Genomic DNA, 55,822 nt, shown 5'->3' on the forward strand with positions numbered 1-55,822 from the left:
CCGGGCCCGTGCGCTCGGGCGCCGGCTTCCACGTGCTCAAGGTGCTGACCAAGGCGCAGGTGGGCTCGTCGGATGCGTCCATCACCCAGACCCAGGTGCGCCACATCCTGCTGCTGAACGACCCCAAGCGCACGACCGCGCAGGCGGTGGCCCAGCTGCAGGAATTCAAGCGCCGCGTGCAGGCCGGCACCGCCGACTTCGCCGGCCTGGCGCGCGACAACTCGCAGGACGCGAGCGCCAAGGAAGGCGGCGACCTCGGCTGGTCGCGCCCCGGCCAGTTCGTGCCCGAGTTCGAGGAAGCCATGGACCGGCTCACGCCGGGCCAGATCAGCGACCCCGTGGTGTCGCGCTTCGGCGTCCACCTGATCCAGGTGGTCGGCCGCCGCGAAGCCAAGCTGAGCCAGTCGGAGCAGCGCGAAGCCGCGCGTGCCGCGCTGCGCGAACAGCGCGTCGAAGAAGCCTTCACCACCTGGGTGCAGGAAGTGCGCGCGCGCGCTTACGTCGAATACCGCGAGACGCCGCAGTCCTGATGGCCGCGGCAGCGTCTTAGGTCGCGATGGCACAGCACATTGCAAGAAAGCGGTTCGGACAGCACTTCCTGTCCGACGGCGGGATCATCGACGGGATCGTGCAGGCGATCGCGCCGCAGCCCGGCGATGCGATGGTCGAGATCGGGCCGGGGCTGGCGGCGCTCACGCAGCCGCTGGTCGAGCGGCTCGGCCGCCTGACGGTCATCGAGCTCGACCGCGACCTGGCCAAGCGGCTGCGCGAGCATCCGCAGCTGGACGTCATCGAGTCGGATGTGCTCAAGGTCGACTTCGCCGAACTCGCCGCCAAGGCCGAACCGAAACCGCTGCGCGTGGTGGGCAACCTGCCTTACAACATCTCGACGCCGATCCTGTTCCACCTGCTGGGCTATGCCCACCTGATCGCCGACCAGCACTTCATGCTGCAAAAGGAAGTGATCGACCGCATGGTGGCCCGGCCCGCCACGTCGGACTACAGCCGCCTGAGCGTGATGCTGCAGTGGCGCTACGACATGGAGAACGTGCTGTTCGTGCCGCCCGAGAGCTTCGACCCGCCCCCGCGTGTCGACAGCGCCGTGGTGCGCATGGTGCCGCTCGCGCAGCCGCCGGCGGTCGATGCGGCGCGGCTCGGCGAGATCGTGCAGGTGGCCTTCAGCCAGCGCCGCAAGATCCTGCGGCACACGCTGGGCAAGTGGCTGGGGGAGCACGGCTTCACCGGCGAGTTCGACATCCAGCGCCGGGCCGAGGAGGTGCCGGTGGCCGAATACGTTGCACTGGCCCAGGCCGTTCCCCCATGAAAAAAGCCCGTCGATGACGGGCTTTTTTTTGTGGCGGCGAGCGGTTGCAGTTACGCAGCTGCCAGCCAGTACCCCGCGTTGAAGGGGCTGCTCATGCGCAGCGCCAGGGGCGACACGTCGACGAGCTTGTCGGTCGGCATTTTCTCGCCGGCCGGCTCGGTGCTGGCGGCGGGCGTGGCCGCGGCGGCTGCCGTGGCGGTGGTGTTGACTTCGATGCCATCGAGGGTTTCAGCGGTGGGCTGAGCCTCGTTCGCCCGTTCTGCTTGGCTGGTGGATGCAGAACGGGCTACAGAAAAGAATAGAAGCAGCGGAACGGGACCTTGCGATCGCCCCAGTAGTCCGAAGCGTCGCGGAAGATGTCGAGCAGTTGCTCACGCGCTTCCTTGTCGAACTTGGCGTTGGCCGGGATTTGTTCGAGCACGATGACGAAACCAGGCTGCGGGCCCGATTTATGCAACGGGTCGGTCATGCAGTCGTACAGCGCGTCGAAGTTCTTGCCGAAGTGCGCCGGGAAGGTGAACTGCTGGGCAATCAGGTCGAGCACGTCCTGCTTGGTCTGGGCGTTGCCCAGGTTGGCGTACAGGAAGTGCTGGCCGGCCGCGTTGGCGGCATCCTGCAGGTCGTTCACGCGGAACGCGCGGATCGATTGCACGATGTTCGGGCGTACGGCTCGAAGGGATAAGGTCATATCCGCTGGTCTTTCCATAGTCATCATCATCTCGTCGGGGCGCTTCGGGGCGCCGCTCAGGTCGTTGTCATCGCTCATGGCGCAATCCGTCTGAAACTCGCATAGTGGTCCGCCGTGTACCAGCAGGCTTCGGGCGCCGTGCGCTGCTCGCCACCGCAAACGATCCGCCGGGCACCGCGGTTGCGCGCGCCGGGCGTTGGCACCGTGTACTCGCGGTAATGCCCGCGGCGTGCCGCTGGCAGGATGCGTTCGCGATTGCCGAATACCGTGCCGTCTTTGTCGTACCGGAAGGGGCCACCGTCAAGGATGGCCTGGTAGGTTCGCTGGCCCTGGACCGGCAGATCGGTCAGGGCAATCGATGCCTCGGAGGACGTTTTGTCGGCGCCGAACCATCCGCGGGCCTCGGCCCCCGTCGTCAGTGCCACCAGCATCAAGCTGGTGAGCGCAAACTTAGTGACAGAGGACGTGATCGAGGCGTAAGCCGCCATGGGGCACCACAAGAAAAGAGCGGGGGGTTTGAATTGCGCTCAACCTCGGGGTTAACCCGCAAATTCAAGCCCGCGAGTGTGCACCACGCTGGCGAAAATAGCAAGCGACTGCCCAAAGTTTGAGCAGTCGCGGGGGCAGAAGGCGACGCCTTAAGTTGGCGTCCACTCTCGCCAAATGGCCTATCTCTCGGCGTTTGCGTCGGCCACTGTCAAGGCTGTCATGTTCACGATGCGGCGAACAGTCGCGCTCGCCGTGAGAATGTGCACAGGTTTGGCCGCGCCGAGCAGAACCGGGCCGATGGCGATGTTGCCGCCGGCCGCGGTCTTGAGCAGGTTGTAAGAAATGTTGGCGGCGTCGATGTTGGGGAACACCAGCAGGTTGGCGTCGCCCGCGAGCGCGCTGTGCGGCATGACGACCGCGCGCTGCTTGCTGTCCAGGGCCACGTCGCCGTGCATTTCGCCGTCCACCTCGAGCCAGGGCGCCTGTACGCGCAGCAGGTCGAGCGTCTTGCGCATCTTGACGGCGCTGGGCTCGTTGCTGGTGCCGAAGTTGGAGTGCGACAGCAGCGCGGCCTTCGGCTTGAGGCCGAAACGCATCATTTCCTCGGCCGCCATGGTCGTGATCTCGGCCAGCTCTTCGGGCGTCGGGTCGTAGTTGACGTGCGTGTCGACCAGGAACACCTGGCGGTCGGGCAGCAGCAGGCCGTTCATGCAGGCGTACACGGGCACGTCCTGCGGGGTGCTGGCGCAGCCGCCGGGGCGCTTGCCGATCACCTGGTCGATGTAGTGCAGGTGGATCAGCGTGGTGCCCCAGGTGCCGCAGATCATGCCGTCGACCTCGCCCTTGTGCAGCAGCATCGCGCCGATCAGCGTGAGGCGCCGGCGCATCTCGATCTTGGCGGTCTGCACCGTCTGGCCCTTGCGCTCGGTCATGCGGTGGTAGGTCTGCCAGAAGTCGCGGTAGCGGTGGTCCTGCTCGACGTTGACGACGTCGTAGTCGAGCTCTTCCTTCAGGCGCAGGCCGAATTTCTCGATGCGCTGGGCGATGATGGCCGGACGGCCAATGAGCGTCGGGCGCGCCAGGCCTTCGTCCACCACGATCTGCGCGGCGCGCAGCACGCGCTCTTCCTCGCCTTCGCAGTAGGCCACGCGCTTCTTCGGTGCGCGCTTGGCGGCGTCGAAGATCGGCTTCATGGTGGTGCCCGAGGCGTAGACGAAGCTCTGCAGCTTGTCGCGGTAGGCGTCCAGGTCCTTGATCGGGCGCAGCGCCACGCCGCTTTCCTCGGCCGCCTTGGCCACGGCCGGCGCGATCTTCATCATCAGGCGCGGGTCGAAGGGCTTCGGAATCAGGTATTCGGGGCCGAAGCTCAGCTTTTCACCGGCGTAGGCGGCGGCCACACGCTCGCTCTGCTCGGCCTGGGCCAGCTCGGCGATGGCGTGCACCGCGGCAATCTCCATCTCGTCGGTGATGGTGGTCGCGCCCGAATCGAGCGCGCCGCGGAAGATGTACGGGAAGCACAGGACGTTGTTGACCTGGTTCGGGTAGTCGGTGCGGCCCGTGGCCATGATCACGTCGTTACGCACCGCATGGGCGTCCTCGGGCGCGATCTCGGGATTCGGGTTGGCCAGCGCGAAGATCACCGGTTTGGGCGCCATCTTCGCGACCATGTCAGGCTTGAGCACGCCGCCGGCCGACAGGCCGAGGAACACATCGGCGCCGGCGATCACTTCCGACAGCTTGCGCATGTCGGTTTTCTGCATGTATTGGCGCTTGTCGTCGTCCATCAGCTCTTCGCGGCCTTCGTAGACCACGCCGGCCAGGTCGGTGACGAACACGTTTTCGCGCTTCAGGCCCACCTTGAGCAGCAGGTTCAGGCAGGCCAGCGCCGCGGCGCCCGCGCCCGAGGTGACCAGCTTCACTTCGGCGATGTTCTTGCCGGCCACCTTCAGGCCGTTCAGCATGGCGGCCGCCACGGTGATGGCCGTGCCGTGCTGGTCGTCGTGGAACACCGGGATCTTCATGCGCTTGCGCAGCTCGCGCTCGACGTAGAAGCAGTCCGGGGCCTTGATGTCTTCCAGGTTGATGGCGCCGAAGGTGGGCTCCAGCGAGGCGATGATCTCGACCAGCTTGACCGGGTCCTTCTCGTCGATCTCGATGTCGAACACGTCGACGCCGGCGAATTTCTTGAAGAGAACGCCCTTGCCTTCCATCACCGGCTTGGAGGCCAGCGGGCCGATGTCGCCCAGGCCCAGCACGGCGGTGCCGTTGGAAATGACACCCACGAGGTTGCCGCGCGAGGTGTACTTGAAGGCGTTGGCCGGGTCCTTGACGATTTCCTCGCAGGGCGCGGCCACGCCGGGCGAGTAGGCCAGCGACAGGTCGCGCTGGTTGACCATCTGCTTGGTCGCCGCGATGGCGATCTTGCCGGGGACGGGAAACTCGTGGTACTCGAGGGCGGCACGGCGCAACAGGGCGCGCTTGTCTTCCGGGGTGGGGGTCGAAGGGGACGATGCGGTCGAATCGGACATGTGCCGTTGCTCCTGGTGGCGCTTCTTCTGGGGGCGCCGATTGTAGACCTCGGTCCATACCGCCCTACGCCGCATGGCCGGTGGCAGGCATGACCAAAAGCACGGGGCACCGTCAAGGCCCTGTGGCAATATGTGTGGCTGGGACACAAACCGACAACATCTCGAGAGGAACGACCATGGCCCTGATGGATTTCATCAAGAAACAGTTCATCGACATCATCCAGTGGACCGAGTCCGGCGATGGCACGCTGGCCTGGCGTTTCCCGATGGCCGAGATGGAAATCCAGAACGGCGCCTCGCTCACCGTGCGCGAGTCGCAGATGGCGGTGTTCGTCAACGAAGGCCAGGTGGCCGACGTGTTCGGCCCGGGCATGTACAAGCTCACGACGCAGACGCTGCCCGTGCTCACGTACCTGAAGAACTGGGACAAGCTCTTCGAATCCCCCTTCAAGAGCGACGTCTATTTCTTCAGCACCCGCCAGCAGGTCGACCAGAAGTGGGGCACGCCCCAGCCGATCACGATCCGCGACAAGGACTTCGGCGCCGTGCGCCTGCGCGCCTTCGGCAACTACAGCTTCCGCATCGGCGACCCGAAGCTGTTCCACACCGAAATCTCCGGCACGCGCGACATCTACTCCGTGGCCGACCTCGACGGCCAGCTGCGCGGCCTGGTGCTGCAGAACATCAGCAACGCCATCGCCTCCAGCGGCCTGCCCTTCCTCGACCTGGCGGCCAACCAGATCCAGTTCGCGACCGCGCTGGCCACCCAGCTGGTGCCCGAGTTCGAAAAGATCGGCATCAAGCTCGAGAACATCACGGTCCAGAACGTCTCGCTGCCTGAAGAGCTGCAGAAGATCCTCGACCAGAAGATCGGCATGGGCATGGTCGGCAACGACATGGGCAAGTTCATGCAGTACCAGACGGCGCAGGCCATTCCCAAGTTCGCCGAAGGCGCAGCCGGTGGCGGCGGCATCGCGGGCGACGCGATGGGCTTGGGCGCCGGTGTGGCGCTCGGCCAGGTGCTGGCGCAGAACCTCGCACAGGGCCTGAGCCCCAATGCGGCAGCCCAGGCCGCGGCCACAACGCAGCAGCCGGCCGTGGCCGTGGTGAGCGCCGCCGACGTGATGACCACGCTCGAGAAGCTCGGCGAACTCAAGACCAAGGGCATCCTCACGCAAGAAGAGTTCGACGCCAAGAAGGCCGAACTGCTGAAAAAGCTCGTCTGATTCGTCGCAATGTTTTCGATAGCGACTGACGCCCGCCCAGCGGGCGTCAGAGGCCTTTTGGGCTTGAATCATTCGTGGCCGGCCGCGCCATCGCACCCGGTGCGCCATGGCTGAGGAAACCGGCTCCCAACGCTACTACCGCGCGCCCTGCCCCGGCTGCGGCGCGCCGGTCGAATTCCGCTCGGCGCAATCGACGCACGCGGTCTGTCCCTATTGCCAGAGCACCGTCGTGCGCCAGGGCGACACGCTCGCGCGCACCGGCAAGATGGCCGAGCTGTTCGACGACTTCAGCCCGCTGCAGCTGTTCGCCGCCGGCCGCATCCAGGACAAGCCCTTCACGCTGATCGGCCGCCTGCAGTACACCTACCCCGGCGGGCGCTGGACCGAGTGGATCGCCGCGCTCGACGGCGACCGCACCGGCGTCCTCAGCGAGGACAACGGCGCCTACGTCTTTGCGCTGCCTTTCGACCTGCAGCGCGCCGCGCCGCCGCCGGGCGACCTGCGCGTGGGCGCCACCACCGCCTTCGCCGGCCAGAGCTACACCGTCGCCTCCAACGAACAGGTGGCGCTGACCTCCGCGCAGGGCGAGTTGCCGCACCTGCCCGAGCTCGGCCAAGCGTTCGCGATGGTCGAACTGCGCAACGACAAGGGGCTGGTGCTCAGCATCGACTACGGCACCGCCCCGCCCACCGCGTACCTCGGCCGCTCGGTGCAGCTGGACGACCTGCAGCTCACTGGCCTGCGCGACGAATCCGCGAAGGACGAGAAGGGCCGCAGCTTCAACTGCCCGAATTGCGGCTCGCCCGTCACGGTCAACCTGGCCGACAGCAAGAGCATCACCTGTGGCTCGTGCAACAGCATCATCGACCTGTCGCAAGGCATCGGCGGCGAGCTCAAGCACGCCGAGCAGAACGAGCCGGTGCGCCCGCTCATCGCGCTGGGCAGCGTAGGCCAGCTGCAGGGCGCGCAGTGGCAGGTGGTGGGCTTCCAGCACCGCATGGGCCAGGAGCCCGGCGACGACGAGCAGTTCGGCTGGGACGAGTACCTGCTGTACAACAAGAAGCGCGGCTTCAGCTTCCTGGTCGATGCCGAAGACGGCTGGAGCATGGTCAAGCCGACCACCGGCGCGCCCGTGATGGCCGAGAACGGCAACACCGCCACCTACCTCAACAAGCGCTACCAGCAGCAGTACGCCTACAACGCCGAGACCACCTACGTGGCCGGCGAGTTCTACTGGCAGGTCGAGCGCGGGCAGAAAACCTTCAACCGCGACTTCGCCAGCGGCGGCGCGCTGCTCTCGATGGAACGCTCGGCCAACGAGCTGACGTGGTCCTCGGGCAGCAAGATCGACAGCGGCGCGGTGGCCACGGCCTTCAAGCTCGACGCCAAGAAGGACCTGTTCTCGCGCGGCGACGCGCTGCCTGTGAGCGCCGCGTCGGGCATGGGCTGCGGCACGATCATCCTCGTCATCGTGGTCATCCTCTTTGTCCTGATCATGATGAGCAACTGCAGCGGCGGCTCCTCGAGCGGGTACCGCAGCTCGGGCGGTTCGTACGGCGGCTACTCGAGCGGCGGCGGCCACAAATGACGAAGATCGCGCGCAGGCGCTCTCTTGTTTCTCTCTTTATTGCTACGACTGGAGGTCCCCATGGGAATTGAATGGCTGAAACCGGGCGTGGTCCTCGGATCGCTCGTGTATGCGCTGATCGGCGTGGTGGTCTTCTGGATCTGCTTTCTGATCATCGACAAGATCACCCCCTATGACCTGTGGGGCGAGATCGTCGAGAAGCAGAACAGGGCGCTGGCTCTCGTCGTGGCCGCCATGTGCCTGGGCATCAGCGTCATCGTGGCCGCAGCAATCCATTGAGCGACGCGGCCCTGCCCGCGCGCACCCCGGATGCGCGGGGGCCGCAACCCGTGGAGATCGCGCTGCTCGCCAGCGTGTTCGTCGTCGCGGCCTGCGGCCTCGTCTACGAACTGAGCGCGGCCGCGCTGAGCTCCTACCTGCTCGGCGACTCGGTGCTGCAGTTCAGCACCATCATCGGCACCTACCTGTTCGCCATGGGCGTCGGCTCGTGGCTCTCGCGCTACTTCGACCGGCAGCTGCCGGCGCACTTCCTTCGCATCGAACTGCTCGTGGCGCTGATCGGCGGCGCGCTGCCGGCGATCCTGTTCCTGGCCAACGCCTACGTGCCGGGCGCGTTCCGGCTGCTGCTGTACGGCCTCGTGGTGGTGGTGGGCACGCTGGTGGGGCTCGAGATTCCGCTGGTGATGCGCATCCTCAAGCGCAACATCGTGCTCAAGGACCTCGTGTCGCAGGTGCTGACCTTCGACTACCTGGGCGCGCTTGCCGTGTCGGTCGCGTTCCCGCTGATCCTCGTGCCGCAGCTGGGCATGATCCGCACCGGCCTGCTGTTCGGGGTGATGAACGCCGCGGTGGCCGTGTGGGCGCTGTGGCTGTTCCGCCATGAGCTGCGCCGCGCCGGCGCGCACGCGGTGGCCTGCTTCCTGACGCTGGCCGCGCTCATCGGCGCCTTCTGGGGCGCCGACCACATCACCACGCTGGCGGAAGACAAGTTCTACCAGGACCGCATCGTCTTCAGCGCCAGCTCGCCCTACCAGCGCATCGTGGTCACGCGCGGCGCGCTGGGCCACCGGCTGTTCCTCAACGGCAACCTGCAGTTCGCCGAGCGCGACGAGTACCGCTACCACGAGGCGCTGGTGCACCCCGCGATGGCCGCGCACGGCGCGCCCAAGAAAGTCGCCGTGCTCGGCGGCGGCGACGGCATGGCGGTGCGCGAAGTTCTCAAGTACCCGTCGGTCGAGTCGGTCACGCTGGTGGAGCTCGATCCGAACATGACGCAGCTCTTCACCACGCACGAGACGCTGGCCGCGCTCAACGGGCACGCGTTGTCGTCGCCGAAGGTGAAGGTCGTCAACACCGACGCGTTCCAGTGGCTGCAGCAGGAGGGCGACACCTTCGACGTCATCGTGGTCGACTTTCCCGATCCGACCAACTTCGCCATCGGCAAGCTCTACACCAACAGCTTCTACGCGCTGCTCGACCGGCGCCTGTCGGCCAGCGGCTACGCCGTGATCCAGACCACCTCGCCGCTGGTGGCGCGCAAGAGCTACTGGACCGTGGCAAGCACGATCGAGTCGGTCGGCCTGAAGGCCACGCCGTACCACGCGCACGTGCCCAGCTTCGGCGAGTGGGGCTACATCATCGCGAGCCACCGGCCCTACCGGCAGCCCGACGCGCTGCCGGGCGGCATGCGCTTTCTCACGCCGGCGACGCTGCCTTTGATGTTCGACTTTCCGCTCGACATGGCACGCGTGCCGACCGAAGTGAACCGCCTGTCGAACCAGACCCTTGTCACCACCTACGAACAGGAGTGGGGCAAGGTCATGGCGCACTGATATGGCTCGCCCCCAGGCTGCGCGCACTTCGTGTCGCTTCGCCAACCCCCTGCCGGGGGCAACACCTGCGGCCCGGCAAAGCCGGTTCCGCGGTGTTCCACGAAGGAACCGTGTGCCATGAGGCGTCGTGGCTTTCTTGGCGTCGCTGCCGGTGCAGGCGCCCTGGCGCTGGCCGGCTGCGAGGCGCCACCGCCGGTCATCGAAGGCGGCTTCACCGGCATCGATGTCGCGCGCGGCCACGCGATGCGCGACGGCACGCTCAAGTCGCAGGCCCCGGCCACCGTCAAGCGCACCCGCGTCGTCATCGCTGGCGGCGGCGTTGCCGGCTTGGCGGCCGCACGTGCGCTGCGCCTCGCGGGCATCGACGACTTCGCGCTGCTCGAACTCGAAGACACCGCCGGCGGCAACGCGCGCGGCGGCGTGGTCGGCGGCATCGCCTGCCCGCTCGGCGCGCACTACCTGCCCACGCCCGGCGACGACGCGCACGAGGTGCAGGACCTGCTCGAAGAACTCGGCCTGCGCCGCCGCGTGGCGGGCCGCTGGACGTATGACGAGCGCCACCTCTGCCACAGCCCGCAGGAACGCCTGTTCTTTCGCGGCGAATGGCAGGACGGGCTGCTGCCCGTGCACGACGTGGGCGCCGGCACGCAGGCGCAGTACCGCCGCTTCGCGCAGCGCATCGACGCGCTGCAGCACGCCGCCCACTTCGCCATTCCCACGCTGCGCTTCGCCGTCACGCCCGAACTGCTCGCGCTCGACGCCCTGCCCTTCGCGGGCTGGCTCGACCGCGAAGGCTTCGACGACGCCCACCTGCGCTGGTACCTCGACTACTGCTGCCGCGACGACTACGGCGCCGGCATCGCGCAGGTGTCGGCCTGGGCCGGCATCCACTACTTCGCGAGCCGCCACGGCTTCCATGCGCCCGGTGATGCGAGTGGGAGCGTCAACGACACCAACCCCGATCGCGACGGCGTACTCACCTGGCCCGAAGGCAACGGCTGGCTCACGAAGCAGCTGGCCGCACCGCTGGGCGCGCGCCTGCGCACCGGCCAGGTCGTCACGCGCATCGCCGAAGGGCGCGCGGGTGTCGAGGTCGATGCGTGGGATGCCGCGTCGAAATCGATGGTGCGCTGGCAGGCCGAGCGCTGCATCGTCGCGCTGCCCGTCTTCATCGCCGCGCGCGTGGTCGAGAACCCGCCGTCGCTGTTGACCAGCGCCGCCGCGCATGTGCGCTACGCGCCCTGGCTGGTCGCCAACGTGCACCTGCGCGGTCCGCTGGCCGACCGCATCGGCGCCGCGCCGAGCTGGGACAACGTGATCTACGGCACGCGCGGCCTCGGGTATGTCGATGCGCGCCACCAGACGCTCGACCCCACGCCGCGCGGCACCGTGCTCAGCTGGTACCGCCCGCTGGGCCCGAGCGGCTACGACACCGGCGACGGCCGCCAGCTGCTGCTCGAGCGTCCGTGGACCGCATGGCGCGACGAACTGCTGGCCGAGCTGTCGGTGCCGCACCCCGACCTGCCCGCGCTCGCCACGCGCGTCGAGATCACGCGTTACGGACACGCCATGTCGATCCCGCGGCCCGGGCTGCTCGCGCAGATCGGCGCGCACGGCGACCGCGTGGCCGCGGGCCGGCTGTCGTTCGCGCACGCGGACTGGTCGGGCTATTCGATCTTCGAGGAAGCCTTCACACGCGGCCACATCGCCGGAGCCAGCGGCGCATGAAGACGCTGGTGCTCGGCGGCTACGGCAACTTCGGCGCGCGCATCAGCCGCGCGCTCGCGCAGGACCCGGGCATCGAGCTGTGGGTCGGCGGGCGCGACCTCGAGGGGGCCACGGCCTTTGCGCAGTCGCTGGGCGGCAGTGCACGCGGTGTGCGTGTCGATGCGCAGTCGCCCGACCTCGCGCAGGGCCTGGGCTTCCTGGACGTCGACCTCGTCATCCACACCGCCGGCCCGTTCCAGGGCCAGGACTACCGCGTGCCGCAGGCCGTGGCAGCCGCCGGCGCGCACTACATCGACCTGGCCGACGGCCGGCGCTTCGTCTGCGACTTTCCCGCCGCGATGGACGCCGCCTTCCGCAGCGCGGGCCGCACCGCCGTGACAGGCGCCAGCACCGTGCCCGCGCTGTCGTCGGCGGTGGTCGATCACCTCGCCGCCGGCTGGCAAGGCATCCGCAGCATCGACATCTGCATCGCGCCGGCACAGGGCGCGCCGCGCGGCGAAGCCACGCTCGCGGGCGTGCTGGCCTACTGCGGCGCGCCGATCCGCGTCTGGCAGGGCGGCCGGTGGACCGAGCAGCCTGGCTGGGCGCATCCCGCGAAGGTGCAGTTCGCGCGTATGAAGCCGCGTCGCGGCGCCTTGTGCGACATCCCCGATCTCGAACTCTTTCCGGCGTGCTACGCCGGCGTGCAGTCGGTCATGTTCCGCGCCGCACTCGAAGTCGGCCTGACCCAGCACGCCTTCGCCTTCCTGGCCTTCCTGCGCCGCGCAGGCCTGCTGCGCGCACCGCAGAAGCTGGCGCCGCTGCTGCACGCGACGGGCGGCGTGTTCGATGCGTTCGGCACCGCGCTGGGCGGCATGGTGGTGCGCGTCGAAGGCACCGATGCGCACGGCGCCATCGCGCGCCGCGCCTGGCACATCGCGGCCGACGACAACCACGGCCCCGAGATTCCCTGCATGGCCGCCATCCTGCTGGCGCGCCGGCTCGCGCGCGGCGAGGCGTTGCCGGTGGGCGCGCACGCCTGCGCCGGCCTGCTCACGCTGCCCGAGTTCGACCCCGAGTTCGCGCGCTGGGGCATGGTGACGGATGTGATCGACGAAGGGGCGCCCACGCCATGACGCGCCCTGCTGCTGCCGACGGCGACGACCGCCTGCTGCGCCTGAGCCTCATCGCCGTCTGGCTCTTCACCGCCGTCGCCAGCATCGTCGAACTCGACGGCCAGAGCTGGCGCGTGCTGGCCGACGCAGGCATCGCCTCGCCGCCGTGGCTGGTGCAGGCGCTGATCGTCGGCGGCGCGGCGGCCGATCTTGCGATCGGCCTGGCGCTGTGGCTGCGACCCGGCCGCACCGTCTACTTGGCCGCCTTCGCGTTGATGCTCGCCATGACGCTCGTGGCGACCGTGCTGCAGCCGGACCTGTGGCTGCACCCGCTGGGCCCGCTGCTCAAGAACCTGCCCATTGCCGCGCTGCTCTGGCACCTGCATCGACGCGCCACGCCATGAACACCTACCTCGTCCTCAAGTGGCTGCACATCGTCTCCAGCGTGCTGATGGTCGGCACGGGGCTGGGCTCGGCCTTCTACATGTTCTTTGCCAACCGCAGCGGCAGCGTGCCGGCGCAGGCGGTGGTGAGCCGGCTGGTGGTGCGGGCCGACTGGTGGTTCACCACGCCCACCGTCATCCTGCAGCCGCTCACCGGCTTCGCGCTGGCGCACCTGGCGGGCTGGCCGCTGTCGACGCCGTGGCTGGCGCTGTCGCTGGGGCTGTTCGCGTTCGCGGGCGCGTGCTGGCTGCCGGTGGTGTGGCTGCAGATCCGCATGGCGGCCCTGGCGGGGCAGGCGCATCGCGAGGGCACCGCGCTGCCGTCGCTGTATCTGCGCTACCAGCGCTACTGGGAGCTGCTGGGCTACCCGGCCTTCGTGGCCATGGCCGTCGTGTTCTGGTTGATGGTGAACAAGCCCGCGATTCCGTTTTGATCTGAACCGGGCCGGTGCGCGGGCCCTGTGCGGTTTTCACGCAGACTTCACACACAGCGCCATGGCTTCACAGACCGGGCAGAGACTGTCAGGCGCCAACAAAAACATCGGGGGAGCGTCCATGCTTCAAGTTGCCAATCGAAAACTCGCGTCGCTGAGCGACGTGCTCTTCACCGGGCTGGGCCGTGTGCTCGGGTTCCTGCGTCCGCTGGCACGCGGACTCATCGGTTCCTGGCGACCCCCGGGGTGGCTGCGCATCGTGGGCGCCTTTCTTCTCTTCGGGCTGCAGTGGCTGCAGCAACGGCTGGCCTGGGTGGTGGTGCTGGCGCTGCTGGTGCTGGCCGGCTGGTTCGCGAGCCCGCAGGTGCTGAAGTGGTGGCACGGCCTCACGCCCGATCGCGTCGAGCCCGTCGTTTCCACCGCGCAGATCGTGCCGCCGCCGCGCACGCAGATCGAAAACGACAAGGGGCCCAACCCGGTCGTCATCAACTTCTCCGCCTCGGTCGCGCCGATCGCGCGCATCGGCCAGGAGGCGACCGGCGTCAGCATCGAGCCCGCCATCGCCGGGCGCTGGTCGTGGAGCAGCCAGAAGAAGCTCGAATTCCTGCCCGCGCAGGACTGGCCGGTCGGCCAGCCCTACAAGGTGCAGCTGGCGAAGGACGCGCTCGCACCGCACATCGAGATCGAGCAGCGCAAGTACGAGTTCACCTCGCCCGAATTCAGCGCGCGCATCGCGGGCGCGGAGTTCTACCAGGACCCGGTGCAGGCCAACGTGCGGCGCGCGCTCTTCCAGGTGCGCTTCTCGCACCCCGTGAACACGGCAGAGTTCGAAAAGCGCCTGGTGCTGACCTATGACCAGGCCTGCGGCACCTCGATCTTCAGCGTGGGCAAGTGCGCGAGCGAGAAGTTCACCGTCAGCTACGACAAGCTGCGCCTCACCGCCACCCTCCAGTCCGAGCCGCTGCCCATTCCCGAGAAGACGCGCCCCGTGGTGCTCAGCCTCACCTCCGGCGCGGTCGCGCAGAAGGGCGGCCCCGGCCAGCGCAGCGACCTCTCGCGCGCGGTCGACATCCCCGGCCTTTTCAGCCTCGACATCTCGAGCATCGACCCCACCATCGTCACGGGCGAAAACGGCGAGCCCGAGCATGTGATGCACGTCACCGCCTCGATGCCGGTGCACGAGCGCGAAATGGCGCGCGTGGTGCAGGCCTGGCTGCTGCCCGCCACGGAAGAAGCCAAGGGTGACCCCGAAGAAAAATTCGACTGGTCTGCCGACCCCTCGAAGGTCACCGACGCGGTGCTGCGTCGCGCGAAGAAGATCAACCTGCAGCCCATCGCCAGCGAGCGCGAAGTGACCGAGATGGTCAGCTTCCGCCTCCCGCAAGCCGAAGGCGGCCGCTACCTGCTGGTGCGCGTGGCCAAGGGCCTCAAGACACCGGGCGGCTACCAGCTCGGCGCGGCGCGGCAAGACGTTCGATTGCTCAAAACCTTCGCGCCCGAGCTCACCATCATGAGCCAGGGCTCGCTGCTCGCACTTTCCGGTGAACGCAAGCTGCCGATCCTCGTGCGCGACCTGCCCGGCATCCGCCTGGAAATCGGACGCCTGCTGCCGCAGCAGCTGCAGCACCTGGTCACGCAGACCAACGGCGACTTCGCGCATCCGCAGTTCAACAGCGGCCTGCAGTCGGACAACCTCGTCGATCGCTTCCAGAAGGAAATTCCGCTCAGCATTCCCGCCGGCAAGGCGCACTACGAGACCGTCGACTTCGCGCAGTACCTGCGCAGCGACGTGGCCGACCGCCGTGGCGTGTTCCTGCTCAAGGTGCAGGGCTACGACCCCAAGGCCAAGAAGAAGGCCGAAGGCGATGCCACGCAGGCGCAGCCCGAAGAGGAGCAACAGGAAGAACAGCCCTCGGAAGGCGAAGGCGACCCCGAAAGCGGCAACCCCGAAGACCAGAAGGACCAGCGCCTGGTGCTCGTCACCGACCTGGGCATCGTCGCCAAGAAGTCGCTCGACGGCACGCGCGACGTGTTCGTGCAGAGCATCGCCAACGGCCAGCCCGTGGCCGGTGCGCTGGTCGAGGTGTGGGGCCGCAACGGCATGATCGTCGCGTCGCAGTCCACCGACGCCACGGGCGCCGCCAAGCTGCCCAACCTCGCGGGCTACCAGCGCGAGAAAGCGCCCGTGGTGCTGGTGGTGCGCAAGGACGGCGACCTGAGCTTCCTGCCCTTCAACCGCAGCGACCGCACGCTCGATATCTCGCGCTTCGACGTCGGCGGCCTGCGCGCGGCCGGCGTGCCGAACCAGATGACCGCCTACGTGTTCAGCGACCGCGGCATCTACCGCCCGGGCGACACCATGCACATCGCGATGATGGTCAAGGCCGGCAACTGGGCCACGTCGCTGCGCGACCTGCCGCTCGAGGCCGAGATCATCGACGCGCGCGGCCTCAGCGTGCGCCGCGAGAAGCTCAAGCTCGGCCCCGGCGGCGCGGCGGAAATCGCCCACACCACGCAGGACACCTCGCCCACCGGCAACTACACCGTCAACCTCTACCTGCCGCGCGAATCCTCGCCCGGCAACCCCGAGGTGCAGGGCCTGCTCATCGGCAGCACGACGGTGAAGGTGCAGGAGTTCCTGCCCGACCGCACCAAGGTCGTCGCCAAGCTCAGCAGCGAAGTGGCCGAAGGCTGGGTCAAGCCCAAGGACCTGAAGGCGCTCATCGACGTGCAGAACCTCTTCGGCACGCCCGCGCCCGACCGCAAGGTCGAAGGCACGCTCACGCTGAGCCCGGCCTTCCCGGTGTTCCGCGCATTCGCCGACTACGCCTTCTTCGATCCGCAGCGCGCCACCGAGAAGCAGGTCGACGACCTGGGCAGCGTGCAGACCAGTGCCGAAGGCAAGGCCGAGTTCGACCTGCGCCTCTCGCGCTTCGATGCAGCGACGTACCAGGTGCACGTGCTCGCCAAGGCCTTCGAGCCCGAAGGCGGGCGCAGCGTCTCGGCCGAGGCGCAGACGCTGGTGAGCGACATGCCCTACCTCGTGGGCGTGAAGGTCGATGGCGACACCAGCTACGTGAGCAAGGGCGCCGCGCGCAATGCCACCGTGATCGCGATCGACCCGCAGGCGAAGAAGACCGCCGTGGACGCGCTGAAGATCGAGCGCGTGGAGCGCAAGGTGCTGTCGGTGCTCGTGAAGCAGGACAACGGCCTGTACCGCTACGAGTCGCGCAAGAAGGAAATCGTGATCGACGAGAAGCCCTTGGCCATCGTCGCGGCCGGCAACACCATCGCGCTCAACACCTCCACGCCCGGCAACTTTGCCTACGTCGTGCGCAATGCCGGCGGGCTGGAGCTCAACCGCGTCGAGTACAGCGTGGCGGGCAACGCGAACGTCTCGCGCTCGCTGGACCGCAACGCCGAACTGCAGCTCACGCTCGACCGCAAGGACTACGAGCCGGGCCAGGAGATCGAGGTGAGCATCCGCGCGCCGTACGTGGGCGCCGGCCTCATCACCATCGAGCGCGACAAGGTCTACGCCCACGCATGGTTCAAGACCGACAAGACCGCCTCGGTGCAGAAGATCGTGCTGCCCAAGGACTTCGAGGGCACCGGCTACATCAACGTGCACTTCGTGCGCGACCCGGCCTCGGACGAGGTCTACATGAGCCCGCTGTCGTACGGCGTCATTCCTTTCGCCACCAGCCTCGCCAAGCGCACCGCCAACCTGCAGCTCACCAGCAGCGAACTCGTGAAGCCCGGCCAGACGGTGAAGATGAAGCTCACCAGCGACAAGCCCACGCGCGCCGTGCTGTTCGCGGTGGACGAAGGCATCCTGCAGGTGGCGCGCTACAAGACGCCCGATCCGCTCAAGCACTTCTTCCAGAAGCGGGCGCTCGAGGTGGGCACCTTGCAGACGCTCGACCTGATCCTGCCGGAATTCAAGAAGCTCATGCAGGGTGCCGCGCCCGGCGGTGATGGTGAAGGCGAGCTCGGCAAGCACCTGAATCCGTTCAAGCGCAAGCGCGACAAGCCGGTGGCGTACTGGTCGGGTCTCGTCGATGTGAACGGCAGCCGCGAGTTCAGCTACACCGTGCCCGAGAGCTTCAACGGCAGCCTGCGCGTGATGGCCGTCGCGGTGAACGATGAGACCACCGCCGCCAAGAGCACCCGCACCGTGGTGCGCGGCGACATGGTGATACTGCCGAACGCACCGCTCGCGATGGCGCCCGGCGACACGGTCGAAGTGGGCGTGGGCCTCGCGAACAACATCGTGGGTTCGGGCAAGGACGTGCCCATTGCGCTCACGCTCACCGCCTCGGGCGGACTCGAAGTGGTGGGCGATGCGACGCAGACGCTCAAGGTCAACGAGCGCGGCGAAGCGAGCACCAGGTTCAATGTGCGCGCCAAGCCGGGCGAGCAGGCGGTGCTGGGTTCGTCGGCGCTGGTGTTCACCTCGACGCACAAGACCTTCAGCGCGCGCCTGTCGACCGAAGTGAGCGTGCGGCCCGCATCGCCGTTCGTCACGCTGGTGCAGGCGGGCAGCTTCCAGCGCGCGGGCGAGCTGAGCAGCAAGGCCGACCTGTACCCGAACTTCCGCAAGAGCGATGTCGCGGTGTCCGCCGCGCCGTGGGCCTTCGCGACCGGCCTCATGCAGTACCTGGAGGTGTACCCGCACGGCTGCACCGAGCAGATCACGAGCCAGACCTTCCCGGCCGTGCTGCTGTCGGGCCGACCCGAGCTGGTGAAGGAAATGGCGCGCGGCCGCACGCCCGAGCAGGGCCCGATGCCCGAGGCGCGCAAGACCTTCGAGCGCTACCTCGTGCAACTGCGCGCACGGCAGACGGCCGATGGCGGCTTCTCGCTGTGGCCCGGCGCGGGCACCGATGCCTTCGCCACGCTCTACGCGGTGCACCTGCTCATCGAAGCCAAGGACCACAAGCTGCCCGTGCCGCAAGACCTGCTGCAGAAGGCGAACACGTACCTGCAGGGCTGGCTCGGCAGCGGCGACACCTCGCTCGACGGCTGGCGCCAGCGCACGCAGGCGGCCTACCTGCTCACGCGCCAGGGCATCATCGCGCCGGCCGCCTTGGCCAACCTGCGCGAAGCCTGGCGCAACAAGCAGACGCAAGGCTGGAGCGACGACCTGGGCGCCGTGTACCTCGCCGCGAGCTACCAGCTCGTGAAGCAGGAGCAAGTGGCCAACGAGCTGCTCAACCCGGTGTGGTCCGACCTGCTCGCGCGCACCGAGAAGAAGCAGCGCCGCAACGTGTGGGGCGCGTACTACGACCCGCTGGTGCACGACAGCATGACGCTGCACCTGGTGGGCCGCCACTTCCCTTCGCGCCTGAAGACGCTGAAGCCCGACGTGTGGGAAGGCATGGGCGCGATGGTGCGCGACGGCTGGTACAACAGCCTGTCGTCGGCCTCGATGCTGCTTGCGGTCGATGCGTACTTCGAAGCGGTGGCGCAGAACGCCGAGGGCAAGCTCACGGCGCAGAGCGTCAATGCACAAGGGCAAGCCGCGGCACTCGCGCTGGGCTCGGTGAACCCGATCACGCGCGCCGCGGTGCCTGTTGGCACGGCCAAGCTCAAGCTGTCGAACGACAGCGACTTCAACCTGTACTACAGCTGGGCCGAACAGGGCTTCGAGCGCAACGTGCCCACCACGCCGGTGAACCAGGGCCTGGAGATCTTCCATGAAGTGCTCGATGCCAAGGGCAACCCGATCACCAAGGCCAAGCTCGGCGAAGAGGTCACCGTGCGGGTGCGCGTGCGCAGCCTGGAGCGCGCACAGCTCAACGACGTGGCGCTGGTCGACCTGCTGCCCGGCGGCCTGGAGCCGGTGCTGCAGGCCGTGGGCGACGACCAGGAAGCCAATGCCGATGCGCCGATCTGGAAGAAGCGCCTCGGCGGCGGCGGTTCGTGGAAGGTGCAGTACGCCGACATCCGCGAAGACCGCGTGGTGTTCTACGGCGCCGTCGACAAGAACCTGCTCGAAGTGACCTACAAGGCGCGGGCGACCAATGTCGGCGACTTCGTGGTGCCTGCGGCGTATGGCGAGGCGATGTACGACCGGCGCGTGTATTCGCGCTCGGCCGGTGCGCGCTTCCAGGTCGTCGCGAACTGACGCCAGGCAGCGGAGGCCGTCATGCGCTTCAGCGTGAAGTTGGGAAGGCTGCGCAAGCCAGCGCTGTGGGCGCTGGCGGTTGTCGTCCTGCTCGCACTGCTGCGCCTGTGGCCGCACGCCCCGCTCAGCGAAACCGTCGGCAGCTCGCGCGCCGTGTACGCGCAAGGCGGCGAGCTGTTGCGCCTCACGCTCGCAAGCGACGAGCAATACCGCCTCTGGGTGCCGCTCGACCGCATCTCGCCGACGCTGGTCGATGCGGTGCTGCTGTACGAAGACCGCCGCTTCTACGCGCACCCCGGCGTCAACCCCGCCGCGCTCGTGCGCAGTGCGTGGCGCATCGCCAGCGGCGAGCGCAGGCAGGGCGGCTCGACGCTCACGATGCAGCTGGCGCGGCGCGTCTACGGCATCGACAGCCGCACGGCCATGGGCAAGATCGCGCAGATCGGCGCGGCGCTCTGGCTCGAGGCGCGCTTCAGCAAGCGCGAGATCCTCGAGGCGTACCTCAACACCGCGCCCTACGGCGGCAACATCGAAGGCGTGCAGGCCGCAAGCCTCATCTACTTCCGCAAGGACGCCGCCAAGCTCAGCCTGCCCGAGGCGCTGACGCTCGCGGTGATTCCGCAGAACCCCGTCAAGCGCATCGCCGAGCGCGGCCGCAATGTCGAGCTGCAGTCGGCACGCGAACGCCTGTGGGCGCTGTGGGCCGAGCGCGATCCGACCGCGAAGCAGCATGCGCCCGATGCGCAGCTCGCGCTCTCCGCGCAGTCGCGCGGCAGCCTTCCCTTTCTCGCGCCGCACGCCACCGACATGCTGCTCGCGCAGGAGCGCGGTGTGCAGGAAGTTCGCACCACCATCGACCTGCGCATGCAAGCCACGCTCGAACGCGTGATGGGCCAGTATCTGCGCACGCATGCCGACGTCGGCATGACCAACGCGAGCGCGCTGCTGCTCGATGCCTCGACCATGCAGGTGCGCGCGCTGATCGGTTCGGCCGACTGGCACAACGACGCCATCGCGGGGCAGGTCAACGGCACGCAGGCCAAGCGCTCGCCGGGGTCCACGCTCAAGCCCTTCATTTACGCACTCGCGCTCGACCAGGGCTTGCTGCATCCGAAGACGATGCTGAAGGACGCACCCACCTCCTTCGGCCCCTACACACCCGAGAACTTCGACCACCGCTTCGCCGGCCCGCTGCCCGCGCAGGAGGCGCTGATCCGCAGCCGCAACATCCCCGCGGTGGCGGTCGCCGCGAAGCTGTCGAAGCCGGGACTCTATGACTTCATGCGGCTCGCGGGCGTGCAGAAGCTGCAGAGCGAATCGCACTACGGCCTTGCGCTGGTGCTGGGCGGCGGCGAAGTCACGCCCGAGGAGCTCGCGGGCCTCTACGCCACGCTGGCCAACGGCGGCATCTCGCAGCCGCTGCGCTACACGCAGCCCGCGCCCGACGAGCGGCCGGTGCAGCCGCTGCGCCTCTTGAGCGAAGAGGCCTCGTTCATCACGCTGGACATGCTGCGCCACACGCCGCGCCCCGACACCACGCTGCCCGCGCGCCCTGTCATCGCATGGAAGACGGGCACGTCGTGGGGCTTTCGCGATGCGTGGACCGCGGGCGTGTTCGGCCGCCATGTGCTGGTGGTGTGGGTCGGCAACTTCGATGGCACCAGCAACCCTGCGCTCGTGGGCGTCGATGCGGCCGCGCCGCTGTTCCTGCGCATGGTCGATGCGCTGCGTGCCGAGCGGCTCGATCCCGGCGAGATCGCGACGCGCCAGCCGCCCGACCTGCGCCAGGTCGAGGTGTGCACCGCGACGGGCGGGCTGCCCGATGCGCTGTGCCCGGTGCGCACCACGACATGGTTCATCGCCGGCAAGTCGCCGATCCAGGTGAGCAACCTGCACCGCGCCGTGTGGGTCGATGAAACCACCGGCAAGGTGGTGTGCGGGCCGCAACCCAATGCGCGCCAGCAGGTGGTCGAGCAATGGGGCAGCGACATGCGCCGGCTGTTCCGCCAGGCGGGCCTGCCGCGTGCGAGCCTGCCGACCGACGGCTGCGAGAAGGGCGAGGCTTCGGAGACGGCGCCGCTCATCACCTCGCCCTTGCGCGGCGTGCGGCACACGCTGCGCGTGAAGAAGCCCGAGCCGCTCGTGCTGCGCGCCGAAGCGGCGGCGGGCACGCAGACGATCTACTGGTTTGCCGATGACGCACTGGTCGGCAAGGCCGCGCCCGGCGAAGGCATCACGTGGATGCCCGACATGGCCGATTCAGGCCGGCGCTATGTGCTGCGCGCGGTCGATGACCAAGGCCGCGCCGAGTCGCGCGAAGTGACGGTGGACATCGCACCTTGAAGCCGGTGGATGTCACGGCGCCGTCACGCGCAATCGGCATGGTCTCGCGTTTCGACTGAAACCTTTCTTCTGCCCATGACGCGTCTCGCCTCCCTCTCCTTCATCGCCCTGGCCACCGCACTCGCCTGCGGTGGCGCGGCCGCACAGACCGCCTTCCCTGCCACGCTCGCCGGCCACGCCGTGCTGCCCGCGCAGAGCTTCGTTGCCGCACCGAAAGACGCGCCCGCCGACCTGCAGGTCAGCGGCAAGTTCACCTCGGGCAAGCGCGTCGAGGCGCTGGGCACCGTCGAAGGCCTCTCGGCCGGCCGCGGCACTGGCGTCTCGGTGCCCTTCAAGGGCCAACCGCTGCAGGGCCACTCGGGCATCAAGAAGATGGACGACGGCTCGTTCTGGATCCTCACCGACAACGGCGCCGGCGCGAAGGCCAACTCGCCCGACTTCATGCTCTACCTGAACCACTACAAGGTGGACTTCAAGAGCGGCAAGTTCAATCGCATCAACACCATCTTCCTGCACGACCCCGACAAGAAGGTGCCGTTCCGCATCGTTCACGAAGGCACGAAGCAGCGCTACCTGACGGGTTCGGACTTCGATCCCGAGAGCTTCCAGTTCGCCGGCGGCGCGCTGTGGATCGGCGAGGAGTTCGGCCCCTTCCTGATCAAGGCCGACCTGAAGGGCAAGGTGCTCGCGGTGTTCGATACGCAGGTCGACGGCAAGGCCGTGCGCTCGCCCGATCACCCCGCGGTCACCACGCCGGGCGCACCGGGCGGCGCTGTCGATTTCCAGATCAAGCGCTCCAAGGGCTTCGAAGGCATGGCGTCGTCCAAGGACGGCAGCAAGCTCTATGCGCTGCTCGAAGGCCCGGTGTGGAACGCCGAGGCCAAGGACTACGAGAAGGTCGACGGCAAGGAAGCGCTGCGCGTGCTGGAGTTCGACGTCGCAACCGAAAAGTGGACGGGCCGCCACTGGAAGTACCCACTCGAAGCGAACGGCCACGCCATCGGCGACTTCAACATGATCGACGGCACCACCGGCCTCATCATCGAGCGCGACAACGGCGAAGGCACGAGCGACAAGGCCTGCCCCGAAGGCCAGAAGCGCGCCGACTGCTTCCATGACATCGCGAAGTTCAAGCGCGTCTACAAGGTCGAGCTGAGCGACGCGAACGTGGGCGGCGCGGTGCGCAAGATCGGCTACATCGACCTGCTGAACATCGCCGACCCGAACAAGCTCGCGCGCAAGCCGCTGAACGACGGCGTGCTCAAGTTCCCGTTCTTCACGATCGAGAACGTCGACGTGGTCGACGCCACCCACATCGTCGTCGGCAACGACAACAACCTGCCGTTCTCCAGCAGCCGCGAGCCGAACAAGGCGGACGACAACGAGCTGGTGCTGCTCGAAGCCGGCGCGCTGCTGCAGGCGAAGTAAGGCGTACGGCGGCGCGCGCCTTTCAAGGCCCCGCTCGCGGGATGGGCGGGGGCGAGAAAAACCGAGAAGATGAGTATGATTCTCATTCTCCAGGTTTCCTCTCTCCCTCTGTCCCATGAATTTCCGAACGACCTCGCACGTCGTCCGGCGCCCGTCGTGAGCGCCGGCCTCCGCTACCGGATGGGCGTCGCGTCGCGGGCCGTCGCTGCCATCGCGGGCGGCTACGGCGTGGCTGCGCTGTCGGCCGCCGTGCTCGCGCTGGGCCTGCCCGCCCTCTTCGGCATGGCGCGCAGCGAAGCCGCGTTGACCGGCACGCTGGCCTCCTTCCTCGTCTACGTCGTGGCCGTGATGTGGGTCTTCGCCGCGCGCTCGGCGTGGCGCGCCTGGACCGGCCTCGCCATCGCGGCGGCCCTGCAGGGCCTGCTGTTGCTGCTGTGGACCCAGGGCGGCGGAGGTGCCGCATGAAGGAAGGATTCCGTCAGTCGATGGCCTGGCTGCACACCTGGTCGGGTCTGCTGGTCGGCTGGGTGCTCTTCATGGTGTTCGCGGCCGGCACGGCCTCGTACTTCAAGGACGAGATCACCTTCTGGATGAAGCCGGAGCTGCATGCCGTGACGCCTGGCACGGTGCCGCAGCCGGTGGCCGCCGACAACGCGCTGGGTTTCATGCAGCGCCACGCGCCCGATGCCACGCGCTGGTTCATCACCCTGCCCACCGAGCGCGAGCCCGGCGTGAGCCTGCTGTGGGCCAAGCCGCCGCCGCCACCCGGCTCGCCGCCCGTGGACCGGCGCCGCAGCTTCGATCGCGCCATGCTCGATCCGGCCACGGGCCAGGCGATCACCGCGCCGCGCGAGACGCGCGGCGGCGAGTTCTTCTACCGCCTGCACTTCGACCTGCACTACATGCCCGCGCTCTGGGCGCGCTGGATCGTCGGCTTCTGCGCGATGTTCATGCTCGTGGCCATCGTCAGCGGCATCGTCACGCACAAGCGCATCTTCAAGGACTTCTTCACCTTCCGCCCGAAGAAGGGCCAGCGCAGCTGGCTCGACGCGCACAACGTCACCGCCGTGCTCGCGCTGCCGTACCACGCCATGATCACCTACACAGGGCTGGTCACGCTGATGTTCATGTACATGCCGTGGGGCCCGCAGGTGGCCTACAAGGCGCACGGCGGCAACGACACCTTCTTCGCCGAGGCCTTCCCGGGCGGCGTGCGCACGCAGATCAAGGCCTCGGGCACGAAGGCCGCGCTGGCGCCCCTCGCGCCCATGGTGGCGCAGGCCACGGCCCACTGGGACGGCGCGCCCGTGGGCCGCATCGTGGTGCACCAGCCCAACGACGCCAACGCCGTGGTCTCGCTCACGCGGGCCGAAGGCCGTCACCTGTCGTACGACCAGCCCAGCATGCAGTTCAACGGCACGACCGGCGCACTCATCGGCAGCTTCGGCGACGTGCCCAAGGCTGCGGCCGAGACGCGCGGCGTGCTCTACGGGCTGCACATCGGCCGTTTTGCCGATCCGCTGCTGCGCGCGCTGTTCTTCGTGTCGGGCCTGGCGGGCTGCCTGATGGTGGCGACGGGCCTCTTGCTGTGGGCCGTGAAGGAGCGCCAGAAATACGCCAAGACCCTCAAGCAGGGCGGACGCATCGGCGTCGGCCTGCGGCTCGTCGACGGCCTGAACCTCGGCGCGATCGCGGGCTTGCCCGTGGCGATGGCCGCCTTCTTCTGGGCCAACCGCCTGCTGCCGGTCGACGTGGCCGGCCGCAACGAGGCCGAGATCCGCTGGTTCTTCATCGTCTGGGGCGCCACCGCCGTGCTGGGGCTGCTGCGCCCGACCCTGCGCATGTGGCAGGCGCAGCTTGCGCTCGGCGCGCTGCTGTTCGCATTGCTGCCGGTGCTCAATGCCTTCACCGGCCCCGCGCCGCTCACCGTGAGCCTGCGCAGCGGCCCGAGTTCGGTGGCGGGCTTCGACCTCGTGGCGATCGCGCTCGGCCTGGGGTTGGCGGGTGCGACCTGGCTGGTGGAGCGCAAGCGCCGCAAGGCGCTGATTGCGCCGAAGAAAGCCGTCAAGCCGCCGCAGACCGAGCTCGCTGCCTCGGGCCAGGGGTCGTGATGCCGCTGCTCGGGTTGGTGTTCGCCGCCTCGCTGGCCGGCTTCTGCGCGCTGAGCCTCGCGATGGACCGCCACAGCGAAGACGTCTTCGGCCGCGGCCACACGCCGGGCGCCTGGCGCCGATGGCTGCAGCTCGGGGGCACGGCGCTGCTGTGCCTGTCGCTGTGGGCCAGCCTGGAGGCGGCGGGCGGGTCGGTGGGGTGGGTGCTGTGGCTCGGGGCGCTGACCGCGGCGGCGCTGGCGACGGTGGGGCTGTTGAGTGGCTTGCCGCACCGCTTTCCGCGCATTGCCATGGGCGCGGCGGTGCTCGCGATCGGGCAGGCGCTGTTCTGCGCGCTGCCCGGCTGATCCGCGCTCAGGCGCGCATCAACGCCTCGATCTCATCCGCCTTCACCGGCACCCCCCGCGAAATCAGTTCACAGCCCGTGGCCGTGACGATCGCGTCGTCCTCGATGCGGATGCCGATGTTGTGGAATTTCTCGGGCACGCCCTCGCCAGGCCGCACGTAGATGCCGGGCTCCAGCGTCAGCACCATGCCCGGGTGCAGGATGCGGCTCGGACGGTTCTTGATGAGTTCGTTGGACAGCGGGTCCTTGCGCTCGCTCACCTCGCCCACCTGCGTGGGTTCGACATAACTGCCGCAGTCGTGCACGTCCATGCCCAGCCAGTGGCCGGTGCGGTGCATGTAGAACTGGAAGTAGGCACGCGAGTCGATCACGTCGTCGACGCCGCCGACCTTGTTGCCGTCGAGCAGGCCCAGGTCGAGCATGCCCTGCGCCAGCACCTTCACGGCCGCGTCGTGCGGGTCGTTGAAGCGGTTGCCGGCCTTGGTGGCGGCGGCCGAGGCGTCCTGGCTGGCCAGCACCAGGTCGTACAGCGCGCGCTGCGGGCCGCTGAATTTGCCATCGGCCGGGAAGGTGCGGGTGATGTCGCTGGCGTAGCCGTCGAGCTCGCAGCCGGCGTCGATCAGCACCAGCTCGCCCTTGCGCACGGGCGCGGCGTCGGCGCGGTAGTGCAGCACGCAGGCATTGGCGCCGGCCGCGACGATGGAACCGTAGGCCGGGTACTGCGAGCCGCCCAGGCGGAACTCGTGCAGCAGCTCGGCGTCGAGGTGGTACTCGCGCACGTCCTTGCCCTCGCGAAGCATGCGCGCCGACAGCTGCATCGCGCGGATGTGGGCGCGGGCGCTGATCTGCGCGGCGCGGCGCATGATGTCCTGCTCGTGCGCGTCCTTCACGAGGCGCATCTCGTCGAGCGGGCCGCACAGGTCGCGCTGCTCCTCGGGGCACAGCGCGCCGTAGCGCACGCGCGCGCGCACCGACTGCAGCCAGCCGTCGATGCGGGTTTCCAGGCCCTTGTGGGTGGCGAAGGGGAACCACACGGTCGAGCGGTTCTCGAGCAGCTTCGGCAGCTTGGCGTCGAGGTCGTTCACCGAGAAGGCCTCGTCCACGCCCAGCGCGGCGGGGGCGGCGTCGGGGCCGAGGCGGTAGCCGTCCCAGATCTCGCGCTCCAGGTCTTTCGGCGCGCAGAACAGCGTGGCGCGGCCGTCGCCCGCCAGCACCAGCCAGGCGTTGGGCTCGGTGAAGCCGGTCAGGTAGTAGAAGTAGCTGTCGTGGCGGAACAGGAAGTCGCTGTCGCGGTTGCGCTGGCGCTCGGGCGCGGTGGGAACGATGGCGATGCCGTCCTTGCCCAGTTGCGAGGCGAGGCGCGCGCGGCGCTCGGCGTAGATCGTGGTGTCATTGAGCATGGGATTTCACTTTCAATACGGTGCAAGTCCGGGGTCCGCGGGTACCAGATGCCGCCATGGGAACACATCCTGTGCAAAGTGGCTGACGTAGCCGCCGATCGTTGACTGGATGACCATGAATTGCAGCCGCTGCCGCACGCCCTGCAGCTGCTGCAGCTGGGCCAGGTCGAGGCAGGTGTTGCGCAGCCTCAGCACGCGCAGCTGCGCGCCCACGGGGCTGTGCAGCAAGGCCTCGTAGTCTTCGAAGGCCGTGATGCCGCCGGGCGTCCGGTCGGCCGGCCACGCCATCTGCTGCTCGGTGGATTCGGAAAAATCCAGCAGCCTGAGGCCCGGCAGCTGCGTTGCGGCGGCCAGGTGGCGGATGAAGTGCTGCGTGGCGAAATGGGCGCCGACGCACAGGCTGGTCAGTTGCGGCAGCGGCACGGCGAAGAAGTCGGCGTTCGGCGCGTTCGGCACCGTCAGTTCGCTCAGGTGCGGCGTCTTGCGCACCCAGCGCGCGATGTCGCCGCCTTCCTCGAGGATGCCGTCGCTGATGCAGACGAGCGACTGGTTGTGGTCCTCGGGCTGCGTCGGCTTGATGAACAGCGAGCGCAGGCGGGGAAACATCACCGGGCTCTCGAGCAGCGGCGTGAACATCCATTCGCGCGAGCCGTTGGCGCCGCTGTCGGGGCCGTTGAACGACAGCGAGGTGATGCAGTCGGCCACGTCCTGCCGGCTCAGGCAGGCCAGGGTTTCGTCGAAGGCGTCGCCCCAGGTGTCGCCGAAGTACTCGACGTGCCAGCCCTGGCGCATGGGCGCGAGGCTCAGGCGCGTGAAGTCGCTCACGTAGAGCGGCACGGTCAGCGGGTCTTCGGGCGCGCCGTCGTTGCGTTCGGCGGCGGTGGCCAGGGCCAGGTCCTGCAGGCGCTGCGGCAGCAGGCGCAGGGCGTCGGGCAGCGGCGCGAGCGTCATGCGCCCGCTGCCGGCGCGACCCCGGCGTTGAGTTGCTGCAGGCGCTGCGGCGTGCCCACGTCGGTCCAGTCGCCGGTGTAGAGCTCGGCGCTCACCTGCTGGTTGTCCATCGCGGCGCGCAGGATCGGTGCCAGCGGGGCCTTGATGCCGTCCGGATTGCCAGCCGGGATGTCGCAGTACGGCGGCGCGAACAGCGCGGCGCGGTACAGGCCGATGGTCGAGAAGGTGTACTTCTCGGCCGCCTGGTTCAGCGCGAGCCCGTCGGCCGAGAGGCCGAAGTCGCCCTTGAGGTTGTGCGCCGGGTTCGGCACCAGCCACAGGTGGGCGAGCTTGCCGCTGGCCAGGAAGCGGTCGACGGCGGCCTGGGTGAAGCGAAAGCCGGGTGCGAACACGTCGCCCGCCGCGACCCAGAACACCTCGCCCAGCAGCGGCAGCGCGCGCACGATGCCGCCGGCCGTTTCGAGCGCGCCGCCGAAGTCGCGGCCTTCGTCGGAATAGGCGATGGACAGCGCGCCATGCCCATTCAGCACAGGGCGCGCGCCGAACCGGGCGGCAACCTGCGCGCCGAGCCAGTCGGTGTTGACCACCAGCTCGGTGAAGCCGCCGTCGGCCAGCGCTTCCATCGGCCACTGCATCAGCGGCTTGCCGCGCACTTCGAGCAGGGGCTTGGGCGTGGCGTCGGTCAGCGGCCGCATGCGTTCGCCGCGGCCGGCGGCCAGGATCATCGCGCGCACCGCCATCACCGCACCGACCTGGCCACACGGCCGCGTTGCAGCTCGTTGCGTTCGCTGTGGCCGGGCTGGAACAGCGCCACCAGGCACGCCATCAGCGCATGCGCCTTGGCCGAGTGGTCGGCGCCGAAGTTGCAGACGTACACATCGAGCGTCACGCCGCGCTGCTCGGGCCAGGTGTGGATGCACAGGTGCGATTCGGCCAGCAGCAGCGTGGCCGTCACGCCGCCCGGCCCCTGCGGCGTGGCCGGGAAACCGTGGACCAGCTTGCCGACGGCCTGCAGCCCGGCGGCGGCCACGGCCTTGGCGCAGACCTCGCCGAGCGCGCGCCCGTCGGTGAGCCATTGGAGGCCACATTGGCAGTCGTGGAGATCGGCGGTGAGGTGCAGCCCTTGCATGGGGGGCAACTCTAGCAGCCGGGCCTGCGACACAAGAGAGCATCAGTGGGGTGTTGGCCCTGTATCGAGGCCGGGCGCGGCTCGCCCGGTAAAATCTCGGGTTCTCCCGTATCCCCCACCCACCCTTTTCCCCCGAAAGCCCACTGCCCATGGCAAACCAAGCCCTGATGGCCAACGCGATCCGCGCGCTGGCAATGGATGCCGTTCAACAAGCCAATTCCGGACATCCGGGCGCACCGATGGGCATGGCCGACATGGCCGTCGCCCTGTGGGGCGAGCACCTGCGCTACAACCCCGCCAACCCGCACTGGTTCGACCGCGACCGCTTCGTGCTGTCCAACGGCCACGCCTCGATGCTGATCTACGCGGTGCTGCACCTCACGGGCTACGACCTGCCCCTGGCCGAGATCAAGAACTTCCGCCAGCTGCACAGCAAGACCGCCGGCCACCCCGAAGTCGACGTCACCCCCGGCGTCGAGACCACCACCGGCCCGCTGGGCCAGGGCATCACCAATGCCGTGGGCTTCGCGCTGGCCGAGAAGCTGCTGGCCGCCGAGTTCAACCGCAAGGACCTGTCCATCGTCGACCACCACACCTACGCCTTCCTTGGCGACGGTTGCATGATGGAAGGCATCAGCCACGAAGCCTGCGCCCTCGCTGGCGCCTGGCACCTGAACAAGCTGATCGCCCTGTACGACGACAACGGCATCAGCATCGACGGCCAGGTCAAGCCCTGGTTCATCGACAACACCGAAGAACGCTTCAAGGGCTACGGCTGGAACGTCGTCGGCCCGATCGACGGCAACGACGCCAAGGAAGTGGCCAAGGCCATCGCCAAGGCCAAGAAGGAAGCCACCAAGCCCACGCTGATCGTCTGCAAGACCACCATCGGCAAGGGCAGCCCGAACCGCGCCGGCACCGCCAAGGCGCACGGCGAGGCGCTGGGCGCCGAAGAAATCAAGCTCACGCGCGAAGCCATCGGCTGGCCCTACCCCGCCTTCGAAATCCCGGCCGAGGTGTACGCCGACTGGGACCACAAGGCCGAAGGCGCCAAGACCGAAGCCGCCTGGAACGACACCTTCGCCGCCTACACGGCCGCGTACCCCGAACTCGCCGCCGAGTTCACGCGCCGCATGAAGGGCGAGCTGCCCAAGAACTTCCACCAGGTCGCGTTCGACACCGTGGTCGCCGCCCACACCAAGGGCGAAACCGTGGCCAGCCGCAAGGCCAGCCAGCTCGCGCTGGAAGCCTTCACGGCCGCGCTGCCCGAAATGCTCGGCGGCAGCGCCGACCTCACGGGCTCCAACCTCACCAACACCAAGAGCACTGCCGCGCTGCGCTTCGACGCCAAGACCGGCGCCGTCGTGCTGAACGCGCCCCCCGCACCGGTGGTGCCCCAAGGCGGCGAGGACGAAGCTGCACAGGGCGATGCCGTCGAACCGCCGCACGGCGAGATCGGCCGCCACATCAACTACGGCGTGCGCGAATTCGGCATGGCCGCCATCATGAACGGCGTGGCGCTGCACGGCGGCTACATCCCCTACGGCGGCACCTTCCTCACCTTCAGCGACTACAGCCGCAACGCCATCCGCATGGCCGCGCTCATGAAGCGCCGCGTGGTGCACGTGTTCACGCACGACTCCATCGGCCTGGGCGAAGACGGCCCGACGCACCAGTCGATCGAGCACGCCGCCTCGCTGCGCCTCATTCCCAACCTGGACGTCTGGCGTCCGGGCGACACGGCCGAAACCGCCGTGGCCTGGGCCGTGGCGCTGCAGAACCAGTCGCGCCCGACCGCCCTGCTGCTGAGCCGCCAGAACATCGCCTACGCCGCCAAGAGCGACCTGGGCGACATCAGCCGCGGCGCCTATGTGCTGTCCGAGCCCGAGAACGTCGGCCTCAAGAACAAGAAGACGGCGGCCGTCATCATCGCCACCGGCTCCGAAGTGCAGCTCGCGCTGGCCGCCCAGAAGCTGCTGGCCGACAAGAAGATCGCCGTGCGCGTGGTGTCGATGCCCTCGACCACCACTTTCGACCGCCAGGACCTGGCCTACAAGAAGGCCGTGCTGCCCAAGAAGATCCCGCGCGTCGCGGTCGAAATGGGCTGCACCGATGGCTGGTGGAAGTACGGCTGCGCGGCCGTGGTCGGCATCGACAGCTACGGCGAGTCGGCCCCCGCGCCCGTGCTGTTCAAGCACTTCGGTTTCACGGCGGAGAACGTGGCCGCCACCGTGGAAGCGGCCCTGCGCGACTGAGCGTCGCGCGGTTCGTCCTCTTCCCGTCCGATCAAAAGTTTTTCAACCTTAGGAGCAAGTCAGATGGCTATCAAACTCGGTATCAACGGCTTCGGCCGCATCGGTCGCAACGTGCTGCGCGCAGCCGTGCAGAACTTCAAGAACGACATCGAAATCGTTGCCATCAACGACTTGCTCGAGCCGGAATACCTGGCTTACATGCTCCAGTACGACTCGGTGCATGGCCGCTTCAAGGGTGAAGTCACGGTCGAAGGCAACACGCTGATCGTCAACGGCAAGAAGATCCGCCTGACGCAGGAGCGCGACCCGTCGCAGCTCAAGTGGAACGAAGTCGGCGCCGACATCGTGCTCGAGTCGACCGGCCTCTTCCTCACGAAGGAAACCGCGCAGAAGCACATCGACGCGGGCGCCAAGAAGGTGATCCTGTCGGCTCCCTCGAAGGACGACACCCCCATGTTCGTCTACGGCGTGAACGACAAGAAGTACGCCGGCGAAGCCATCATCAGCAACGCCAGCTGCACCACCAACTGCCTGGCCCCGCTGGCCAAGGTGCTGAACGACAAGTGGGGCATCAAGCGCGGCCTGATGACCACCGTGCACGCCGCCACCGCCACGCAGAAGACCGTGGACGGCCCGAGCAACAAGGACTGGCGCGGCGGCCGCGGCATCCTGGAAAACATCATTCCCTCGAGCACCGGCGCCGCCAAGGCCGTGGGCGTGGTGATCCCCGAGCTCAACAAGAAGCTCACCGGCATGAGCTTCCGCGTGCCGACCTCCGACGTGTCGGTGGTCGACCTGACCGTCGAACTCGTCAAGGACGCCACCTACGCCGAGATCTGCGCCGAAATGAAGGCACAGAGCGAAGGCGCACTGAAGGGCGTGCTGGGCTACACCGAAGACAAGGTCGTCGCCACCGACTTCCGCGGCGATCCGCGCACCTCGATCTTCGACGCCGAAGCCGGCATCGCGCTCGACGGCACCTTCGTGAAGCTCGTGAGCTGGTACGACAACGAATGGGGCTACTCGAACAAGTGCCTGGAGATGGTGAAGGTCGTGTCGAAGTAAGACGCCAGACGCCAAAAGAAACGCGCCCGAGGGCGCGTTTTTTATTGGCTGCGCGAGGTGCGCTCCTGCGCCTCCTAGAATCAAATAACAATTCATTACGAGGAGAAGCACGTGATTGCAAGACTGGCTGGTATCTGCGCGGGTGCCCTGTTGATCGTGGGCTGCGCTCACCGGGCGGAAGTCGGGAGCACGTCGGCGGCTTACGAGGTCCGCCGTGACCGGGTCCAGTCGAGCAAGGCGTATGTCGCTGTGTCGAGTGATCTGGCGACGCTCGAGAAAACCGTCAAGCCGGGCCACATCTGCGGTCCGCACAACTTCCCGGTGGCACTGGGCCCAGCCATCAAGACGTCCATCGTGCGTACGGTCTCGGGGGCGCACTCATCGGTGGTGCCGATTTCGACAGCTTCGGAAGCGGGCCGCGATGGCGTGCTCTACACCTTTGCCCTCGATGACTTCAACCCGCGCCTGCGGTTCCAGCCGGGCTTCTTCGTTCCCACCGCGGATGCGAGCGTCGAGATCTCCATCAAGACCACGGCAGTTTCTGCCGATGGACGGGAACTCGCGACGACCACGGTGCGCGGCTTTGGCCAGGAGTCGCTCGATGGCCAATGCCCTGTGGGTGCAGAGGCCCTTGGGAAAGCCACTGAAAAGGCGATCCGGGTCTCGCTGGAAAACTTCGTGGCGCGTGTGATCAACCAGCGTCTGGACTGACGTCCGTCTGCGAAAGCTTCAGCGCAGCTTCTCGTTGCGCCGAATCTCGCTGCTGAGCTGCGCCGTCATCCGCGTGGCCGCGCGCCGGGCGGCCAGGCCGTAGTCGCCGTTGAACTCGCCGAACTCCGCCGTGCCGTTGCCGACCGCGCGCACGCGCGTGACTTCGGCGCCCGCGGTGTCGGTCACCACGCAGGCCACCTCGGCCGTGAAGGCGGTGGGCGGCCAGGTGATCCACGAGGACGAGCTCGAATCGGTCTTGATCTGCGGCGTGAACACCAGCGACACGCCCGCCGCCTCGTTGGCCTTGGCATCGCTGGCGGTGCGCAGCACGACCACGTTGCGGTAGACCGCGCGCAGCGCGTCGCGGATCGATTTTTCGAGGTCGCGGTACGGGTAGTAGCTCACGCGGTCGCCGCTGCCGCCGGCGGTGGTCACCTGCAGATCGCGCTGCGCGTCGGTCATCACGTAGGCCACCTTCTTGGGGATGAGGTGGGCGGCCGACCGGGGCGGTGCGGTCTCGGTGATCATCGTGATCGGGTGGGCGCAGCCCGCCAGCAGCACGGCGGTTGCCAGTGCGGCGGCCAGCCGGGGCGTCAGGGAAGAAAGAAGCGTCATGGTGCGTTCCCGGCCTTACTGCGCAGGCGGCGCGATGGCCGCGACGAATTGCGGATCGGCATACACCTGCCGCAGCAGCGCCCGCACCAGCCGCGGGTACGCGGCCTGTCCGGCGGGCACGGCCACGATGTTGGCGTAGCTCGAATCGAAGGCGATCTCGCCGCGGTAGGTCTTGCGCAGCGTCTGCGCGGCGTTGCGCGTGACGGTGACTTCGACGTCCATGCGGCCCGAGCCGTTGATCACGCCCAGGTCGAGTTCATTGACGAGGATGCGCGCTGCGATGCGCGTCGGCGCCTTGGGGTCGTAGACGGAGATCTCGCCCAGGTCGCGCATCAGCGCGTCTTCGAGGTACTGGGCGAAGGTGCCGCTGGGCGACACGAGCCTGGCGCGGCGCAGGCCCAGGGTGTTGATCTTGTCGTTGGGGTCGGTGGGTTGCACCTTGGCCACCGCGACCTTGCCGGGGTTGTGCGCCTCGAGCCGGTCGAGCGCCTCGTAGTCGGCGGCATAGGGCGGCGCGCCGAGCTGTGCGCAGCCCGTGGCCAGTGCCGCCAGCAGGAGCGCGCCAGTGCGCCAGCGCACGCCCTGCGGTCTGGAGACGATCGCCATGTCTTGAACCCCCTCGTCCGAGATGTCTTCTTCTCCCCGGCGCGAGGGTAGCAGGCATCGCGCCGCGCGCGAAGGCTACGGCGGCGCAGCCGGGTCAGATGGGTTCGAGCACGTGGATGCGCTTGCTCTCGGTGAGCTCTTTGGTCTGCGCGCTGAAGGCCGCCATGTGCGGCGCGACCGCGTGCGCCTGCAGGGCCGGCAGCGAGGCCCACTTCTCGATCACCACGAAGGTGTCGGGCCCGAAGCTGGCCTTCGACGGCGGAATGCCCTGCGCGTCGATCGTGGCCGCGTACTCGATGCAGCCCTCTTCGGCCAGCACGGTGGCGCGGTTGGCCTTGAAGGCTTCGAGCAGAAGGGCGCGCTGGCCGGGCTTGGCGGTGATGACGGCAACGACTTGGATCATGGAACAGGGTCTCCGGTGAAGTGACATGAACTGAGGAATGCAGCGACCGAATCTACGAGATCGCACGCCGGTGCGCAGGTCCGGTGGGCGACAAGGCCGGCATGCACACGCCGCATGCGACAGTTACCCGCGAGACACACTCTCGCCCCGCCACGGTCGTGGCGAGGTCATAGGATCGGGTCATCTTCCGCATCGACCTGCCTTTGCCATGTTCATCGTCACCCTGACCTACATCCGCCCGCTCGAGGAACTCGACGCTCTGATGGATGCGCATGTCACCTGGCTCAAGAAGCACTACGCCAGCGGCCTGTTCGTGGCCTCGGGGCGCCAGGTGCCGCGCAAGGGCGGCGTGATCCTCGCGCGCTCGGGCGACCGCGAGGGGCTCGAGGCGGTGCTGGCGCGCGACCCCTTCGTGCAGGGCGGCGTCGCGCGCACCGACGTGATCGAGTTCATCCCGAGCATGACCGCGCTGAGCGTCGAGGTGCTGCGCGGCTACTGAGAACCGCGCAGCCCCGGAAGCCGATGTAGATCAGGCTCCCGGCACTTCCTCGCGCCCGTTGGGGTGCCGCGCAAAGCGCGCGGCCTCGGCGCCATGCACCGGCGCCGGGTCGGCCCAGGGCCAGCCGCCGAACTGCGTGCGGCGGTAGTCGGCCATCGTCTGGGCGATCTCGGCCTGCGTGTTCATCACGAAGGGGCCGTACTGCGCCACCGGCTCGCCGATCGGGCGGCCCTGCAGCAGCAGGAACTCGCCGTCGCCCTCGGGGCCGTTGCACAGTTCCACGGCCGCGTCGGCGCGCAGCTCGATGGCCGCCGGTCCGTCCACGCGCCGCCCCGCCACCTGCGCGGTGGCGCCCTTGAAGAAGTACAGCATGCGCCGCGTGCCCTCGCCGGTGGCGGGCGGCACCGTCCAGCGCGCGCCGGGCGTCATGCGCAGCGTCCAGATCGCCAGGTCGGCGCCCGCCTGCGCGGCCCACGAATCGGGCGGCGGCGCGAGCGGGTCGATGGCCGCCTGGGCCTGCGCGTCATCGCCGCCGAAGCGCCCGGCGATCACCGCCACCTCGGTGCGGCCGCCCTGCGCGTCGTCCGAGGCGAAGCGCGGAATCGCCTCCGACCAGAACATCGTGAAGTGCGGCTCGGCCATCTTGTTCTTCGCCGGCAGGTTGAGCCAGATCTGGAACAGCTCCAGCGGATTGGGCGCGCCGGCGTCCAGCAGCGGGAACATCTCCGAATGCACGATGCCCTTGCCGGCCGTGAGCCACTGCACGTCGCCGCCGCCGAAGCGCGCCGTGGCGCCCAGCGAGTCGGAGTGGTCGACCAGGCCCTTGCGCACGATGGTCACCGTCTCGAAGCCGCGGTGCGGGTGCGAGGGAAAGCCCGGCACCGTCTCGCCGTGGTACATGCTCCAGCCGTCCTTGCGGCTGAAGTCCTGGCCGATCTGGCGGCCGGCCAGCGAGGCCTCGGGGCCCATGCGGCCGTTGCCCTTCGGGTACGCGTCGTCGTGGTAGACGCAGAACAGGAAGGGGTCGAGCGTCTGCCACGGGAAGCCGAGCGGCTGGACCTGGACGATGGGAGACGCGCTGTGGTTGTCGTTGCTGTCGGACATGTCGGTATTCCTTGGTGAGGCAGGCACGGCCGCCATGCGGGCCGTGCCGGAACCAGGAATATCGGGGCGCCGCCGCCTTTCGGTAGGTGCCTTCCGCGCAACGATCAAGAGCGCATATGGAACGATGGGCATCGTCCGGCCCCCACGTTCACTGCGAGGGCATCTCGGCGTTCGGGTCCATGTAGACCAGTTCCCAGATGTGGCCGTCCAGGTCCTGGAAGCCGTGGCCGTACATGAAGCCGTAGTCCTTCGGCTCGCGCGGCGTCGTGCCGCCGGCGGCCACCGCCTTGGCGACCAGGTCGTCGACCTCGGCGCGGCTCTCGCACGACAGGCACACCAGCACCTCGTTCTCCTTGCGGGCGTCGGCGATGCCCTGGTTCGTGAAGGTCTTGAAGTAGTCCTCCATCAGCAGCATCGCGTGGATGCTGCCTTCGTGGATGACCATGCAGGCGGCGTTCGCGTCGGTGAACTGCGGGTTGAAGGTGTAGCCCAGCGCGCCGAAGAAAGCCTTGCTCTTGTCGAGGTTCCGGACGGGGAGGTTCACGAAGATCTGCTTGGTGGCCATGGTGGGGTTCCTGTGTCGATGAAGGGTGGGTCGGGTGTGTGCCGGCGTCTTTGTGTACGCCGTCCACAAAAGATATCAAAGAAAATGGACGGTGTCCACATAATTTTTCGGCGCACCGGAAATCGGCCGGCACCACGTCGTTGAGGGAAAAAAGAGCGGGCATCATGAACACCATGGAAATCGAGTTCAAGTTCTGCATTCCCGCCGGCCGCCTGAAGGCCGTCGAAGCCGCATTGCGGCGCGGCGCCGTCGTGCGCACGCGCCTGCAGGCCCGCTATTTCGACACCGCCGACCAGCGCCTCGTGGCCGACGGCATGGTGCTGCGGCTGCGCAAGGAGGGCCGGCGCTGGGTGCAGACCGTCAAGGCCGCCGGCGACAACGCGCTGCACCGGCTCGAGCACAACGTCGACCTGGGCACCGGCGCCGCCGCGCCCGCCATCGACCCCGCGCGCCACGCCGGCACGCCCGTCGGCGAGCGGCTGGCCCGCCTGCTGCAGCCGACCGATGGCGATGCGGTGCCGCTGGTCGAGCGCCAGTCGACCGACATCGTGCGGCTCACGCGCGACCTGCGCGTGAGCGGCCCGGCCGGCGCCGTGGTCGAGATGGCGCTGGACGTCGGCAAGGTCGTCGCGCACGCGGGCACGCCCGCGCAGCGCGCCTCGCCCGTGTGCGAGCTGGAGCTCGAACTCAAGAGCGGCGACGTGCAGGGGCTCGTGGCGCTCGCACGGCGCTGGTCGCAGCAGCACGGCCTGTGGTTCAGCACCGTCTCGAAGGCCGAGCGCGGCATGCGCCTGCTGGCCGAGCAAGAGACCGTGCCCGCTATCAAGGCCGAAGCGCCGCGCTTCCCGGCCCACGGCCTCGACGGCCGCACCCTCCAGCAGGCCGTGGTCGCGTCGTGCCTGGACCAGATGCTGCCCAACGCCAGCGAGATCGCCGCGGGCAGCACCGACGAAGAACAGATCCACCAGCTGCGCATCGGCATCCGCCGCCTGCGCACCGCGCTGCGCGAACTGGCGGGGCTCGATGCCGACACGAGCCGCTTCGACGCCGCCGCATGGGAGCCGCCGCTGGTCGACGCCTTCCGCGCGCTCGGCGAACTGCGCGATCGCGAACAGGTCGTGAAGCTCGCGCAGCCGCGGCTGCGTGAGGCGGGTGCGCCGGAGGTCGACCCGCTGGCGGGCGATGCCAGCGATGCGGCTGCCGCGCCGGCGCTGACACCCGGCGACATCGTGCGCGCCGCCGCGTTCCAGGACGTGCTGGTGTCGCTGATCGGTTTCACCGCCGCCACGCCGCCGTCCACGGGGTCCGCACCGCTCGCCGCCGACGAGGCCCGTCAGCAGTTGCGCGAACGGCTCCAGCGTCTGCACAAGCAGGCCGTGCGCGATGGCGAGCGCTTCGAATCGCTCGCCACCGAGCACCAGCACCGCGCGCGCAAGCGGCTCAAGCGCCTGCGCTACCTGGCGGAGTTCGTCGCGCCGTTGTTCGCCGAAGCGGACGGCAGCAAAAAGAAGAAGGACGCAGCCGAGCGCTACCTGAAAGCCCTGCGCCCCGCGCAGGACGCGCTGGGCGAGTTCAACGACGAGGCCGTGGCGCTCGCGCTGTACCGCGAGGTCGCATCGCGCGACCCGCGTGCGTGGTTCGCGGTGGGCTGGTTCAGCGCGCGCCGCGCGGCGGGAGCGACGGCGTGTCGTGAGGCGCTGGAGAGAATCGGCGAGGCGCCGAGGTTCTGGAAGAAATCCTAGCGGTTGTGCTCAATCGTCAAGGGCAAGCGCCAGTTGTTGCGAGCCTGGCAAAGCCGGATCGATCCGCCGGTCTGCCAGCTTCTTGGCGGCTACACCTGCTCCCCAGGCAAAGAGGGCGAGCCATGCGAGCCAAGCTGCAAACAGGCACAAGAGCACGGCCGACCACCGCTGCTCCTTCACCGTACTCTTTACAAACGCGGGAAAGCCGGCGTCCTTCAAGACGCCGCACAGCGCTTTCACCTCGACCTCGGAAAACGAGGTGCGGGCCCCGATGTCACCTGCAATGTTGGTGCAGTCCGAAGCCCTTAGCGAGGCTGTTTGCAGTGGCCATGCCGCCGTGATCTCCGTCGCAGTCGCCAGAAACAGCCGCCCAGTTGCCTTGAGAGAAAGAAGCGCGCGATCCGTGGGCAGGCTCGCCACGCTCAAGGCAAACACCGCAACCGCAGCAACGAAGCCTGCCAGCCGCGCGGCTTGGCTTGCGCGTCCTGGCAGCTTGTGTTCCTTGACTTGCCGAAGTTCAGCGTCAAAGAGTTCGCCGCAATGCCGAAGTGTCCTCATCTGCACGTCGTTGTGCTTCGCCCACTGAATGAGCTGATGGGCTTCCGTCAGGCTGGCCACAGGAATACCGGCGAACAGGCGGAAAGAAACCAGGCTTGTCTGCTCGTCGACGAACGCACGGACTTCTGGATCCGTGATTTCCTGTTTGCCATGCACCAACTGCCAAAGCCGGCGAATCAGTACATGGCGGGACTCTGTGCGCCAAATGACCCAGACGAACGCTGCGCCGATCAGGATCGGAGCAGCGATGCTGAAGAAACTGGAAATCTCGGAGACCGTGGCGAAATCCATCGCTCAACAAGGCTCAGTGATGGTGCCCGTGCGCCCCATGCACATGCCGGTGCTCGATCTCCACCGGCAGCGCTGCGCGCACGTCCGTCACCTGCAGGCTGAACTTCAGCGCCTTGCCGGCCCAGGGGTGGTTGCCGTCGAGCAGCACGACCGGGCCCTTGATCTTGGTCACGGTGAACACGTGCTCGGTGCCGTCGTCGAGCCGGCCCTGCAGCTGGCCGCCGACCTTCACGCCGGGCGGGAACTCGGTCTTGGGAATGGTGCGCACCAGTGCCTCGTCGCGCAGGCCGAAGGCGTCTTCGGGGGCGAGGTTCAGCGTGGTCTGGTAGCCCTTTTCCTGGCCGTCGAGCGCCTGCTCGATCTTGGGCAGGGTGTTCTCGTAACCGCCATGCAGGTAGGCCATCGGCTCGGGGCTGGCTTCGATGAGCTTGCCCTGGGCGTCGGCGACTTTGTACTTGAGGGTGACGACGGTGTCTTTTTCGATTTTCATGGCGGGCATTTTCTGTGGAAATCGATCTGCGTCCGAAGTCAGGTCATCCGCGCCCGCCACACATCCGGCAACGCCTCCTCCTCCCGCAGCTTCTGCGTCACCATTCCGATGAACGCCGACACCGCCCGCGGCAGGTGCTTGCGGCTCGGGTAGACCACGCTCAGCCCATGCCCGGTGCGCTGGTACTGCGGCAGCACCGGCACCAGCCGCCCGGCCTCCACATCGAGCCGCCCCATGGCCGGCGGCAGCAGCGCGATGCCCAGGCCGGCGATGGCGGCCTTGCGCAAGGCCTGCGCGGTGTTGCCGCTGAAGCGGCCGCCCACCTGCACTTCTTCTTCCTTGCCGCCGGGACCGGTCAGGCGCCAGGTGGTGCGGCCGCTGGGGTGGGCGGGGGTCACGCAGTCGTGGTCGGCCAGGTCTCCCAGCGTGGCGGGCGTGCCGCGCGCGGCCAGGTAGGCGGGGCTGGCGACGAGGCCGTCGGTGCGCGGGCCGAGCAGCTGGCGGGCGACGTACCCCGAGTCGGCCAGCGCGCCGCCGCGGAAGGCGATGTCGATCTGCTCGGCGATCAGGTCGGCCTTGGCGTCGCTGAGCACGAACTCGACGCGCACCAGCGGGTACGCGGCCAGGAAGTCGGCCACCCAGGCCATGGGGAAGAAGTCGAAGAAATCGGCCGTGGCCGCCACGCGCACGCGGCCGCTGGGTTCCTGGCTGCCGGTGATGAGCGCCTGCCCGGCCTCGACCAGCCCGTCGACCGCCTCGGCGCACTGTTCGTGAAACGCCTCCCCGGCGCCGGTGAGCGTGAGCTTGCGCGTCGAGCGCTGCAGCAGCCGGGTGCCGAGCTGCGCCTCCAACTGCTGGATGCGCCGGCTCACGGTGTTGGGCGGCAGGCCCAGCCGGCGGCCGGCCTCGGCAAAGCTGCCGTGGCGCACCACCTGCACGAAGACGGCGATGTCGTTGAGGTCGAGCATGGCGAGGCCTATTCCTTCTGTTCGTGGACGAGTGCAATCCGACTCTACCGTCTAGTCGATCAATGCGTGCGTGCCTAACCTTCAGTCCATGGCCTTTCCGGCCTTCGACCACCCCATTTCATTCAGGAGCACGCACCCCATGAGCGCACAACAACCCCGCATCGGCATCGTCATCGGCTCGACCCGCGAAGGCCGTTTCGGCGAGAAGCCCGCGCACTGGATCCACGAGATCGCGAAGCAGCGCACCGACCTGGCCTTCGAACTGGTCGATCTGCGCGATCACCCGCTGCCCTTCTTCAACGAAGCCGGCGCGCCCGCCTGGGGCCCGGTGAAGAACGAGGCCGCGCAGCGCTGGCAGGCCAAGCTGGCCACGTTCGACGGGCTGATCATCGTCACGCCCGAGTACAACCATGGCCCGAGCGCGGTGCTGAAGAACGCGATCGACTGGGCCTACAAGGAGTTCATCCGCAAGCCGATCGGCTTCGTGGGCTACGGCGGCGTGGGCGCGGCGCGCGCGGTGGAGCAGCTGCGGCTGATCGCGGTCGAGATGCAGATGGCGCCGGTGCGCCACGCAGTGCACATCGGCATGGTCGAGTTCCTGGGCATCTGGCAGCAGGGCAAGTCCTTCGACGACTTCCCGCACCTGGCGCAGTCGGCCACGGGCCTGCTCGACGACCTGGCGTGGTGGACCCGCGCACTGAAGACCGCCAGGGAGGCCGTATGAGCGCAGTGGTTGCCACCGACACCCGCGCCGTCGTTTACCGCACGCGCGGCGCGAAGCACGGGCCGATCACGCGGCTCATGAGTCCCGGCGACCTGGGCGAATACCTCAAGCCCTTCGTGTTCCTCGACCTGTTCGGCTTCGATGTCGATGGCGGCCACAAGGGTTTCGGCCTGCACCCGCACTCGGGCATCGCCACGCTGACCTGGCTCATCGAAGGCGACACGCTGTACGAGGACACGACCGGCGAACAGGGCGTGCTGCGCGGCGGCGGCGTCGAGTGGATGCGCGCCGGCAACGGCGTGTGGCACACGGGCGCACCGGCGCCGGGCGTGACGCGCGTGCAGGGCTTCCAGCTCTGGGTGGCGCTGCCGGCCGCGGAGGAAAACGCGCCCGCGCAGAGCATCTACCTCGCGCCCTCGCAGGTGCCGCAGGACGGCCCGGCGCGCGTGCTGCTCGGGCGCTACGGCGCGGCGCAGAGCCCCATTTCGGCGCCCTCGCCGATGAACTACCTGGCCGTGCAGCTCAAGGACGGTGAACGCTGGCGCTACACGCCGCCCGCCGGCCACACGGTCGGCTGGGTCGCGGTGAACGCGGGCCGGCTCGATGCGGGCGACGGTACCGGCGGCCCCATCGGCACGGGCGAGCTCGCGGTGTTCGAAGAGTCCGGCGCGGCCATCGACGTCGTGGCGCAGGGCGACACGGCCTTCGTGCTCGGCTCGGCGGTGCCGCACCCACACGAACTGGTGATGGGCCACTACTCGGTGCATACGAGCCGCGCGACGCTCGACCGGGGCGAGGCCGAGATTCGCCGCATCGGCGCCACACTGCGCGCACAAGGCCGGCTCGCCTGAGCGACGAACCGCGCGTAAGCCAGCATGCGCCGCGCGGGCGGCTGCGCCAGAATCGTTCGCTTCTGTTTTTCGCGAACGATCCCGCAGCCGCCCGCCATGAATCTCGTCGACGCCTTCGCCGCCCACGCCACCCGTTTCATCGACATCCGGCGCGACATCCACGCGCACCCTGAACTCGGTTTCGAGGAGCACCGCACCTCCGAGAAGGTCGCGAGCCTGCTCGCCGAATGGGGCATCGAGGTGCACCGCGGCATCGCGGGCACGGGCCTCGTCGGCGTGCTGCGCAAGGGCACGGGCACGCGCTCCATCGGCCTGCGCGCCGACATGGACGCGCTGCCGCTGCACGAGGCCAACGAGTTCGCCCACAAGTCGACGAACCCCGGCCGCATGCACGCCTGCGGCCACGACGGCCACACGACGATGCTGCTGGCCGCTGCCTGGCACCTGTCGCAACAAGGGCCCGATGATTTCGACGGCACCGTGCATTTCATCTTCCAGCCCGCCGAGGAGATGGGCAAGGCCGGCGCCAGGAAGATGATCGACGAGGGCCTGTTCGAGCGCTTTCCGTGCGACGCGGTCTTCGGGCTGCACAACTTTCCCGTCGGCGACGTGGGCCGCTTCGCGCTCAACGAAGGCGCGCTGATGGCGTCGAGCAACACCTACAAGATCACCGTGCGCGGGCGCGGCACGCACGCCTCGATGCCGCACACCGGCATCGACCCGGTGGCCGCGGTGGTCACGCTGGCGCAGCAGTTGCAGACCATCGTGGCGCGCACCATTCCCAGCACCGAGCGCGCACTGCTGGCGGTCACGCAACTGCAGGGTTCGGATGCGCCGAACGTGATTCCCGATGTGGCGACGGTGGGCGGCACGATCCGCACCTTTTCCATCGAGGCCATCGACAAGCTCGAGGCGCGACTGCGCGAAGTGGCGGCCGGCGTGGCGGCGGCGCATGGCTGCACGGCCGAGGTGTACTTCAACCGCTCCTCGCCGCCGACCGTGAACCATCCGGCCGAGGCGCGCTTTGCCGCCGGCGTGATGCGCGAGGTGGTGGGCGACGACATGGTCACCGACAACTTCCCCGCCGTGATGGGCGCCGAGGACTTCGCGCACATGCTGCTCGCGCGGCCCGGCTGCTACGCCTTCCTCGGCAATGGCGACGGCGACCACCGGCTGGACGGCCACGGGCCCGGCCCTTGCATCATCCACAACACCTCGTTCGACTTCAACGACGAGATCATCCCGATCGGTGCCAGCTACTTCGTGAAGCTGGTGCAGCGCTGGCTGCCGTCGGGCACCTGAAAAACGACTTTTTTTGTTGACGATGAAAGCGGCCACCTCGATGACTTTTCCCCTGTTCACCCGACGTTCGCTGGCTGCGCTTGCAGCCGCCGTGGCCCTGGGCGGCCTTGGCGCCGCGCACGCGCAGCAGCGCGTGATCCACATCATCGTGCCCTTCGGCACGGGCGCCGTGCAGGACACGGTGGCACGCGCCTTCAACAACGAGCTGGGCGTCGCGCTCGGCGGCAGCGCCATCGTCGAGAACCGCGCGGGCGCGGGCGGCACGGTGGGCGCGGCGGTGGCGGCCAAGGCGCCGGCCGACGGCAACACGCTGGTGCTGGCGGCGGCCAGCCACAACATCGCGGGCTTCCTGTACAGCAAGCTGCCCTATGACCCGCTGAAGGACTTCGTCGGTGTGGCCAACGTGGGCAACGCGGGCTACGTGCTGGCGGTGGCCAGCGGCATGAACGTGTCGACCACGGCCGACTTCATCAAGGAGGTCAAGGCCAACCCCGGCAAGTACAACTACGCCTCGGCCGGCAACGGCAGCGCCACGCACCTCGCGATGGCGTCGTTCCTCGCGAAGGCCGGCCTGCAGATGACGCACATCCCGACCAAGTCGACCGGCGAGGCCGTGAACGAGGTGCTCGCTGGCCGGGTGCAGGCGGTGATCTCGTCGAGCATCGGCGTGATGGGTTTCCAGGACGACGCGCGCGTGAAGCTGCTGGCCTCCACGGGCCAGGCGCGCAGCCCCTTCCTGCCGAAGCTGCCGACGGTGGGCGAGAGCGGCCTGCCGGGCTACGCCTTCGATTCGTGGATTGGCCTCTTGGCCCCGGCGGGCACGCCGAAGGCCGAGGTCGAGCGCATCAACGCGGCGGCCAACAAGGTGCTGGCCGATCCGGTGATCCAGGAACGCTTCAAGCGCCTGGGCGTGGAGCCGCGCAGCCAGAGTGCCGAAGCCTTCCAGAAGCTGCTGCGTGCGGATTGGGATGCGATGGGGGTGGTGGTGAAGGCTTCGGGGGCGAAGGTCGACTGACCTTTGCTTGCTTGGGTTGGCGCTCCTGTTCGGGGCGCGTGCCCGGGCCACCGGGTACTTCCCTCCGCGAATGTCCCCCGGGGCTTCGCCCCTCCTCCTTGATTTCGCTGCGGGAAGCACCCAGTGTCCCGGGCACGGGGCACGCTGTGGGTTCTTCGCCGATCAACCACCGCACTGACCCGATCACGTCGATGGGGTGCCTTGCGCAGCGAAATCAAGGAGGAGGCCGCAGGCCGGGGGACATTCGCGGAGCAAGGCTCCCCGTCGGCGGGATCGCGCCCCGAACGGCCCGTTCGTTCACAGATATCACAGAACCCCAGCCACCGAAAGAGCGCTTGCCCCACAGATATCTACAAGATATGTACTTAATATATTTAAACTGAGACAGGTCTCCCATGCAGCCGGGCCCTGTCGTTTTCATTGTTCCCAACCCTAGGAAGAAGCATGAAGTCACAAGCAGGCATGGTTTCCTCACTCAGTCTCGCGGGCCTGGTCGCCCTGGCCGTGGCCAGTCCCGCGCAGGCCCAGGAGCAGGTGGTCAAGATCGGCCACAGCGGTCCGCTGTCGGGTCCCAACGCCTTTGCGGGCAAGGACAATGAAAACGGCATCCGCCTGGCCATCGAGGAGCTCAACGCGAAGAAGCTCAGCGTCGGCGGCAAGACGCTGAAGTTCGAGCTGGTCTCCGAAGACGACCAGTGCGACGCCAAGACCGGCGTGAGCGTGGCGCAGAAGTTCGTCGACGACGGCATCAAGTTCGTCATGGGCCCGTACTGCTCGGGCGTGGCCATTCCGGCCTCGCGCATCTACAGCGACGGCGGCACGCTGGTGTCCACCGTGGGCACCAACCCGAAGGTCACGCAGGGCGGCTACAAGAACCTGTACCGCATCATCGCCAGCGACAACCAGATCGGCGGCGCCATGGCCGTGTACGCGGCCAAGGAACTGAAGGTGAAGAAGGTCGGCGTGATCGACGACCGCACGGCCTTCGGTCAGGGCCTCGCCGAAGAGTTCACCAAGGAAGCGAAGAAACAGGGCCTCACCATCGTGGGCCAGGAGTTCACCACCGACAAGGCCGTCGACTTCACCGCCATCCTGACCAACATGAAGGGCAAGGCGCCCGAGGCGATCTTCTTCGGCGGCTATGCGCCGCAGGCCGCGCCCATGGCGCGCCAGATGAAGCAGCTGGCCGTGCCCGGCAAGCTGCTGGGCGGCGACACCGTGTGCAGCCCGGCCACCGGCAAGATCGGCGGCGACGCGGTGAACGACCTGGTGTTCTGCGCGCAGGGCGGCTCCATGCTCGAGAAGGCGCAAAGCGGTCCGGCCTTCAAGGAGAAGTTCAAGAAGCGCTTCAACGTCGATCCCGATGCGTACGCCGCTTCGTACTACGACCAGGTGCTGTTCATCGGCGAGTCGATGAAGAAGGCCAACGCCATCGACCCCGACAAGGTCGGCGCCGAGCTCTACAAGGCCACCTACAAGGGCGTGGCCGCCACCTACGCGTACGACGACAAGGGCAACATGAAGCAGGCGCCCATCACCGTCTTCACGTTCAAGAACGCGGCCCCCGTGCCCATTGCCAGCTACTGAGTGAGCCTCACACCCATGCAACGCATCCAGGTCATCGACTCGCACACGGGCGGCGAGCCCACGCGCCTTGTGATCGGCGGCTTTCCCGATCTGGGGAAAGGCTCCATGGCCGAGCGCCGCACGCTGCTGGCCGATCAGCATGACAAGTGGCGCGCAGCGGCCGTGCTCGAGCCGCGCGGCAGCGACGTCGTCGTCGGCGCGCTGCTGTGCGAGCCGGTGTCGCCCGAGGCGGCGGCCGGCGTGGTCTTCTTCAACAACGCCGGTTACCTGGGCATGTGCGGCCACGGCACCATCGGGCTGGTCGCGAGCCTGGCGCACATGGGGCGCATCGGCGTGGGCGAGCACCGCATCGAGACGCCCGTGGGCACGGTCACGACCACGCTGCACGAAGACGGTTCGGTGAGCGTGCGCAACGTGCCCGCCTACCGGCACCTGCACCAGGTGGCGGTCGACCTGCCGGGCCACGGCACGGTGCGCGGCGATGTGGCGTGGGGCGGCAACTGGTTCTTCCTCGTGAGCGAGCACGGCCAGCGCGTGGCGAGCGACAACCTCGCGGCGCTGACCGACTACACGGCCGCCTTGCGCCGCGCGCTCGCAGCGCAGGGCATCACGGGCGCGAACGGCGCGGAGATCGATCACATCGAACTCTTCGCCAATGACGACGACGGCGCGGACAGCCGCAACTTCGTGCTGTGCCCCGGCAACGCCTACGACCGCTCGCCCTGCGGCACCGGCACCAGCGCCAAGATCGCCTGCCTCGCGGCCGACGGCAAGCTCGCGCCGGGCGCGGTGTGGCGGCAGGCCAGCGTGATCGGCAGCGTCTTCGAGGCGAGCTACGCGATGGACGGCGACCACGTCATTCCCACGCTGCGCGGCCGCGCGCACATCAGTGCCGAAGCCACATTGCTCATCGACGACGAAGACCCTTTCGGCTGGGGCATCCGCCTCTGACACCGGGGCGCATGGACGCGGACGTCATCGTCATCGGCGCCGGCATCGTCGGCGCGGCGTGCGCCCATGCGCTGGCGCAGGCCGGGCGCCGCGTGTGCGTGCTCGACGCGCGCCTGGGCGGTGCCACCGGCGCGGGCATGGGCCACCTCGTGGTGATGGACGACAACGCGGCCGAGCTCGAACTCAGCCGCCACTCGGTCGCGCAATGGCGCGCCCTCGCGCCGCGCCTGGGCGCCGACTGCGCCTACAGCCCCTGCGGCACGCTCTGGATCGCGGCGAACGACGAAGAGATGGCCGAGGCCGAACGCAAGCAGCAGCGCCTGGGCGCGCTCGGCATCGAGAGCCGGCTGCTGGGCGCGGCCGAACTCGCGCGCGCCGAGCCCGCGTTGCGCCCCGGCCTGTCGGGCGCGCTCGAAGTGCCCGGCGACGGCATCCTCTATGCGCCGAACGCGGCGCGCTGGCTGCTCGCGCAGCACGCGACGTTGGTGCAGGTCGAGCACGCGAAAGTCGAGGCCCTCGAGAACGACGGCACGCTGCGCCTGGCCGACGGCAGCCGCCGCACCGCGCCGCAGGTCGTGCTCGCCAACGGCATCGAGGCGACGACGCTGTGCCCCGAGCTGCCGATCCGCCCGAAGAAGGGCCACCTGCTCATTACCGACCGCTACCCGGGCACGGTGCGCCACCAGCTCGTCGAACTCGGCTACGTGACCAGCGCGCACCACAGCGACGGCGACTCGGTCGCCTTCAACGTGCAGCCGCGGCCCACGGGGCAGCTGCTGGTGGGCTCGTCGCGCCAGTTCGACACGACCGACCTGGCCGTGGAGGCACCGATGCTCGCGCGCATGCTGCAGCGCACGCTCGACTACCTGCCGGGGCTCGCCGACCTGAACGCCGTGCGCGCGTGGACCGGCCTGCGCGCCGCCTCGCCCGACGGCCTGCCGCTGCTGGGCAGGCATCCGTGGCGCGAGAAGCTCTGGCTCGCGGTCGGGCACGAGGGGCTCGGCGTGACCACGGCGCCGGGCAGCGCGCATGTGCTCGCGGCGCTGATGACCGGCACGGCGCCCGATTTCGACGCCGCGCCGTATGCGCCGCGCGGCCTGCGGGAGAGGGCATGAGCGATCAGACCTTGCTGCACATCGATGGCCAGCCCGTGCGCGTGAAGGCCGGCAGCTCGGTCGCCGCCGCCTTGCGCATCGCCGGCGGCATGGGCGCGGCGCGCACCTCGGTCACGGGCCAGCCGCGCGCGCCGTTCTGCGGCATGGGCGTGTGCCAGGAATGCCGCGTGCAGATCGACGGGCGGCGCCGGCTCGCCTGCCAGACCGTGTGCGCCGAGGGCATGCGCGTGGAGACCACGGCATGAGCGGCGTCACGCTCGAAACCTGCGATGTGCTGGTCGTCGGCGCGGGCCCCGCGGGCATGGCCGCGGCCGTGGCGGCGGCGTCCAGCGGCGCGTCGGTCGTGGTGATCGACGACAACCCCGCACCCGGCGGACAGATCTGGCGCGACGGCCCCGGCGCATCGCTGCCACCGGCGGCACGCCAATGGCGCGAGGCGCTCGCACGCCACGCGAACATTCGCGTGCGCAGCGGCGCGCGTGTCGTCGCTGCGCCTGCTCCGCATGACTTGCTGCTCGAAGACGCCGAGGGCGCGACGCGCATGCGATGGACAAAGCTCATCCTGTGCACCGGCGCCCGCGAGCTGCTGCTGCCCTTCCCCGGCTGGACGCTGCCCGGCGTGACGGGCGCGGGCGGCCTGCAGGCACTGATCAAGGCGGGCTTGCCGGTCGAGGGCGAACGCATCGTCGTCGCAGGCAGCGGGCCCTTGCTGCTGGCCGCCGCCGCCACGGCCAAGGCGGCGGGCGCGCAGGTGCTGCGCATCGCCGAGCAGGCCTCGTTCGCCTCGGTCGCGGCCTTCGGTGCCAGCCTCGTGCGGTGGCCCGGCAAGGCCGTGCAGGCGCTCACGCTGGCCGATGCGAACTACCGCACCGCGTCGCGCATCGTCTCGGCGCAGGGCGCGACGCAGGTCGAATCGGTGCGGCTGCGCCAGGGCAGCCGCGAGGTCGAGATGGCCTGCGACCGCATCGCCTGTGGCTTCGGGCTCACGCCCAACACGCAGCTGGGCCAGCTGCTCGGCTGCGCGCTGGCAGGGCCGGGGCTCGCGGTCGATGCGCTGCAGGCCACGAGCGTCGCAGGCATCTACGCGGCCGGCGAATGCACCGGCTTCGGCGGCAGCGAGCGCGCGCTGGTGCAGGGCACCATCGCCGGCCATGCCGCCATCGGCGAGACCGCCCAGGCCCGCGCGCACGACCGCGAACGCGCCCGCTGGGACGCCTTCGCGGCCCAGCTACACCGCCGCTTCGCGCTGGCCGACGACCTCAAGGCCCTGCCCTGCCCCGACACGCTCGTGTGCCGCTGCGAGGACGTGCCCTTTGCCGCGCTCTCTGCCTGCACCGGCTGGACCGATGCCAAGCTGCACCGCCGCTGCGGCATGGGCGCCTGCCAGGGGCGCGTGTGCGGCGACGCGGCGCAGTTCCTGTTCGGCTGGACGCCGCCCGCGCCGCGCCCGCCGCTGGTGCCGGTGCGCATCGAGACACTGGCCGGGCTTGCAGCCCCCGGCGACGCCCGACAATGACGGCCACGCATCCGCACACGCACGAGCACATCCACACCCCCACCATGGCTGCCCCGAAGACCGCTCCCCGACCCCCGCCCAAGCGCCGCGCGGCCGACCTGGCCTACGACGCCATCGAGGCGCTGCTGTCCACCATGCAGCTGGAGCCCGGCAGCCAGATCGTCGAGGCCGAGCTGGCCGACCGCACGGGCCTGGGCCGCACACCGGTGCGCGAGGCGCTGATGCGCATGGTGTCGATCGGCCTCATCGTGCAGCAGCCGCGCCGCGGCCTGCTGGTGTCGACCATCGACCTGGCCGACCACCTGGACGTGATCCAGACTCGGCGCGTGCTCGAGCAGCTGATTGCCGCCTGCGCCGCGCGCCGTGCCACCGCGCCGCAGCGCCAGGCCATCGTGCGCTGCGCCGAGGCCATGGTCGAGGCCGCGGGCCGCGGCGACCTGAACGACTACATGCAGGCCGACCGCGCGCTCGACCTCGTCACGCACCAGGCGAGCCACAACGACTCGGCGGTGAAGGCGGTGGTGCCGCTGATCGTGCAGTGCCGGCGCTTCTGGTACGCCTACCAGCACGAGGGCGAGATCGTCGAGGGCGCCAACGCGCACCTCGAGCTGGCGCAGGGCATTGCCACCGGCGACGAGGCCGCGGCCATCGCGGGCGCCGAGCGGCTCATGGACTACCTCGAAGTCTTCGCCCGGAAAATCATCGACAAGTAGGCCGAAGGGCCTCGCCTGCCCCCGCCCACACCGGGGAACTACGCGTGATCTGCCGGCGCCTTCGCCGCATACTGGCCCGATGGCCGCTGCACCCCGCGCTCGACCCGAAGACTTCTTCACCCCCGACGAGTGGCAATCGCTCACCACGCGTTCGTCCTGGCGGGGCCTGTGGCTGGTGGCGCACTGCTGGGGCGTGATCGGCGCCGCGATGCTCGTGGGCATCGTGTGGCCGTGGACCATTCCGCTCATGGTGCCGATCGTCGGCACGCGCCAGCTGGGCCTGTTCATCCTCATGCACGACGCCGCGCACGCGGGGCTGCACCGCCACCGCAAGGTGAACGACTGGGTCGGCTACTGGCTGTGCTCGCCCACGTTGCGCGACTACCGGCCGTATCACCTGCAACACCACCGCTTCGTGCAGCAGACCGAAGACCCCGACCTCGTGCTGTCGGCGCCTTTCCCGATCTCGCGCGACTCGATGTGGCGCAAGGTCGTGCGCGACCTCAGCGGCCAGACCTTCTACAAGCAGCGCTTCGGCCACATCGCCGACGCCCTGCGCCAGCGTGCGCCGGGCGAATCGGCGCTGCGCGTGTTCGGGCGCGAGCTGGCAAAAGACAAGCGTTTCCTCATCGGCAACGGCCTGGGCCTGCTGGCCTTCACGCTGGCTGGTGTCTGGTGGGCCTGGGTGCTGATGTGGCTGCTGCCGATGGCGACCTGGCTGCCGCTCGTGAGCCGCGTGCGCAACATCGCCGAGCATGCGCTGGTGGCGCAGAACGAGGCCGACCCGCTGCGCCAGGCGCGCACCACGCACGCCGGCTGGCTCGAACGCATCTTCGTGGCGCCCTACTGGGTCAACTACCACTGCGAGCACCACATGTTCACCAACCTGCCCTGCTGGGCGCTGCCGAAGGCGCACCGCCTGCTGCAGCGCCAGGGCGCGACGGCGCGCATGGAAGTGCAGCCCGGCTACCTGCAGCTGCTGCGCCGCGCCGCGCCTGTGGGCTGAAACCTCAACGACTCGGTGCGGGCTGCACCGCCGCCACCGGCTGCGCACCGCGCTGCGCCTGCTGGCTCAGCCAGATGCTCGCGATCACGATGCCGATGCCCGCCATCTGCCAGCCCGAGAGGCTCTGGCCCAGCAAGGCCCAGCCCAGGATCACCGCCGTCACCGGGCTCAGGAAGGCCAGCGGCGCGATCGCCGAGGGCTCCAGCCGCGCCACGCCGCGGAACCACACGATGTAGGTGAGCGCGGCGCCGACCAGGCCGAGCCAGGCGAAGCCGACCCAGTTCATCGCCGTGAGCGCGGGCAGCGGCGGTTCCAGCCACAGCGCCACCGGCAGCAGCAGCAGGCCGCCGGCCGTCAGCTGCCAGGCCGTGAAGGTCAGCGCCGACACCGGCGGCTGCCAGCGCCGGCTGAGCACCGTGCCGAAGGCCATCGACACCGCCGCCGTGAGCGCCGCGGCGATGCCCAGCGCGTCGAGCGCGGCGTTCGGCGTGAGCACCAGCAGCGCCACCCCGCCCATGCCGATCACGGCCGCCGCCACCGACAGCGCGCGCACTGGCGCGCCCAGCAGCAGGCCGGCGAGGAACACCACGAACAGCGGCTGCACCGAGGTGATGGTGGCCGCCACGCCGCCCGGCAGCCGGTAGGCCGCCAGGAACAGCATCGCCCACAGCACCGAGAAGTTCAGCGCGCCCAGCAGCAGGATGCGCCCCCACCACGCCCGGGGCGGCAGCTGGCGCACGATGAGCATCAGCAGCAGGCCGGCCGGCAGCGCGCGCAGCAGCGCCACCGTCAGCGGGTAGTTCGCCGGCAGCAGCTCGGTGGTCACGATGTAGGTGCTGCCCCAGACCGCGGGCGCGATCGCGGTGAGCAGGAGGTCGGTGGTGCGGGAGGTCATGGCTCGAATCTACGGCGTTGACCTGTGGTTGTGAATGCTCGAATAATGAATTGATTCTTTACTGACAGTCGTTAATCGATCGCCGGCCCATGGACCATCTCACCGCCCTCAAGGTCTTTCGCACCACCGCCGCGGCGGGCAGCTTCGCCGGCGCCGCGCGGCAGCTGGGGCTGTCGGCCGCAGCGGTCAGCAAGAACATCGCCGAGCTGGAGGCGCACCTGAAGGTGCGGCTGATCAACCGCACCACGCGCAGCATGAGCCTCACCGAGGCCGGCGCGGCCTACGTGGAGCGGCTCGCGCGCATCCTCGACGACCTGGACGAGGCCGACGCCGCGCTGGCGCCCGTCGGCGCGAGCCCGGGCGGCGTGCTGCGCGTGAGCGCGCCGCTGACCTTCGCGCTGACCTGCATCTCGCCGCACATCCCCGCCTTCATGGCGCGCCACCCGAACCTGCGGCTCGAGTTGAACCTGCAGGACACCCGCATCGACCTGATCGGCGAGGGCTACGACCTCGCGATCCGCGGCAGCGACCGGCTGGAAGACTCGAGCCTGGTCGCGCGCGAGCTCATGACCATGACCCACGTGCTGTGCGGTGCGCCCGGCTACTTCGCGGCCCACGGCCGGCCCGCCGCGCCCGAAGACCTGAAGGCCCACGAGTGCGTGCAGTTCACGCTGTCGGGCCACGCGAACAAATGGACCTTCCGCCGCGCCGGGCGCAGCGTGGCGGTGCCCATCGACGGGCGCTACAAGGTCAGCTCCAGCATCGCCGTGCGCGACGCGCTGCTCGCGGGCTTCGGCCTGAGCCTGGTGCCGCGCATCTATGTCGAACAGGAGCTGGCGGCGGGCCGGCTCGAAGCCGTGCTCGAAGACTGGGAGGCCGACCGCACGCCGGTGTACGCCGTGTACCCCTCGCGTCACCTGGCGGCGAAGACGCGCGCCTTCGTCGACTTCCTGCTGGAGCGGTTCGCGGCGCGTTGAGGCGCGCGCAGGCTAGTCGCCCGCCGGCTCGGCGATCTCGGGCGCTTCCCACCCCAGCAGCTCGGCCAGCCGCTGCACGATCCAGCCGGCCTCGGGCACCGACACGCCCGATTCCGGCGTGGCCAGGCCCGCGTGGATGCGCCGCAGGATCTCGCTTTCGACCGGCACCTCGGTGTGGTGCTGGATCTGCGCATGGCCCACGAGGTGGCCGGCGAGGTCTTCGCAGATCTCGTAGCGCGCGCGCACCACGTCGATCGGCTCGCGCAGGCGCTGGCGCGCGTCGCTGTAGATCGCGAAGAACGAGGGCGGGATGTAGATCTGGTTGTCGTCGGACATGGCGGCGCGTGATGCAGGGCAGGCCCCAATGACAAAACGCGCCCGGGGGCGCGTTCGTCGTGGCTCCGAAGAAAGAGCCGCGGGGGCTGGATCAGCCGCCCTTGCTCGGGCGCTTGCCCGGGTTCTTCTTGCTGCGCGTGGCGGTGCCGCGCTCGAGGCTGATCTTCTGGCCGCCACCGTTGCGCGGCACGGTGTAGCCGGGCATGGGCGTCGGCTTCGGGCTGGCAAGACGGTCGGCTTCGGTACGGATTTTCTTGGGCATGGAAAGCTCGGATAAAAAAGATGTTCGACCCCCGATTAGGCCACATCGGCAGATTTCGTCTGCCAAGCGCCCAAACAGGAGCATGGGAGGGATGTCAGGTGGACTGCGGTGTCAGCAGGCGCACCTTGACGCTCTTGCCCTTCACGCGGCCGTTGCCGAGCTTGCGGGCGGCTTCTTCGGCAATGCCGCGGTCCACCGCGACATAGGTCGAGAACTCGTTGACGTTGATCTTGCCGACCTGGTCCTTGGTGTAGCCGCAGTCGCCGGTCAGCGCGCCCAGCACGTCGCCGGCGCGGATCTTTTCCTTGCGTCCGCCGACGATCTGCAGCGTGGCCATGGGCGGCGTGAGCGGTGCGCCCTTGGCGGGCGTGAGCTCGGCGAGCGGGTGCCATTCGGACTCGCGGCCCTGCAGCTGTTCGATCTTCCCGACGAAGCCCATCTCGTTCATGCTGGCCAGGTTCAGCGCCAGGCCTTCCGAGCCGCCCTGCTGGCCCACGCGGCCGGTGCGGCCCACGCGGTGGATGTGGATTTCGGAGTCGGGCGTCACGTCGACGTTGATCACGGCTTCGAGCTGCGCGATGTCCAGCCCGCGCGCCGCCACGTCGGTGGCCACCAGCACCGAGCAGCTGCGGTTGGCGAACTGCACCAGCACCTGGTCGCGCTCGCGCTGCTCCAGCTCGCCGAACAGCGCCATCGCGCTGAAGCCCTGCGCCTGCAGCACGTCGACGAGGTCGCGGCACTGCTGCTTGGTGTTGCAGAAGGCCAGCGTGCTCACGGGACGGAAATGGTCCAGCAGCAGGCTCACGGCGTGCAGCCGCTCGCTGTCTTTCACCTGGTACCAGCGCTGGCGGATCTTGCTGCCTTCATGCTGGGCCTGCACCGTGATCTGCTCGGGGTTCTTCATGAACTGCTGCGCGAGCTTGGCGATGCCTTCGGGGTACGTGGCCGAGAACAGCAGCGTCTGGCGTTCCTTGGGGCACTGGCGCGCCACCTTCACGATGTCGTCGAAGAAGCCCATGTCGAGCATGCGGTCGGCCTCGTCGAGCACCAGCGTGTTGAGCGCCGAGAGGTCGAGGTTCTCGCGCTCCAGGTGGTCCATGATGCGGCCCGGCGTGCCCACCACGATGTGCGCGCCGTGCTCCAGGCTGGCGATCTGCCCGCGCAGCGCGACGCCGCCGCACAGCGTGACGACCTTGATGTTTTCTTCGGCGCGCGCCAGGCGGCGGATCTCGGTCGTGACCTGGTCGGCCAGCTCGCGCGTGGGGCACAGCACCATCGCCTGGATGGCGAAGCGGCGCGGGTTCAGGTTGGACAGCAGCGCCAGCGCGAAGGCGGCGGTCTTGCCGCTGCCGGTCTTGGCCTGGGCGATCAGGTCCTTGCCCAGCAGGGCGGGCGGCAGCGCGGCGGCCTGGATGGCCGTCATCTGCGTGTAGCCGAGCTGGGTGAGGTTGGCCAGCATCTGGGGCGACAGCGCCAGCGTGGCAAAGC

General features: G+C 68.8%; 52 protein-coding genes (2 of these 52 running past the window's edge). 33 read left to right on the forward strand and 19 right to left on the reverse strand.

Annotated elements, in window-relative coordinates; all coding sequences use genetic code 11:
• Together AC07SQ_RS20000 and rsmA are read left to right on the forward strand one after the other, a co-directional pair.
• On the forward strand, positions 1–530 hold the 3' end of the coding sequence (locus AC07SQ_RS20000; protein ID WP_062473582.1) for a peptidylprolyl isomerase. It extends 874 nt beyond the left edge of the window; the window shows 530 of its 1,404 coding nt (coding positions 875–1,404); its start codon lies beyond the left edge, outside the window; it ends in the stop codon at positions 528–530.
• A gap of 26 nt (positions 531–556) precedes the next feature.
• Positions 557–1,324 (forward strand): 16S rRNA (adenine(1518)-N(6)/adenine(1519)-N(6))-dimethyltransferase RsmA, encoded by a 768-nt coding sequence (rsmA, locus tag AC07SQ_RS20005; protein WP_139702942.1) that lies wholly within the window; start codon positions 557–559, stop codon positions 1,322–1,324.
• A 286-nt stretch (positions 1,325–1,610) separates the two neighbouring features.
• Here the strand turns inward: rsmA and AC07SQ_RS20010 are convergent, their stop codons facing one another.
• The 3 genes from AC07SQ_RS20010 to AC07SQ_RS20020 all read right to left on the reverse strand — a co-directional run bounded on the left by AC07SQ_RS20010 (position 1,611) and on the right by AC07SQ_RS20020 (position 5,029).
• On the reverse strand, positions 1,611–2,036 hold the full coding sequence (locus AC07SQ_RS20010; protein WP_095747788.1) for a barstar family protein: 426 nt from the start codon (positions 2,034–2,036) through the stop codon (positions 1,611–1,613).
• A 50-nt stretch (positions 2,037–2,086) separates the two neighbouring features.
• Positions 2,087–2,500: a guanyl-specific ribonuclease gene (locus AC07SQ_RS20015; RefSeq protein ID WP_056574987.1), complete on the reverse strand. Its 414-nt coding sequence runs from the start codon at positions 2,498–2,500 to the stop codon at positions 2,087–2,089.
• A 180-nt stretch (positions 2,501–2,680) separates the two neighbouring features.
• Positions 2,681–5,029, reverse strand: coding sequence for an NADP-dependent malic enzyme (locus AC07SQ_RS20020; protein ID WP_070063343.1), 2,349 nt, complete (start codon positions 5,027–5,029; stop codon positions 2,681–2,683).
• Positions 5,030–5,205: 176 nt separating this feature from the next.
• On the opposite strand from AC07SQ_RS20020, the gene AC07SQ_RS20025 reads away from it, so the two are divergent.
• The 14 genes from AC07SQ_RS20025 (at position 5,206) to AC07SQ_RS20090 (ending at position 25,733) form a co-directional block, all read left to right on the forward strand.
• Positions 5,206–6,255 (forward strand): SPFH domain-containing protein, encoded by a 1,050-nt coding sequence (locus AC07SQ_RS20025; RefSeq protein WP_101490731.1) that lies wholly within the window; start codon positions 5,206–5,208, stop codon positions 6,253–6,255.
• 106 nt (positions 6,256–6,361) lie between these two features.
• Positions 6,362–7,843 (forward strand): DUF4178 domain-containing protein, encoded by a 1,482-nt coding sequence (locus tag AC07SQ_RS20030; RefSeq protein WP_495272624.1) that lies wholly within the window; start codon positions 6,362–6,364, stop codon positions 7,841–7,843.
• Positions 7,844–7,903: 60 nt separating this feature from the next.
• Positions 7,904–8,122, forward strand: coding sequence for a DUF350 domain-containing protein (locus AC07SQ_RS20035; RefSeq protein WP_062473571.1), 219 nt, complete (start codon positions 7,904–7,906; stop codon positions 8,120–8,122).
• Positions 8,119–9,675: a polyamine aminopropyltransferase gene (locus AC07SQ_RS20040; protein WP_492730114.1), complete on the forward strand. Its 1,557-nt coding sequence runs from the start codon at positions 8,119–8,121 to the stop codon at positions 9,673–9,675. The genes AC07SQ_RS20035 and AC07SQ_RS20040 overlap by 4 nt, the downstream gene beginning before the upstream one ends.
• A 117-nt stretch (positions 9,676–9,792) precedes the next feature.
• On the forward strand, positions 9,793–11,403 hold the full coding sequence (locus AC07SQ_RS20045; RefSeq protein WP_495272625.1) for an FAD-dependent oxidoreductase: 1,611 nt from the start codon (positions 9,793–9,795) through the stop codon (positions 11,401–11,403).
• Positions 11,400–12,518 carry a saccharopine dehydrogenase family protein gene (locus AC07SQ_RS20050; RefSeq protein ID WP_495272626.1) on the forward strand — a complete coding sequence of 373 codons (1,119 nt, stop codon included), beginning with the start codon at positions 11,400–11,402 and terminating at the stop codon, positions 12,516–12,518. The genes AC07SQ_RS20045 and AC07SQ_RS20050 overlap by 4 nt, the downstream gene beginning before the upstream one ends.
• On the forward strand, positions 12,515–12,901 hold the full coding sequence (locus AC07SQ_RS20055) for a DoxX-like family protein (RefSeq protein WP_495272627.1): 387 nt from the start codon (positions 12,515–12,517) through the stop codon (positions 12,899–12,901). Before AC07SQ_RS20050 ends, AC07SQ_RS20055 begins: the two co-directional genes overlap by 4 nt.
• Positions 12,898–13,374, forward strand: coding sequence for a DUF2269 family protein (locus AC07SQ_RS20060; protein ID WP_495272628.1), 477 nt, complete (start codon positions 12,898–12,900; stop codon positions 13,372–13,374). Before AC07SQ_RS20055 ends, AC07SQ_RS20060 begins: the two co-directional genes overlap by 4 nt.
• Before the next feature lie 121 nt (positions 13,375–13,495).
• Positions 13,496–19,504 carry an alpha-2-macroglobulin gene (locus tag AC07SQ_RS20065; RefSeq protein ID WP_495272629.1) on the forward strand — a complete coding sequence of 2,003 codons (6,009 nt, stop codon included), beginning with the start codon at positions 13,496–13,498 and terminating at the stop codon, positions 19,502–19,504.
• Positions 19,505–19,525: 21 nt separating this feature from the next.
• A complete protein-coding gene (gene pbpC / locus AC07SQ_RS20070; RefSeq protein WP_495272630.1) occupies positions 19,526–21,847 on the forward strand; it encodes a penicillin-binding protein 1C in 2,322 nt (773 codons plus the stop codon).
• A gap of 75 nt (positions 21,848–21,922) precedes the next feature.
• Positions 21,923–23,275: an esterase-like activity of phytase family protein gene (locus AC07SQ_RS20075; RefSeq protein ID WP_495272631.1), complete on the forward strand. Its 1,353-nt coding sequence runs from the start codon at positions 21,923–21,925 to the stop codon at positions 23,273–23,275.
• Positions 23,276–23,431: 156 nt separating this feature from the next.
• The gene (locus AC07SQ_RS20080; protein ID WP_495272632.1) at positions 23,432–23,740 is read left to right on the forward strand and encodes a DUF3649 domain-containing protein; all 309 of its coding nucleotides are present in this window, start codon (positions 23,432–23,434) and stop codon (positions 23,738–23,740) included.
• Positions 23,737–25,386, forward strand: a complete 1,650-nt coding sequence (locus AC07SQ_RS20085) for a PepSY-associated TM helix domain-containing protein (RefSeq protein WP_495272633.1) — start codon at positions 23,737–23,739, stop codon at positions 25,384–25,386. The genes AC07SQ_RS20080 and AC07SQ_RS20085 overlap by 4 nt, the downstream gene beginning before the upstream one ends.
• Positions 25,386–25,733 (forward strand): DUF3325 domain-containing protein, encoded by a 348-nt coding sequence (locus AC07SQ_RS20090; RefSeq protein ID WP_307582388.1) that lies wholly within the window; start codon positions 25,386–25,388, stop codon positions 25,731–25,733. The genes AC07SQ_RS20085 and AC07SQ_RS20090 overlap by 1 nt, the downstream gene beginning before the upstream one ends.
• Before the next feature lie 7 nt (positions 25,734–25,740).
• Here the strand turns inward: AC07SQ_RS20090 and AC07SQ_RS20095 are convergent, their stop codons facing one another.
• Genes AC07SQ_RS20095 through AC07SQ_RS20110 form a run of 4 tightly spaced genes read right to left on the reverse strand, consistent with a single transcriptional unit; the run spans position 25,741 to position 29,212 of the window.
• On the reverse strand, positions 25,741–27,132 hold the full coding sequence (locus AC07SQ_RS20095; RefSeq protein ID WP_495272634.1) for an aminopeptidase P N-terminal domain-containing protein: 1,392 nt from the start codon (positions 27,130–27,132) through the stop codon (positions 25,741–25,743).
• 12 nt (positions 27,133–27,144) lie between these two features.
• A complete protein-coding gene (locus AC07SQ_RS20100; protein WP_495272635.1) occupies positions 27,145–28,083 on the reverse strand; it encodes a hypothetical protein in 939 nt (312 codons plus the stop codon).
• Positions 28,080–28,808: a nucleotidyltransferase family protein gene (locus AC07SQ_RS20105; RefSeq protein WP_495272636.1), complete on the reverse strand. Its 729-nt coding sequence runs from the start codon at positions 28,806–28,808 to the stop codon at positions 28,080–28,082. The genes AC07SQ_RS20100 and AC07SQ_RS20105 overlap by 4 nt, the downstream gene beginning before the upstream one ends.
• Before the next feature lie 14 nt (positions 28,809–28,822).
• The gene (locus AC07SQ_RS20110; RefSeq protein WP_495272637.1) at positions 28,823–29,212 is read right to left on the reverse strand and encodes an S-adenosylmethionine decarboxylase family protein; all 390 of its coding nucleotides are present in this window, start codon (positions 29,210–29,212) and stop codon (positions 28,823–28,825) included.
• Between the two features lie 149 nt (positions 29,213–29,361).
• Between AC07SQ_RS20110 and AC07SQ_RS20115 the strand changes: the two genes are divergently transcribed.
• The 3 genes from AC07SQ_RS20115 (at position 29,362) to AC07SQ_RS20125 (ending at position 33,243) form a co-directional block, all read left to right on the forward strand.
• Complete coding sequence (locus tag AC07SQ_RS20115) at positions 29,362–31,467, forward strand: transketolase family protein (protein ID WP_495272638.1); 2,106 nt, start codon at positions 29,362–29,364, stop codon at positions 31,465–31,467.
• A gap of 63 nt (positions 31,468–31,530) precedes the next feature.
• Complete coding sequence (gene gap, locus AC07SQ_RS20120; RefSeq protein ID WP_056575024.1) at positions 31,531–32,532, forward strand: type I glyceraldehyde-3-phosphate dehydrogenase; 1,002 nt, start codon at positions 31,531–31,533, stop codon at positions 32,530–32,532.
• Positions 32,533–32,643: 111 nt separating this feature from the next.
• Entirely contained in the window at positions 32,644–33,243 is a 600-nt protein-coding gene (locus tag AC07SQ_RS20125; protein ID WP_083259363.1) for a hypothetical protein, read from the forward strand.
• Between the two features lie 18 nt (positions 33,244–33,261).
• Here AC07SQ_RS20125 and AC07SQ_RS20130 read toward each other — a convergent pair whose 3' ends face one another.
• The 3 genes from AC07SQ_RS20130 to AC07SQ_RS20140 form a co-directional block, all read right to left on the reverse strand.
• Positions 33,262–33,858: a hypothetical protein gene (locus tag AC07SQ_RS20130; protein ID WP_495272639.1), complete on the reverse strand. Its 597-nt coding sequence runs from the start codon at positions 33,856–33,858 to the stop codon at positions 33,262–33,264.
• Positions 33,859–33,873: 15 nt separating this feature from the next.
• Positions 33,874–34,464 carry a hypothetical protein gene (locus AC07SQ_RS20135; protein ID WP_492745593.1) on the reverse strand — a complete coding sequence of 197 codons (591 nt, stop codon included), beginning with the start codon at positions 34,462–34,464 and terminating at the stop codon, positions 33,874–33,876.
• A 94-nt stretch (positions 34,465–34,558) separates the two neighbouring features.
• On the reverse strand, positions 34,559–34,867 hold the full coding sequence (locus AC07SQ_RS20140) for a putative quinol monooxygenase (RefSeq protein WP_495272640.1): 309 nt from the start codon (positions 34,865–34,867) through the stop codon (positions 34,559–34,561).
• A 208-nt stretch (positions 34,868–35,075) separates the two neighbouring features.
• Here AC07SQ_RS20140 and AC07SQ_RS20145 point away from each other — a divergent pair, with 208 nt between their 5' ends.
• Entirely contained in the window at positions 35,076–35,366 is a 291-nt protein-coding gene (locus tag AC07SQ_RS20145; RefSeq protein WP_062473524.1) for a YciI family protein, read from the forward strand.
• A 30-nt stretch (positions 35,367–35,396) separates the two neighbouring features.
• Here AC07SQ_RS20145 and AC07SQ_RS20150 read toward each other — a convergent pair whose 3' ends face one another.
• Together AC07SQ_RS20150 and AC07SQ_RS20155 are read right to left on the reverse strand one after the other, a co-directional pair.
• Complete coding sequence (locus tag AC07SQ_RS20150) at positions 35,397–36,470, reverse strand: pirin family protein (protein WP_495272641.1); 1,074 nt, start codon at positions 36,468–36,470, stop codon at positions 35,397–35,399.
• 148 nt (positions 36,471–36,618) lie between these two features.
• Complete coding sequence (locus AC07SQ_RS20155) at positions 36,619–37,035, reverse strand: VOC family protein (protein ID WP_095747343.1); 417 nt, start codon at positions 37,033–37,035, stop codon at positions 36,619–36,621.
• Positions 37,036–37,199: 164 nt separating this feature from the next.
• Between AC07SQ_RS20155 and AC07SQ_RS20160 the strand changes: the two genes are divergently transcribed.
• Entirely contained in the window at positions 37,200–38,777 is a 1,578-nt protein-coding gene (locus AC07SQ_RS20160; protein WP_495272642.1) for a CYTH and CHAD domain-containing protein, read from the forward strand.
• A gap of 9 nt (positions 38,778–38,786) precedes the next feature.
• On the opposite strand, the gene AC07SQ_RS20165 is transcribed toward AC07SQ_RS20160, so the two are convergent.
• Genes AC07SQ_RS20165 through AC07SQ_RS20175 form a run of 3 tightly spaced genes read right to left on the reverse strand, consistent with a single transcriptional unit; the run spans position 38,787 to position 41,084 of the window.
• Positions 38,787–39,626 (reverse strand): DUF6216 family protein, encoded by an 840-nt coding sequence (locus AC07SQ_RS20165; RefSeq protein WP_492682045.1) that lies wholly within the window; start codon positions 39,624–39,626, stop codon positions 38,787–38,789.
• A gap of 13 nt (positions 39,627–39,639) precedes the next feature.
• A complete protein-coding gene (locus AC07SQ_RS20170; RefSeq protein WP_062473516.1) occupies positions 39,640–40,116 on the reverse strand; it encodes an FKBP-type peptidyl-prolyl cis-trans isomerase in 477 nt (158 codons plus the stop codon).
• 38 nt (positions 40,117–40,154) lie between these two features.
• On the reverse strand, positions 40,155–41,084 hold the full coding sequence (locus AC07SQ_RS20175) for a LysR family transcriptional regulator (RefSeq protein ID WP_495272643.1): 930 nt from the start codon (positions 41,082–41,084) through the stop codon (positions 40,155–40,157).
• Positions 41,085–41,223: 139 nt separating this feature from the next.
• Between AC07SQ_RS20175 and AC07SQ_RS20180 the strand changes: the two genes are divergently transcribed.
• The 11 genes from AC07SQ_RS20180 to AC07SQ_RS20230 all read left to right on the forward strand — a co-directional run bounded on the left by AC07SQ_RS20180 (position 41,224) and on the right by AC07SQ_RS20230 (position 51,864).
• Entirely contained in the window at positions 41,224–41,808 is a 585-nt protein-coding gene (locus tag AC07SQ_RS20180) for an NADPH-dependent FMN reductase (RefSeq protein WP_495272644.1), read from the forward strand.
• Positions 41,805–42,659 (forward strand): pirin family protein, encoded by an 855-nt coding sequence (locus tag AC07SQ_RS20185; RefSeq protein WP_495272645.1) that lies wholly within the window; start codon positions 41,805–41,807, stop codon positions 42,657–42,659. The genes AC07SQ_RS20180 and AC07SQ_RS20185 overlap by 4 nt, the downstream gene beginning before the upstream one ends.
• Positions 42,660–42,755: 96 nt before the next feature.
• Positions 42,756–43,961 carry a M20 aminoacylase family protein gene (locus tag AC07SQ_RS20190; protein ID WP_495272646.1) on the forward strand — a complete coding sequence of 402 codons (1,206 nt, stop codon included), beginning with the start codon at positions 42,756–42,758 and terminating at the stop codon, positions 43,959–43,961.
• Between the two features lie 40 nt (positions 43,962–44,001).
• On the forward strand, positions 44,002–44,976 hold the full coding sequence (locus AC07SQ_RS20195; RefSeq protein ID WP_495272647.1) for a tripartite tricarboxylate transporter substrate-binding protein: 975 nt from the start codon (positions 44,002–44,004) through the stop codon (positions 44,974–44,976).
• Positions 44,977–45,420: 444 nt separating this feature from the next.
• Positions 45,421–46,563, forward strand: coding sequence for a branched-chain amino acid ABC transporter substrate-binding protein (locus AC07SQ_RS20200; RefSeq protein WP_062482625.1), 1,143 nt, complete (start codon positions 45,421–45,423; stop codon positions 46,561–46,563).
• Between the two features lie 15 nt (positions 46,564–46,578).
• The gene (locus tag AC07SQ_RS20205) at positions 46,579–47,514 is read left to right on the forward strand and encodes a 4-hydroxyproline epimerase (RefSeq protein ID WP_495272648.1); all 936 of its coding nucleotides are present in this window, start codon (positions 46,579–46,581) and stop codon (positions 47,512–47,514) included.
• An 11-nt stretch (positions 47,515–47,525) separates the two neighbouring features.
• Positions 47,526–48,629, forward strand: a complete 1,104-nt coding sequence (locus AC07SQ_RS20210; protein ID WP_495272649.1) for an NAD(P)/FAD-dependent oxidoreductase — start codon at positions 47,526–47,528, stop codon at positions 48,627–48,629.
• Entirely contained in the window at positions 48,626–48,874 is a 249-nt protein-coding gene (locus AC07SQ_RS20215) for a (2Fe-2S)-binding protein (protein WP_139702916.1), read from the forward strand. The genes AC07SQ_RS20210 and AC07SQ_RS20215 overlap by 4 nt, the downstream gene beginning before the upstream one ends.
• Positions 48,871–50,145, forward strand: coding sequence for an FAD-dependent oxidoreductase (locus tag AC07SQ_RS20220; protein ID WP_495272650.1), 1,275 nt, complete (start codon positions 48,871–48,873; stop codon positions 50,143–50,145). Before AC07SQ_RS20215 ends, AC07SQ_RS20220 begins: the two co-directional genes overlap by 4 nt.
• 44 nt (positions 50,146–50,189) lie before the next feature.
• Positions 50,190–50,858, forward strand: coding sequence for a GntR family transcriptional regulator (locus AC07SQ_RS20225; protein WP_495272651.1), 669 nt, complete (start codon positions 50,190–50,192; stop codon positions 50,856–50,858).
• 79 nt (positions 50,859–50,937) lie between these two features.
• On the forward strand, positions 50,938–51,864 hold the full coding sequence (locus AC07SQ_RS20230; RefSeq protein ID WP_495272652.1) for a fatty acid desaturase family protein: 927 nt from the start codon (positions 50,938–50,940) through the stop codon (positions 51,862–51,864).
• 4 nt (positions 51,865–51,868) lie between these two features.
• Here the strand turns inward: AC07SQ_RS20230 and AC07SQ_RS20235 are convergent, their stop codons facing one another.
• The gene (locus AC07SQ_RS20235) at positions 51,869–52,759 is read right to left on the reverse strand and encodes an EamA family transporter (RefSeq protein WP_495272653.1); all 891 of its coding nucleotides are present in this window, start codon (positions 52,757–52,759) and stop codon (positions 51,869–51,871) included.
• An 89-nt stretch (positions 52,760–52,848) separates the two neighbouring features.
• Here AC07SQ_RS20235 and AC07SQ_RS20240 point away from each other — a divergent pair, with 89 nt between their 5' ends.
• Positions 52,849–53,736: a LysR family transcriptional regulator gene (locus tag AC07SQ_RS20240; RefSeq protein ID WP_495272654.1), complete on the forward strand. Its 888-nt coding sequence runs from the start codon at positions 52,849–52,851 to the stop codon at positions 53,734–53,736.
• Between the two features lie 12 nt (positions 53,737–53,748).
• On the opposite strand, the gene AC07SQ_RS20245 is transcribed toward AC07SQ_RS20240, so the two are convergent.
• From AC07SQ_RS20245 to dbpA, 3 genes are all read right to left on the reverse strand, one after another.
• Positions 53,749–54,072, reverse strand: a complete 324-nt coding sequence (locus AC07SQ_RS20245; protein ID WP_495272655.1) for a hypothetical protein — start codon at positions 54,070–54,072, stop codon at positions 53,749–53,751.
• A 91-nt stretch (positions 54,073–54,163) separates the two neighbouring features.
• Positions 54,164–54,334, reverse strand: a complete 171-nt coding sequence (locus tag AC07SQ_RS20250; RefSeq protein ID WP_167395080.1) for a hypothetical protein — start codon at positions 54,332–54,334, stop codon at positions 54,164–54,166.
• 94 nt (positions 54,335–54,428) lie between these two features.
• Positions 54,429–55,822: the 3' portion of an ATP-dependent RNA helicase DbpA gene (gene dbpA, locus AC07SQ_RS20255; protein ID WP_062482564.1), read on the reverse strand. The gene runs 49 nt beyond the window's last position; the window shows 1,394 of its 1,443 coding nt (coding positions 50–1,443); its start codon lies beyond the right edge, outside the window — the gene reads right to left on this strand; its stop codon occupies positions 54,429–54,431.

Source organism: Variovorax sp. GW821-FHT06D12 (genome assembly GCF_059419205.1).

Bases quoted from the DNA above. Each gene is read 5' to 3' on its own strand.
- rsmA (WP_139702942.1), top strand. From the start codon at position 557: ATGGCACAGCACATTGCAAGAAAGCGGTTCGGACAGCACTTCCTGTCC.
- AC07SQ_RS20010 (WP_095747788.1), bottom strand. From the start codon at position 2,036: ATGACTATGGAAAGACCAGCGGATATGACCTTATCCCTTCGAGCCGTA.
- AC07SQ_RS20015 (WP_056574987.1), bottom strand. From the start codon at position 2,500: ATGGCGGCTTACGCCTCGATCACGTCCTCTGTCACTAAGTTTGCGCTC.
- AC07SQ_RS20020 (WP_070063343.1), bottom strand. From the start codon at position 5,029: ATGTCCGATTCGACCGCATCGTCCCCTTCGACCCCCACCCCGGAAGAC.
- AC07SQ_RS20025 (WP_101490731.1), top strand. From the start codon at position 5,206: ATGGCCCTGATGGATTTCATCAAGAAACAGTTCATCGACATCATCCAG.
- AC07SQ_RS20030 (WP_495272624.1), top strand. From the start codon at position 6,362: ATGGCTGAGGAAACCGGCTCCCAACGCTACTACCGCGCGCCCTGCCCC.
- AC07SQ_RS20035 (WP_062473571.1), top strand. From the start codon at position 7,904: ATGGGAATTGAATGGCTGAAACCGGGCGTGGTCCTCGGATCGCTCGTG.
- AC07SQ_RS20045 (WP_495272625.1), top strand. From the start codon at position 9,793: ATGAGGCGTCGTGGCTTTCTTGGCGTCGCTGCCGGTGCAGGCGCCCTG.
- AC07SQ_RS20050 (WP_495272626.1), top strand. From the start codon at position 11,400: ATGAAGACGCTGGTGCTCGGCGGCTACGGCAACTTCGGCGCGCGCATC.
- AC07SQ_RS20055 (WP_495272627.1), top strand. From the start codon at position 12,515: ATGACGCGCCCTGCTGCTGCCGACGGCGACGACCGCCTGCTGCGCCTG.
- AC07SQ_RS20060 (WP_495272628.1), top strand. From the start codon at position 12,898: ATGAACACCTACCTCGTCCTCAAGTGGCTGCACATCGTCTCCAGCGTG.
- AC07SQ_RS20065 (WP_495272629.1), top strand. From the start codon at position 13,496: ATGCTTCAAGTTGCCAATCGAAAACTCGCGTCGCTGAGCGACGTGCTC.
- pbpC (WP_495272630.1), top strand. From the start codon at position 19,526: ATGCGCTTCAGCGTGAAGTTGGGAAGGCTGCGCAAGCCAGCGCTGTGG.
- AC07SQ_RS20075 (WP_495272631.1), top strand. From the start codon at position 21,923: ATGACGCGTCTCGCCTCCCTCTCCTTCATCGCCCTGGCCACCGCACTC.
- AC07SQ_RS20085 (WP_495272633.1), top strand. From the start codon at position 23,737: ATGAAGGAAGGATTCCGTCAGTCGATGGCCTGGCTGCACACCTGGTCG.
- AC07SQ_RS20090 (WP_307582388.1), top strand. From the start codon at position 25,386: ATGCCGCTGCTCGGGTTGGTGTTCGCCGCCTCGCTGGCCGGCTTCTGC.
- AC07SQ_RS20095 (WP_495272634.1), bottom strand. From the start codon at position 27,132: ATGCTCAATGACACCACGATCTACGCCGAGCGCCGCGCGCGCCTCGCC.
- AC07SQ_RS20100 (WP_495272635.1), bottom strand. From the start codon at position 28,083: ATGACGCTCGCGCCGCTGCCCGACGCCCTGCGCCTGCTGCCGCAGCGC.
- AC07SQ_RS20105 (WP_495272636.1), bottom strand. From the start codon at position 28,808: ATGATCCTGGCCGCCGGCCGCGGCGAACGCATGCGGCCGCTGACCGAC.
- AC07SQ_RS20110 (WP_495272637.1), bottom strand. From the start codon at position 29,212: ATGCAAGGGCTGCACCTCACCGCCGATCTCCACGACTGCCAATGTGGC.
- AC07SQ_RS20115 (WP_495272638.1), top strand. From the start codon at position 29,362: ATGGCAAACCAAGCCCTGATGGCCAACGCGATCCGCGCGCTGGCAATG.
- gap (WP_056575024.1), top strand. From the start codon at position 31,531: ATGGCTATCAAACTCGGTATCAACGGCTTCGGCCGCATCGGTCGCAAC.
- AC07SQ_RS20130 (WP_495272639.1), bottom strand. From the start codon at position 33,858: ATGACGCTTCTTTCTTCCCTGACGCCCCGGCTGGCCGCCGCACTGGCA.
- AC07SQ_RS20135 (WP_492745593.1), bottom strand. From the start codon at position 34,464: ATGGCGATCGTCTCCAGACCGCAGGGCGTGCGCTGGCGCACTGGCGCG.
- AC07SQ_RS20140 (WP_495272640.1), bottom strand. From the start codon at position 34,867: ATGATCCAAGTCGTTGCCGTCATCACCGCCAAGCCCGGCCAGCGCGCC.
- AC07SQ_RS20145 (WP_062473524.1), top strand. From the start codon at position 35,076: ATGTTCATCGTCACCCTGACCTACATCCGCCCGCTCGAGGAACTCGAC.
- AC07SQ_RS20150 (WP_495272641.1), bottom strand. From the start codon at position 36,470: ATGTCCGACAGCAACGACAACCACAGCGCGTCTCCCATCGTCCAGGTC.
- AC07SQ_RS20155 (WP_095747343.1), bottom strand. From the start codon at position 37,035: ATGGCCACCAAGCAGATCTTCGTGAACCTCCCCGTCCGGAACCTCGAC.
- AC07SQ_RS20160 (WP_495272642.1), top strand. From the start codon at position 37,200: ATGAACACCATGGAAATCGAGTTCAAGTTCTGCATTCCCGCCGGCCGC.
- AC07SQ_RS20165 (WP_492682045.1), bottom strand. From the start codon at position 39,626: ATGGATTTCGCCACGGTCTCCGAGATTTCCAGTTTCTTCAGCATCGCT.
- AC07SQ_RS20170 (WP_062473516.1), bottom strand. From the start codon at position 40,116: ATGAAAATCGAAAAAGACACCGTCGTCACCCTCAAGTACAAAGTCGCC.
- AC07SQ_RS20175 (WP_495272643.1), bottom strand. From the start codon at position 41,084: ATGCTCGACCTCAACGACATCGCCGTCTTCGTGCAGGTGGTGCGCCAC.
- AC07SQ_RS20180 (WP_495272644.1), top strand. From the start codon at position 41,224: ATGAGCGCACAACAACCCCGCATCGGCATCGTCATCGGCTCGACCCGC.
- AC07SQ_RS20185 (WP_495272645.1), top strand. From the start codon at position 41,805: ATGAGCGCAGTGGTTGCCACCGACACCCGCGCCGTCGTTTACCGCACG.
- AC07SQ_RS20190 (WP_495272646.1), top strand. From the start codon at position 42,756: ATGAATCTCGTCGACGCCTTCGCCGCCCACGCCACCCGTTTCATCGAC.
- AC07SQ_RS20195 (WP_495272647.1), top strand. From the start codon at position 44,002: ATGACTTTTCCCCTGTTCACCCGACGTTCGCTGGCTGCGCTTGCAGCC.
- AC07SQ_RS20200 (WP_062482625.1), top strand. From the start codon at position 45,421: ATGAAGTCACAAGCAGGCATGGTTTCCTCACTCAGTCTCGCGGGCCTG.
- AC07SQ_RS20205 (WP_495272648.1), top strand. From the start codon at position 46,579: ATGCAACGCATCCAGGTCATCGACTCGCACACGGGCGGCGAGCCCACG.
- AC07SQ_RS20210 (WP_495272649.1), top strand. From the start codon at position 47,526: ATGGACGCGGACGTCATCGTCATCGGCGCCGGCATCGTCGGCGCGGCG.
- AC07SQ_RS20215 (WP_139702916.1), top strand. From the start codon at position 48,626: ATGAGCGATCAGACCTTGCTGCACATCGATGGCCAGCCCGTGCGCGTG.
- AC07SQ_RS20220 (WP_495272650.1), top strand. From the start codon at position 48,871: ATGAGCGGCGTCACGCTCGAAACCTGCGATGTGCTGGTCGTCGGCGCG.
- AC07SQ_RS20225 (WP_495272651.1), top strand. From the start codon at position 50,190: ATGGCTGCCCCGAAGACCGCTCCCCGACCCCCGCCCAAGCGCCGCGCG.
- AC07SQ_RS20230 (WP_495272652.1), top strand. From the start codon at position 50,938: ATGGCCGCTGCACCCCGCGCTCGACCCGAAGACTTCTTCACCCCCGAC.
- AC07SQ_RS20235 (WP_495272653.1), bottom strand. From the start codon at position 52,759: ATGACCTCCCGCACCACCGACCTCCTGCTCACCGCGATCGCGCCCGCG.
- AC07SQ_RS20240 (WP_495272654.1), top strand. From the start codon at position 52,849: ATGGACCATCTCACCGCCCTCAAGGTCTTTCGCACCACCGCCGCGGCG.
- AC07SQ_RS20245 (WP_495272655.1), bottom strand. From the start codon at position 54,072: ATGTCCGACGACAACCAGATCTACATCCCGCCCTCGTTCTTCGCGATC.
- AC07SQ_RS20250 (WP_167395080.1), bottom strand. From the start codon at position 54,334: ATGCCCAAGAAAATCCGTACCGAAGCCGACCGTCTTGCCAGCCCGAAG.